60 protein-coding genes and 1 pseudogene (1 of these 61 running past the window's edge) are annotated in these 52,718 nt (G+C 74.6%); 31 read left to right on the top strand and 30 right to left on the bottom strand.

Annotated features, from left to right (window positions below; genetic code table 11):
* Positions 1 to 400 carry the 3' portion of a pyridoxamine 5'-phosphate oxidase family protein gene (locus ACGFX4_RS30665; RefSeq protein ID WP_393081142.1) on the top strand. It extends 2 nt beyond the left edge of the window, so only the last 400 of its 402 coding nucleotides appear in the window; its start codon straddles the left edge of the window (only 1 of its three bases is visible, at position 1); its stop codon occupies positions 398 to 400.
* Positions 401 to 498: 98 nt separating this feature from the next.
* Here ACGFX4_RS30665 and ACGFX4_RS30660 read toward each other — a convergent pair whose 3' ends face one another.
* A complete protein-coding gene (locus ACGFX4_RS30660) occupies positions 499 to 2,139 on the bottom strand; it encodes a M4 family metallopeptidase (protein WP_393081140.1) in 1,641 nt (546 codons plus the stop codon).
* 171 nt (positions 2,140 to 2,310) lie between these two features.
* Here ACGFX4_RS30660 and ACGFX4_RS30655 point away from each other — a divergent pair, with 171 nt between their 5' ends.
* Complete coding sequence (locus tag ACGFX4_RS30655; RefSeq protein ID WP_393081137.1) at positions 2,311 to 2,628, top strand: hypothetical protein; 318 nt, start codon at positions 2,311 to 2,313, stop codon at positions 2,626 to 2,628.
* Here ACGFX4_RS30655 and ACGFX4_RS30650 read toward each other — a convergent pair.
* A complete protein-coding gene (locus ACGFX4_RS30650; protein ID WP_393081134.1) occupies positions 2,612 to 3,694 on the bottom strand; it encodes a helix-turn-helix transcriptional regulator in 1,083 nt (360 codons plus the stop codon). The two genes, ACGFX4_RS30655 and ACGFX4_RS30650, sit on opposite strands and share 17 nt — an antisense overlap.
* A 49-nt stretch (positions 3,695 to 3,743) precedes the next feature.
* On the opposite strand from ACGFX4_RS30650, the gene ACGFX4_RS30645 reads away from it, so the two are divergent.
* From ACGFX4_RS30645 to ACGFX4_RS30630, 4 genes are all read left to right on the top strand, one after another.
* Entirely contained in the window at positions 3,744 to 4,469 is a 726-nt protein-coding gene (locus ACGFX4_RS30645) for an SDR family NAD(P)-dependent oxidoreductase (protein WP_393081131.1), read from the top strand.
* 111 nt (positions 4,470 to 4,580) lie between these two features.
* The gene (locus tag ACGFX4_RS30640) at positions 4,581 to 5,999 is read left to right on the top strand and encodes an aldehyde dehydrogenase family protein (protein ID WP_393081239.1); all 1,419 of its coding nucleotides are present in this window, start codon (positions 4,581 to 4,583) and stop codon (positions 5,997 to 5,999) included.
* 130 nt (positions 6,000 to 6,129) lie between these two features.
* A complete protein-coding gene (locus ACGFX4_RS30635) occupies positions 6,130 to 6,981 on the top strand; it encodes a maleylpyruvate isomerase family mycothiol-dependent enzyme (protein WP_393081128.1) in 852 nt (283 codons plus the stop codon).
* A gap of 126 nt (positions 6,982 to 7,107) precedes the next feature.
* Positions 7,108 to 7,782: a lysophospholipid acyltransferase family protein gene (locus tag ACGFX4_RS30630; protein WP_393081125.1), complete on the top strand. Its 675-nt coding sequence runs from the start codon at positions 7,108 to 7,110 to the stop codon at positions 7,780 to 7,782.
* Between the two features lie 42 nt (positions 7,783 to 7,824).
* Here ACGFX4_RS30630 and ACGFX4_RS30625 read toward each other — a convergent pair whose 3' ends face one another.
* Together ACGFX4_RS30625 and ACGFX4_RS30620 are read right to left on the bottom strand one after the other, a co-directional pair.
* A complete protein-coding gene (locus ACGFX4_RS30625; protein WP_393081122.1) occupies positions 7,825 to 8,298 on the bottom strand; it encodes a hypothetical protein in 474 nt (157 codons plus the stop codon).
* Between the two features lie 43 nt (positions 8,299 to 8,341).
* Positions 8,342 to 8,905 (bottom strand): 2'-5' RNA ligase family protein, encoded by a 564-nt coding sequence (locus ACGFX4_RS30620; protein WP_393081119.1) that lies wholly within the window; start codon positions 8,903 to 8,905, stop codon positions 8,342 to 8,344.
* Between the two features lie 73 nt (positions 8,906 to 8,978).
* Here ACGFX4_RS30620 and ACGFX4_RS30615 point away from each other — a divergent pair, with 73 nt between their 5' ends.
* On the top strand, positions 8,979 to 10,049 hold the full coding sequence (locus ACGFX4_RS30615; RefSeq protein WP_393081116.1) for a hypothetical protein: 1,071 nt from the start codon (positions 8,979 to 8,981) through the stop codon (positions 10,047 to 10,049).
* A 29-nt stretch (positions 10,050 to 10,078) separates the two neighbouring features.
* Positions 10,079 to 10,501 carry a DUF2809 domain-containing protein gene (locus ACGFX4_RS30610; RefSeq protein ID WP_393081114.1) on the top strand — a complete coding sequence of 141 codons (423 nt, stop codon included), beginning with the start codon at positions 10,079 to 10,081 and terminating at the stop codon, positions 10,499 to 10,501.
* Positions 10,502 to 10,583: 82 nt separating this feature from the next.
* Here ACGFX4_RS30610 and ACGFX4_RS30605 read toward each other — a convergent pair whose 3' ends face one another.
* The 4 genes from ACGFX4_RS30605 to ACGFX4_RS30590 form a co-directional block, all read right to left on the bottom strand.
* Positions 10,584 to 11,144, bottom strand: a complete 561-nt coding sequence (locus ACGFX4_RS30605) for a hypothetical protein (RefSeq protein ID WP_393081111.1) — start codon at positions 11,142 to 11,144, stop codon at positions 10,584 to 10,586.
* A 164-nt stretch (positions 11,145 to 11,308) separates the two neighbouring features.
* Complete coding sequence (locus ACGFX4_RS30600) at positions 11,309 to 11,776, bottom strand: hypothetical protein (RefSeq protein WP_393081108.1); 468 nt, start codon at positions 11,774 to 11,776, stop codon at positions 11,309 to 11,311.
* Positions 11,773 to 12,069 (bottom strand): DUF6959 family protein, encoded by a 297-nt coding sequence (locus ACGFX4_RS30595; protein WP_393081105.1) that lies wholly within the window; start codon positions 12,067 to 12,069, stop codon positions 11,773 to 11,775. The genes ACGFX4_RS30600 and ACGFX4_RS30595 overlap by 4 nt, the downstream gene beginning before the upstream one ends.
* A gap of 202 nt (positions 12,070 to 12,271) precedes the next feature.
* On the bottom strand, positions 12,272 to 12,865 hold the full coding sequence (locus tag ACGFX4_RS30590; protein ID WP_393081102.1) for a TetR family transcriptional regulator: 594 nt from the start codon (positions 12,863 to 12,865) through the stop codon (positions 12,272 to 12,274).
* Between the two features lie 66 nt (positions 12,866 to 12,931).
* Between ACGFX4_RS30590 and ACGFX4_RS30585 the strand changes: the two genes are divergently transcribed.
* From ACGFX4_RS30585 to ACGFX4_RS30575, 3 genes are all read left to right on the top strand, one after another.
* Positions 12,932 to 13,462: a GNAT family N-acetyltransferase gene (locus ACGFX4_RS30585; RefSeq protein WP_393081236.1), complete on the top strand. Its 531-nt coding sequence runs from the start codon at positions 12,932 to 12,934 to the stop codon at positions 13,460 to 13,462.
* Positions 13,463 to 13,630: 168 nt separating this feature from the next.
* A complete protein-coding gene (locus tag ACGFX4_RS30580) occupies positions 13,631 to 14,482 on the top strand; it encodes a DUF4253 domain-containing protein (RefSeq protein ID WP_393081099.1) in 852 nt (283 codons plus the stop codon).
* A 145-nt stretch (positions 14,483 to 14,627) separates the two neighbouring features.
* The gene (locus tag ACGFX4_RS30575; RefSeq protein WP_393081096.1) at positions 14,628 to 16,028 is read left to right on the top strand and encodes an oxygenase MpaB family protein; all 1,401 of its coding nucleotides are present in this window, start codon (positions 14,628 to 14,630) and stop codon (positions 16,026 to 16,028) included.
* Positions 16,029 to 16,038: 10 nt separating this feature from the next.
* On the opposite strand, the gene ACGFX4_RS30570 is transcribed toward ACGFX4_RS30575, so the two are convergent.
* Entirely contained in the window at positions 16,039 to 16,557 is a 519-nt protein-coding gene (locus ACGFX4_RS30570) for a hypothetical protein (protein ID WP_393081093.1), read from the bottom strand.
* On the bottom strand, positions 16,554 to 17,039 hold the full coding sequence (locus ACGFX4_RS30565) for a hypothetical protein (RefSeq protein ID WP_393081090.1): 486 nt from the start codon (positions 17,037 to 17,039) through the stop codon (positions 16,554 to 16,556). Before ACGFX4_RS30565 ends, ACGFX4_RS30570 begins: the two co-directional genes overlap by 4 nt.
* A gap of 179 nt (positions 17,040 to 17,218) precedes the next feature.
* Here ACGFX4_RS30565 and ACGFX4_RS30560 point away from each other — a divergent pair, with 179 nt between their 5' ends.
* A complete protein-coding gene (locus tag ACGFX4_RS30560) occupies positions 17,219 to 17,467 on the top strand; it encodes a hypothetical protein (RefSeq protein ID WP_393081088.1) in 249 nt (82 codons plus the stop codon).
* Between the two features lie 22 nt (positions 17,468 to 17,489).
* On the opposite strand, the gene ACGFX4_RS30555 is transcribed toward ACGFX4_RS30560, so the two are convergent.
* Entirely contained in the window at positions 17,490 to 18,422 is a 933-nt protein-coding gene (locus tag ACGFX4_RS30555) for an aminoglycoside phosphotransferase family protein (RefSeq protein ID WP_393081085.1), read from the bottom strand.
* A 244-nt stretch (positions 18,423 to 18,666) separates the two neighbouring features.
* Between ACGFX4_RS30555 and pgm the strand changes: the two genes are divergently transcribed.
* Entirely contained in the window at positions 18,667 to 20,313 is a 1,647-nt protein-coding gene (gene pgm / locus ACGFX4_RS30550; RefSeq protein WP_393081082.1) for a phosphoglucomutase (alpha-D-glucose-1,6-bisphosphate-dependent), read from the top strand.
* Positions 20,314 to 20,388: 75 nt separating this feature from the next.
* On the opposite strand, the gene ACGFX4_RS30545 is transcribed toward pgm, so the two are convergent.
* Both ACGFX4_RS30545 and ACGFX4_RS30540 read right to left on the bottom strand, forming a co-directional pair.
* Positions 20,389 to 21,264, bottom strand: coding sequence for a hypothetical protein (locus ACGFX4_RS30545; RefSeq protein ID WP_393081079.1), 876 nt, complete (start codon positions 21,262 to 21,264; stop codon positions 20,389 to 20,391).
* A gap of 135 nt (positions 21,265 to 21,399) precedes the next feature.
* Entirely contained in the window at positions 21,400 to 21,855 is a 456-nt protein-coding gene (locus ACGFX4_RS30540) for a nuclear transport factor 2 family protein (protein ID WP_393081076.1), read from the bottom strand.
* Between the two features lie 114 nt (positions 21,856 to 21,969).
* On the opposite strand from ACGFX4_RS30540, the gene ACGFX4_RS30535 reads away from it, so the two are divergent.
* Positions 21,970 to 22,557, top strand: a complete 588-nt coding sequence (locus ACGFX4_RS30535) for a TetR/AcrR family transcriptional regulator (RefSeq protein ID WP_393081073.1) — start codon at positions 21,970 to 21,972, stop codon at positions 22,555 to 22,557.
* A gap of 12 nt (positions 22,558 to 22,569) precedes the next feature.
* On the opposite strand, the gene ACGFX4_RS30530 is transcribed toward ACGFX4_RS30535, so the two are convergent.
* A complete protein-coding gene (locus ACGFX4_RS30530) occupies positions 22,570 to 23,493 on the bottom strand; it encodes a phosphatidylinositol-specific phospholipase C (protein WP_393081070.1) in 924 nt (307 codons plus the stop codon).
* 189 nt (positions 23,494 to 23,682) lie between these two features.
* Here ACGFX4_RS30530 and ACGFX4_RS30525 point away from each other — a divergent pair, with 189 nt between their 5' ends.
* The 3 genes from ACGFX4_RS30525 to ACGFX4_RS30515 are packed head-to-tail and all read left to right on the top strand — an operon-like array spanning position 23,683 to position 24,645.
* On the top strand, positions 23,683 to 23,931 hold the full coding sequence (locus tag ACGFX4_RS30525; RefSeq protein WP_393081067.1) for a hypothetical protein: 249 nt from the start codon (positions 23,683 to 23,685) through the stop codon (positions 23,929 to 23,931).
* A complete protein-coding gene (locus ACGFX4_RS30520) occupies positions 23,931 to 24,194 on the top strand; it encodes a hypothetical protein (RefSeq protein ID WP_393081064.1) in 264 nt (87 codons plus the stop codon). The genes ACGFX4_RS30525 and ACGFX4_RS30520 overlap by 1 nt, the downstream gene beginning before the upstream one ends.
* Positions 24,195 to 24,252: 58 nt before the next feature.
* Entirely contained in the window at positions 24,253 to 24,645 is a 393-nt protein-coding gene (locus ACGFX4_RS30515) for a hypothetical protein (protein WP_393081061.1), read from the top strand.
* A 271-nt stretch (positions 24,646 to 24,916) separates the two neighbouring features.
* On the opposite strand, the gene ACGFX4_RS30510 is transcribed toward ACGFX4_RS30515, so the two are convergent.
* On the bottom strand, positions 24,917 to 25,879 hold the full coding sequence (locus ACGFX4_RS30510; RefSeq protein WP_393081058.1) for an SMP-30/gluconolactonase/LRE family protein: 963 nt from the start codon (positions 25,877 to 25,879) through the stop codon (positions 24,917 to 24,919).
* Between the two features lie 229 nt (positions 25,880 to 26,108).
* Here ACGFX4_RS30510 and ACGFX4_RS30505 point away from each other — a divergent pair, with 229 nt between their 5' ends.
* Positions 26,109 to 26,852 (top strand): class I SAM-dependent methyltransferase, encoded by a 744-nt coding sequence (locus ACGFX4_RS30505; protein ID WP_393081055.1) that lies wholly within the window; start codon positions 26,109 to 26,111, stop codon positions 26,850 to 26,852.
* Between the two features lie 21 nt (positions 26,853 to 26,873).
* Here ACGFX4_RS30505 and hemC read toward each other — a convergent pair whose 3' ends face one another.
* From hemC to ACGFX4_RS30490, 3 genes are read right to left on the bottom strand one after another with little or no spacing between them, the layout of a single operon-like run.
* A complete protein-coding gene (gene hemC / locus ACGFX4_RS30500) occupies positions 26,874 to 27,809 on the bottom strand; it encodes a hydroxymethylbilane synthase (RefSeq protein WP_393081052.1) in 936 nt (311 codons plus the stop codon).
* A gap of 57 nt (positions 27,810 to 27,866) precedes the next feature.
* Positions 27,867 to 28,304, bottom strand: a complete 438-nt coding sequence (locus ACGFX4_RS30495; RefSeq protein WP_393081049.1) for a nucleoside deaminase — start codon at positions 28,302 to 28,304, stop codon at positions 27,867 to 27,869.
* A complete protein-coding gene (locus ACGFX4_RS30490; RefSeq protein WP_393081046.1) occupies positions 28,301 to 29,128 on the bottom strand; it encodes an LLM class flavin-dependent oxidoreductase in 828 nt (275 codons plus the stop codon). Before ACGFX4_RS30490 ends, ACGFX4_RS30495 begins: the two co-directional genes overlap by 4 nt.
* A 93-nt stretch (positions 29,129 to 29,221) precedes the next feature.
* Here ACGFX4_RS30490 and ACGFX4_RS30485 point away from each other — a divergent pair, with 93 nt between their 5' ends.
* The 3 genes from ACGFX4_RS30485 to ACGFX4_RS30475 all read left to right on the top strand — a co-directional run bounded on the left by ACGFX4_RS30485 (position 29,222) and on the right by ACGFX4_RS30475 (position 31,366).
* Positions 29,222 to 29,674: an Lrp/AsnC family transcriptional regulator gene (locus tag ACGFX4_RS30485; RefSeq protein ID WP_393081043.1), complete on the top strand. Its 453-nt coding sequence runs from the start codon at positions 29,222 to 29,224 to the stop codon at positions 29,672 to 29,674.
* Between the two features lie 127 nt (positions 29,675 to 29,801).
* Positions 29,802 to 30,203 (top strand): hypothetical protein, encoded by a 402-nt coding sequence (locus ACGFX4_RS30480; protein ID WP_393081040.1) that lies wholly within the window; start codon positions 29,802 to 29,804, stop codon positions 30,201 to 30,203.
* A 119-nt stretch (positions 30,204 to 30,322) separates the two neighbouring features.
* Complete coding sequence (locus tag ACGFX4_RS30475; RefSeq protein WP_393081037.1) at positions 30,323 to 31,366, top strand: phosphotransferase family protein; 1,044 nt, start codon at positions 30,323 to 30,325, stop codon at positions 31,364 to 31,366.
* 11 nt (positions 31,367 to 31,377) lie between these two features.
* Here the strand turns inward: ACGFX4_RS30475 and ACGFX4_RS30470 are convergent, their stop codons facing one another.
* Positions 31,378 to 31,533 (bottom strand): hypothetical protein, encoded by a 156-nt coding sequence (locus tag ACGFX4_RS30470; RefSeq protein ID WP_393081034.1) that lies wholly within the window; start codon positions 31,531 to 31,533, stop codon positions 31,378 to 31,380.
* 119 nt (positions 31,534 to 31,652) lie between these two features.
* Between ACGFX4_RS30470 and ACGFX4_RS30465 the strand changes: the two genes are divergently transcribed.
* The gene (locus ACGFX4_RS30465) at positions 31,653 to 32,006 is read left to right on the top strand and encodes a hypothetical protein (RefSeq protein ID WP_393081031.1); all 354 of its coding nucleotides are present in this window, start codon (positions 31,653 to 31,655) and stop codon (positions 32,004 to 32,006) included.
* 102 nt (positions 32,007 to 32,108) lie between these two features.
* On the opposite strand, the gene ACGFX4_RS30460 is transcribed toward ACGFX4_RS30465, so the two are convergent.
* Positions 32,109 to 33,008, bottom strand: coding sequence for a class I SAM-dependent methyltransferase (locus ACGFX4_RS30460; RefSeq protein ID WP_393081028.1), 900 nt, complete (start codon positions 33,006 to 33,008; stop codon positions 32,109 to 32,111).
* 48 nt (positions 33,009 to 33,056) lie between these two features.
* Here ACGFX4_RS30460 and ACGFX4_RS30455 point away from each other — a divergent pair, with 48 nt between their 5' ends.
* Together ACGFX4_RS30455 and ACGFX4_RS30450 are read left to right on the top strand one after the other, a co-directional pair.
* Positions 33,057 to 33,638 carry a helix-turn-helix domain-containing protein gene (locus tag ACGFX4_RS30455; protein WP_393081025.1) on the top strand — a complete coding sequence of 194 codons (582 nt, stop codon included), beginning with the start codon at positions 33,057 to 33,059 and terminating at the stop codon, positions 33,636 to 33,638.
* Positions 33,639 to 33,836: 198 nt separating this feature from the next.
* Complete coding sequence (locus ACGFX4_RS30450) at positions 33,837 to 34,736, top strand: lytic polysaccharide monooxygenase (RefSeq protein WP_393081022.1); 900 nt, start codon at positions 33,837 to 33,839, stop codon at positions 34,734 to 34,736.
* A gap of 119 nt (positions 34,737 to 34,855) precedes the next feature.
* On the opposite strand, the gene ACGFX4_RS30445 is transcribed toward ACGFX4_RS30450, so the two are convergent.
* A complete protein-coding gene (locus ACGFX4_RS30445; protein WP_393081019.1) occupies positions 34,856 to 35,935 on the bottom strand; it encodes an AI-2E family transporter in 1,080 nt (359 codons plus the stop codon).
* 240 nt (positions 35,936 to 36,175) lie between these two features.
* Between ACGFX4_RS30445 and ACGFX4_RS30440 the strand changes: the two genes are divergently transcribed.
* Positions 36,176 to 38,449: an MFS transporter gene (locus tag ACGFX4_RS30440; RefSeq protein ID WP_393081016.1), complete on the top strand. Its 2,274-nt coding sequence runs from the start codon at positions 36,176 to 36,178 to the stop codon at positions 38,447 to 38,449.
* Positions 38,450 to 38,652: 203 nt separating this feature from the next.
* On the opposite strand, the gene ACGFX4_RS30435 is transcribed toward ACGFX4_RS30440, so the two are convergent.
* On the bottom strand, positions 38,653 to 39,657 hold the full coding sequence (locus tag ACGFX4_RS30435; RefSeq protein WP_393081013.1) for an ROK family protein: 1,005 nt from the start codon (positions 39,655 to 39,657) through the stop codon (positions 38,653 to 38,655).
* 152 nt (positions 39,658 to 39,809) lie between these two features.
* On the opposite strand from ACGFX4_RS30435, the gene ACGFX4_RS30430 reads away from it, so the two are divergent.
* Together ACGFX4_RS30430 and ACGFX4_RS30425 are read left to right on the top strand one after the other, a co-directional pair.
* On the top strand, positions 39,810 to 40,445 hold the full coding sequence (locus ACGFX4_RS30430; RefSeq protein ID WP_393081010.1) for an SGNH/GDSL hydrolase family protein: 636 nt from the start codon (positions 39,810 to 39,812) through the stop codon (positions 40,443 to 40,445).
* 159 nt (positions 40,446 to 40,604) lie between these two features.
* The gene (locus tag ACGFX4_RS30425) at positions 40,605 to 41,930 is read left to right on the top strand and encodes an ABC transporter substrate-binding protein (protein ID WP_393081007.1); all 1,326 of its coding nucleotides are present in this window, start codon (positions 40,605 to 40,607) and stop codon (positions 41,928 to 41,930) included.
* A gap of 234 nt (positions 41,931 to 42,164) precedes the next feature.
* On the opposite strand, the gene ACGFX4_RS30420 is transcribed toward ACGFX4_RS30425, so the two are convergent.
* On the bottom strand, positions 42,165 to 42,833 hold the full coding sequence (locus ACGFX4_RS30420; protein ID WP_393081004.1) for a TetR/AcrR family transcriptional regulator: 669 nt from the start codon (positions 42,831 to 42,833) through the stop codon (positions 42,165 to 42,167).
* A 97-nt stretch (positions 42,834 to 42,930) separates the two neighbouring features.
* Between ACGFX4_RS30420 and ACGFX4_RS30415 the strand changes: the two genes are divergently transcribed.
* A complete protein-coding gene (locus ACGFX4_RS30415) occupies positions 42,931 to 44,409 on the top strand; it encodes an alpha/beta fold hydrolase (protein WP_393081001.1) in 1,479 nt (492 codons plus the stop codon).
* Positions 44,410 to 44,574: 165 nt separating this feature from the next.
* Here ACGFX4_RS30415 and ACGFX4_RS30410 read toward each other — a convergent pair whose 3' ends face one another.
* The 4 genes from ACGFX4_RS30410 to ACGFX4_RS30395 form a co-directional block, all read right to left on the bottom strand.
* Positions 44,575 to 45,855 carry a YhgE/Pip domain-containing protein gene (locus tag ACGFX4_RS30410; RefSeq protein WP_393080998.1) on the bottom strand — a complete coding sequence of 427 codons (1,281 nt, stop codon included), beginning with the start codon at positions 45,853 to 45,855 and terminating at the stop codon, positions 44,575 to 44,577.
* A gap of 217 nt (positions 45,856 to 46,072) precedes the next feature.
* Positions 46,073 to 46,717, bottom strand: coding sequence for a 1,4-alpha-glucan branching protein (locus ACGFX4_RS30405; protein WP_393080995.1), 645 nt, complete (start codon positions 46,715 to 46,717; stop codon positions 46,073 to 46,075).
* A gap of 138 nt (positions 46,718 to 46,855) precedes the next feature.
* Complete coding sequence (locus ACGFX4_RS30400; protein WP_393080992.1) at positions 46,856 to 49,309, bottom strand: glycoside hydrolase family 9 protein; 2,454 nt, start codon at positions 49,307 to 49,309, stop codon at positions 46,856 to 46,858.
* Between the two features lie 160 nt (positions 49,310 to 49,469).
* Complete coding sequence (locus ACGFX4_RS30395) at positions 49,470 to 49,640, bottom strand: hypothetical protein (protein WP_393080989.1); 171 nt, start codon at positions 49,638 to 49,640, stop codon at positions 49,470 to 49,472.
* Positions 49,641 to 49,900: 260 nt separating this feature from the next.
* Here ACGFX4_RS30395 and ACGFX4_RS30390 point away from each other — a divergent pair, with 260 nt between their 5' ends.
* Positions 49,901 to 50,479, top strand: a complete 579-nt coding sequence (locus ACGFX4_RS30390; protein ID WP_393080986.1) for a DUF4262 domain-containing protein — start codon at positions 49,901 to 49,903, stop codon at positions 50,477 to 50,479.
* 24 nt (positions 50,480 to 50,503) lie between these two features.
* Here ACGFX4_RS30390 and ACGFX4_RS30385 read toward each other — a convergent pair whose 3' ends face one another.
* The gene (locus ACGFX4_RS30385; RefSeq protein WP_393080983.1) at positions 50,504 to 50,791 is read right to left on the bottom strand and encodes a hypothetical protein; all 288 of its coding nucleotides are present in this window, start codon (positions 50,789 to 50,791) and stop codon (positions 50,504 to 50,506) included.
* Between the two features lie 14 nt (positions 50,792 to 50,805).
* Complete coding sequence (locus ACGFX4_RS30380; RefSeq protein WP_393080981.1) at positions 50,806 to 51,654, bottom strand: NAD-dependent epimerase/dehydratase family protein; 849 nt, start codon at positions 51,652 to 51,654, stop codon at positions 50,806 to 50,808.
* A 154-nt stretch (positions 51,655 to 51,808) separates the two neighbouring features.
* On the opposite strand from ACGFX4_RS30380, the gene ACGFX4_RS30375 reads away from it, so the two are divergent.
* Entirely contained in the window at positions 51,809 to 52,171 is a 363-nt protein-coding gene (locus ACGFX4_RS30375; protein WP_393080978.1) for a 5-carboxymethyl-2-hydroxymuconate Delta-isomerase, read from the top strand.
* The gene (locus ACGFX4_RS30370; protein WP_393080977.1) at positions 52,168 to 52,584 is read left to right on the top strand and encodes a hypothetical protein; all 417 of its coding nucleotides are present in this window, start codon (positions 52,168 to 52,170) and stop codon (positions 52,582 to 52,584) included. The genes ACGFX4_RS30375 and ACGFX4_RS30370 overlap by 4 nt, the downstream gene beginning before the upstream one ends.
* Before the next feature lie 17 nt (positions 52,585 to 52,601).
* On the opposite strand, the pseudogene ACGFX4_RS30365 reads toward ACGFX4_RS30370, so the two are convergent.
* Positions 52,602 to 52,718, bottom strand: a pseudogene (locus ACGFX4_RS30365) (siderophore-interacting protein); the annotation flags it as partial.

Genomic DNA, 52,718 nt, shown 5'->3' with positions numbered 1-52,718 from the left:
GGCCCATGACCTGCACGCTCTCGACGACGACTACCTGGCCTTCTGGCGCGAGTACCAGCTCTGCACACTGACCACCCTGCGCCCGAACGGCACCCCGCACGTCGTCCCGGTCGGCGCGACCTTCGACCCGCAGACGCTGACCGCCCGGGTGATCAGCAGCCGGGCCAGCCGCAAGGTGCAGAACGTCCTCGCGGCCGGCGAGCAGGGCCTGCGGGTCGCGCTCTGCCAGGTCGACCGGGCCCGCTGGTCGACCCTGGAGGGCCTCGCGGTGGTCCGCGACGACCCGGCGGCGGTCGCCGACGCGGTCCGGCGCTACGCCGAGCGCTACCGCCAGCCGCGGGAGAACCCGGAGCGCGTGGTGATCGAGATCACCGTCGACCGCGCCCTCGGCCGGGCCTGAGAGCTTTCGTCGGCAGGCCTCGGGCAGGCCCGGGACACGCCGCGGGGCGGGGGTGTCGACCCCCCCCCCGCGGCGCCTGCCGGTGGACCGGCTCCGGATCAGCCGACCGACACCGCCGACCAGGCCGCCGCCACCGCCGCGTACTCCGCGCTCGACGCGCCGTACAGGTCGGTCGCCGCCTTCAGCGTCGCGGTCCGCGCACCCGCGTAGTTGGTGGTCGACGTCATGTAGACGCTCAGCGCCCGGTACCAGATCGCCCCCAGCTTGTCCCGCCCGATGCCGGTCACCGACGAGCCGTTGCAGGTCGGGCTGTTGTACGACACCCCGTTGACCACCTTGGCGCCGCTGCCCTCGGCCAGCAGGTACGCGAAGTGGTTGGCCACGCCCGAGGAGTAGTGCACGTCGAGGTTGCCGACGCTCGAACTCCAGCAGTCCGCCGACTTGGTGTCCTTCGACGGCTGGTCCATGAACCGCAGCGCCGCCTTGCCGAAGCCGGACTTCACGATCTCCTCGCCGATCAGGTAGTCGCCCGGGTCGTTGGCGTTGCCCGCGTACCACTCGACCAGGGTGCCCATGATGTCCGAGGTCGCCTCGTTCAACCCGCCGGACTCCCCGGAGTAGTTGAGCTTCGCGGTGCGCGAGGTCACGCCGTGCGACATCTCGTGCCCGGCCACGTCCAGCGACACCAGCGGACCGAAGGTCGTCCCGTCCCCGTCGCCGTACGTCATGCAGAAGCAACTGTCCTGCCAGAAGGCATTGTTGTAGTTGCTGCCGTAGTGCACCCGGTTGTACGAGCCCTTGCCGTCACCGGCGATGCCGCTGCGGCCGTGCACGTTCTTGTAGTAGTCCCAGGTGGTGTTGGTGCCGTACTGCGCGTCGACCGCGGCGGTGGCCCGGTCGGCGCCGGCGCCGGTGCCCCAGTGGTTGTCCGCGTCGGTGAACAGGGTGGCGGGCGCCCGGCTGAAGCAGATCGAACCGAAGCACAGGTCCGTCTTGTTGGCCGCGTCACCGGTGTAGGTGTTGCCCCGGCTCGGGTCCTTCAGCTGGTAACTGCTGCCCGACTGGGTGGTCTCCAGCGCCACCGTCCCGCTGTACAGCGACTGGCCGTCGCCGGCGGCGGTCTCCAGGCCGTCCCAGTCGGCGATCCGCTCGCCGCTGCGGGCGTCGGTCAGCACCGTCCGCGCCACCGGGTTGCCCAGGTAGTCGGTGCCCGCGACGGTGGTCTGCCAGGCCAGCCGCGGCGCGCCGTGCGCGGCGTCCACCACCAGCTGCGGGGCGGAGCCGCCGGAGGTCTCGCGGGCGCCCGGCACCGCCTGCCGCAGCGCACCGCCCGCCTGCGCGGCGGCCGCGTCCGCACCCACCGCCGGGGTGGTGCTCGGCACCGCCAGATCGCCGCCGGCCGCCCGGTCGGCGTCCCGGAACGCGCCGCCCGGGGCCAGGTGCACCACCAGGTCGCCGCCGATCACCGGCAGCCCCCGGTAGCTGCGGTCGAACCGCACGTGCTGGGTGCCGTCCGCGTCGACCACCACGTCGCGGACGGTCCGGCCCTGCGCGGCGGTGACGGCCAGCTGCGCGCTGTGCGCGTCCACCGCCGCCTGGGCCCGGGCCACCGCCGTCGCCGGACTCGGGCGGCCCGCCGCCCGGTCGCCGGACGCGGAGGGTGCGGCCGCCGCCACCAGGGTGCCGGTGGCGAGGGCGACGGCGGTGGCGATCGCGGTGGTGCGGATGCTGGTGCGCATCGGACTCCTCTGGAAGTGGGGGAGCCCGGGAACAGGCGCGGGGTGCCGCCCGTCCCCGGAGGGAGGGAGCGTGGCGCCGAACCTGAGAAGCACAATGGGACAGTTGTTTTACATGTCCAGGACACCTGGCGTCCAGAGTCGGTGCAGAAATCGGCGTGCGAAACTGACACCGTGTCGAACAACCGCACGCCGCCGTACGGCGTGATCGAACTCCTGGACCCGGACGACAACCGCTGGCACTTCGTCCGCGGCCCGCTCGACCTGCGCGCCGCCAAGCGGCTCGTCCTCACCGCGCACACCGTGCTGGAGGGCTACCTCCACTGCCCCGACCCCGAGCACCTCACGGTGGTCGCGGACACCGACCGGCGCACGTTCTGGCAGACGATCAAACGCGGGCTGGAGGACCGGCAGGGCGAGGTGTACCACGTCGCGTACGAGTTCGGCTCCGCCGAGGGCCGGCGGATGGTCTTCCTCAACCGCCACTGCTGACCGGCGCCGAGCCCGACCCGCCGCGCTTCCTCCCGCCGGGGGCCTCCGCGCCTCCCCGGCTGCCTGCGGTCCGGAGCGCCGTGGCCCGCCGACTCGTGCGGCCGCTGGCGACGGTGCCGGGTCCGTCCGCCGGCGATGCTGTAGGCGCCCGCCGGCTGTCGGCGTCGCTACGTCCCCCCGCCCGCTGTTGGCGGAACTCCGAGGGCGGGACGCCGTAGCGGGCGGTGAAGCGCCGGGTCAGGTGGGCGTGGTCGGTGAAGCCGGTCGCAGCGGCGATGTCCGCCAGGGGGAGGGCGGTGCGGGTGGCGAGCTGGGCGGCCACTTCCAGGCGGACCGCGAGCAGTTCCGCGCGGAAGGACGTGCCCGCCGCGGTGAGGCCGCGCTGGAGGGTGCGCGGGGCCAGGCCGAGGAGGGCCGCCGTCCCGTCGAGGCGCCAGGCGCGGTCCGGCTCACGGGCGAAGCGGCCGCGCAGCGCGTCGAGCGGCTGCGGTCCGCCCGGCGCCACCTCGTCCGCCCAGTCGATCCGCCACCCGCTGACCCGGCGGGCCCCGCCGCGCAGGACGTCCTCCGGCCGCCCGGCGGCGCCGTCCGCCAGTACGGTCACCCGCCCGGCCCGTCCCGTCACCTCCGCCGTGGCGACGGCGTCCAGCGCGCAGACGAACAGCGACTCCGGCGCGCTCGGAACCCCGCCCAGCCCGGGAAGGTGGCGCACCGTCAACTCCCGTTCGCCCAGCGACCGGTGGGTACGGTGCCCGACGTGGAACCAGCCCTCCGCGAGGGCGGCCCGGCCCAGCAGCGCGGGCAGATCGCGACACTCGGCGAGCTCGGCCATGGGCGGTGCCGAGGCCACCAGCCGTTCGGCCGCGGCCAGCAGCGCGGGCCAGCCACCCGCGGCCAGCCGGGACAGCACGCGTGCGTTCAGCCGCTCCGGCACCGGCTCGCCGTCGCCGAGCATCGCACGGGCCCGCTCCCCGGCATCGCCCGCCCCCGCGCCCAGCGTCCGGACCGCCGCGCCGACCAGCGCGGGATGGACGGAACGCGCCATGTCGGCGCCGGTGCGGGGCATGGCGCGATCGTACAAGCGCACCGCGGGCGCTCCCGGCAGCATGCCGCGGGTGAACCTCTCCACGCAGCGCATCCTCGTCACCGGCGGTACCAGCGGCGTCGGCCGCGCCCTGGCCGAACACCTCACCGCCCGCGGCGCGCAGGTCGTCACCTGCGGCCGCACCGCCGAGCCCGACGCCCGTACCGTCCGGGCCGACCTCGCGGTGCCCGGTGAGGCGGCCCGGGTAGTCGCCCTCGCCGCGGCCGAACTCGGCGGCCTCGACCTGGTGGTCGCCAACGCGGGTGTCCAGTACCCGACCCCGCTGACCGCCGGACCCGACCCGCGGGTCCTCGCCCTGGCCCGTCAGGAGATCGAGGTCAATCTCGCCTCCGTGGTCGAACTCGCCGCCGCCGCATGGCCCCACCTCGTCGCTGCCCCGGACGCCGCCTTCGTCGCGGTCACCTCCGGGCTGGCGTACGCGCCCAAGCAGAGCGCCCCGGTGTACTGCGCGACGAAGGGCGCCGTCCACGTGCTGCTGGAGGCGCTGCGGCACCAGGCGCGCCGCGAGACGCCCGGGGTGCGGGTGCAGGAGATCGTGCTCCCGCTGGTGGACACCGCGATGACCGCCGGCCGCGAGGGCCCGGCCCGCAAGCTGAGCGCCGGGCAGGCGGCGGAGGCGGTCCTGCGCGGCATCGAGCGCGAGCGGGACGTGGTGGCCGTCGGTGCCTCGCGGGCGCTGCTCGCGCTGCTGCGGGTCGCCCCGCCGGTGGGCCGGCGGATCCTGCGCGACGGCTGAGGCGCAGCGGGGCGCACCGGGGCCGTGGGGGCCCTTGCTTCCGGGGCGGGGACGGCATTAACTAGCATTGCTAATTAAACGGTGTCCGTCCGGAGGAGAGGAACGGCTGTGGTGCAGCAGCACGCGGATCAGTACATCGGCGGTGCCTGGCGGCCCTCGCTCGACGGCGGCGCCATCGAGGTCGTCGACCCCGCCACCGAGACGGTCATCGCCACCGTCCCCGCCGGCGCGGCCGCCGACATCGACGCCGCCGTCGCCGCGGCCCGCGCCGCCGCCCGCGGCTGGGCCGCCACCGGCCGCGAGGAGCGCCTCGCCGCGCTCACCCGCCTGCGCGACGGACTCGCCGCCGCCCAGGCCGAGATCGCCGCCACCGTCACCGCCGAACTCGGCAGCCCGATCGGCTTCGCCACCGCCGTCCAGGCCGGCCTGCCGCTCGCCGTCGCCTCCTCCTACCTGGAGATCCTCGCCGGGTACGCCTTCGAGGAGCGGGTCGGCAACTCCGTCGTCCACGCCGAACCGGTCGGCGTGGTCGCCGCGATCACCCCGTGGAACTACCCGCTCCACCAGATCGTCGCCAAGGTCGTCCCCGCCCTCGCCGCCGGCTGCACCGTCGTCCTGAAGCCCGCCGAGGACACCCCGCTGGTCGCCCGCCTGTTCGCCCGGATCGTCGACGAGGCCGGCTTCCCGGCCGGCGTGTTCAACCTGGTCACCGGCGCCGGCACGGTCGCCGGCGCGGCCCTCGCCGCCCACCCGGACGTCGACCTGGTCTCCTTCACCGGCTCCACCGCCGTCGGCCGGACCGTCGCCGAGACCGCCGGACGCGGCATCAAGCGGGTCGCCCTGGAACTCGGCGGAAAGTCCGCCAACGTCGTTCTCCCCGGCGCCGACCTGGCCCGTGCCGTGAACGTCAACGTCGCCAACGTCTTTGCCAACTCCGGCCAGACCTGCAGCGCCTGGACCCGCCTGCTGGTCCACCAGGACCAGTACGAGGAGGCCGTCGAACTCGCCGCCAAGGCCGCCGCCAAGTACACCCCCGGCGACCCCACCGACCCCGCCACCCGCCTCGGCCCGCTGGTCAACGCCCGCCAGCTGGAGCGCGTCCGCGGCTACATCCGGGGCGCCCTCGACCAGGGCGCCCGCCTGGTCACCGGCGGCCCCGACCGCCCCGACGGCCTGGAGCGCGGCCACTACGTCCGCCCCACCGTGCTCGCCGACGTCACCGCCGACATGACCGTCGCCCAGGAGGAGATCTTCGGCCCGGTCCTGTCGATCCTCGCCTACCGCGACGAGGAGCACGCCCTGGAACTCGCCAACGGCACCCAGTACGGGCTCGCCGGCGGCGTCTGGGCCGCCGACCAGGACACCGCCGTCGCCTTCGCCCTCCGCATGGACACCGGCCAGGTCGACATCAACGGCGGCCGCTTCAACCCGCGCGCCCCCTTCGGCGGCCACAAGTCCTCCGGCATCGGCCGCGAACTCGGCACCCACGGCCTCGCCGAGTACCTGCACACCAAGTCCCTGCAGTTCTGACCCTCCGACCCACCCTGACCGCCGTGCCGCGCCCGACGCCCGGCCCCGGGTCGGGCCCGTCCGGCTCCGTCCGGCTCCGTTCGGCCCCGGGTCTGGACAGCGGCGCGGCGGTCGGCCACTCTTCACCCCCATGACCCTCCCGAACAGCCGGAATTCCCCCGCCGCCGCCCCCACCGCCGCCCCTGCCCTCGCCGCCGCCGAACGCTCCGCGCTCTTCGAGGCGATCACCGCCGTCGGCGACGCGGCCGTCCCCCTGCTCGGCGACGGCCGGGGCGCCACCCCGATACCCGGCGCCACCTGGACGGTGGCCGAAGCGGCGGCCCACCTCGCCATGGCCAACGAGCTGATGGCCAGCCTCGCCGCCGGCGAGGACCGGCCGTACGGCGACGGCACCCCCGCCTCGCTCGCCGCCGCCAACGAGGCCTCGCTCACCGAGCGGCCGGAGCGCGACCCCGCCGTCCTCGCCGCGGACATCGCCCGCCACGCCCGGGAGTTCACCGCGGCCGCGGGCCGGCGCCCTGGCACCGAACCCGTCGTGACCCCGCTCGGCCCGATGGACCTCGACACGCTCGGCGCCTACCTGCTGACCCACATGCTCGGCCACCTGTACGACATCGCCGTCGCGCTCGGGCGGCCGCACCCCATCGACCGGCGCCGGGTCGAACTGACCATGCCGTTCCTGCGCACCGCCATGCCGCTGGTTGTGGACGCGCGCGCCGCCGCCGGGCACAACGCCTGCTACCGGCTTCGGGTCCGGGGCCTCGGCGGCTTCGCCGTGACCTTCACCGACGGCGCCGCCGAGGTCGGCCAGGAGCCGCCGCGCCGCCCGGACTGCACCATCCTCACCGAGCCGGTCGCGTTCCTGCTCATCGCCCTCGGCCGGTACACCGCCACCGACGCGCTCACCCGCGGCAAGGTCCTCGCCTGGGGCCGCCGCCCCTGGCTGGCCGCCCGCTTCCCGAGCCTCTTCACGGCCCCCTGACCGGGAGCGGATGAGTACCGCTACTCAGGCGCCCGGCACGGCCCCTCCGGCACGATGGCGGCACCGCCCCGCACCCGGCGGCCGGGGCGACCGCACCGGCCGCGCGCCACGAAGGAGCCGTGCCCCATGCTCGCCCGGATCGCTGCCGTCCTGGTCCCCGTACTCGGCCGGCTGTCCGTCAGCTCCGAGGTACCCGGACCCGTCGCCCCGGGCAGCATCGTCGTCGCCAACCACAGCTCGCTCGCCGACCCCGGCGTGGTGCTCGCCGCACTGCGCAAGGTCGGCACCGAGCCGGTCGTCATGGCGACCGCCGGCCTGTGGCGGGTACCGGTGCTCGGCCGGGTGCTGCGGGCCGGCGGCCACATCCCCGTCCACCGCGGCACGGCCCACGCCTCCGCCGCCCTCGACGCTGCCGCAGCGGCCCTCGCGGACGGCCGCGTCGTCCTGATCTACGGCGAGGGCGGCCTGCCCAAGCGGCGCGACCCCCTGGACGCCGCACCGACCGCCTTCCGCACCGGCCTCGCCCGCCTCGCCGCCATGACCGGCGCCCCGGTCGTCCCGCTCGGCCAGTGCGGAGCCCGCCGCCTCAGCTCGGGCAGCACCGCCAAGCAGATCGCCGGCTTCGCCACCGCCCCCCTGCGCCGCCCCGCCCTCCACGTCCACCTCGGCACGCCCCTCCACCTCCCCGCCGACATCACCGAGGCCACCACCACCGCCCACCACGCCGTCACCACCGCCTGGCGCACCGCGGAACAGCACCTCCCGGCCCGCGCCGGCACCGGGCTGAACGAAGCCGCGTAGCCCCGCGCAGGCGCGGGTCGGCCCTGCTGTGCGCGCGTCGGGCTAATCCGTGACGAAGGGTGCGTATCCGACCGGGACCTCGGTCACCTGGAGGTCCGAGAAGACCAAGGTGATGTCGTGAGCGTTGGTCTCGATGCGGACCTCGTGGAAGTCGATCCCGAGCGCCTCCGACCAGCGGCGGGTCGCCTCCGACTCGGGAAGAACCGTGGCTCCCGGGTGCAGGCAGTGCCACTTCACACCCCAGACGTATCCCTCGAGGTCGACGCCCGTTTCGTAGTCGATGAGGCGGTCGTCCAGAGAGACCCGCCAGGTCTCCGCCGGCAGTGACGTCCCACATCGTGCCTCGACGCAGTACCGGAAGAGATACCGCAGGTAGGACGGCTCGATGCCGCTACGGGGATCAGCCGTTGCGTGGACGATGACCTCGTAGTCACGCATGTAGTTGGTGTATCCGTGGTTCACCACGGCGTGATCGAAGCTCTCGTCTAGCATCTGCTCGAGTACGGCGATATCCATGCCGTCCTTCTACCTCACTCGGCGAGACCTCCGACAACGGGATTCACGGGTGCTGGGCGCCGCTGACCTCAGGGACCGTCCGGACCGGCGCCAGCCAGGTGGTCTGCTGGCGGTCCGAGTCGAAGGTGCGGGCGGCGTCGAGGGTGCCGGTGACGTCGGGGTGGCGGCCCAGGATGTCGTGGGCCCGGGCGAGGTCGGCTGGCTCCAGGCGGCGGGTCAGGCACAGGTGGGGCATCCAGCGGCCGGGGAGGTAGTGCTCGTTGGGGTCGGGGGCCGTGGCCAGCTCCTGCCACACCGCGCGGTGCAGGTCGACCAGTTCGGGGCTCGGCACCACGCCCCAGGCCAGTACGCGCCGTCGGCTGCGGGCGCTGAAGGAGAGCAGCCCGCTGAACCGCACCGCCACCGGCACCGCCCCGGCCAGCACCTCGCGGACCCGCTCCAGCGTGTCCGGCGCGATCGTCCCGCACGCCGCGAGCGTCAGGTGCGGCCGGTGCCCCGGGTGCGGGTTGTCGGCGAGGCTGTCGACGCCGCCGTCCGCCAGCTGTCGCCACACCGCTCGCACGGCCCGGTCCAGCGCCGGTTCGCAGGTCAATTCGATCGTCTGCACCCGGCTACGGTAGATCTTGTTCGAGGACCGTCCCGCACCGGGTCGGCGGTGTGATTGGTTGGAGGGCGTGATGATGACCGAGGGCTCCGTGCCGCACCGCCGCGCTGCTCGCCGCGTCCGCCGCACCGCCGCGCTGCTCGCGGCGTCCGCGCTGGCCCTGCTGCCGGCCGTGGCGCCGGCCGCGGCCGAGGGTTCCCGCACCGAGTTCACCATCAGCGACCCCAGGATCACCGAGTCCAGCGGCCTCGCCGCGAGCCGCGCGCACCCCGGCGTGTACTGGACGCACAACGACAGCGACGACGGCCCGTACGTCTACGCGGTCGACTCCACCGGCAAGACCGTCGCCACCGTGACCCTGCGCGGCGTCAAGCCCCGTGACGTCGAGGCGATCTCGCTGGGGCCGGACGGCGCGCTCTACCTCGGCGACATCGGCGACAACCTGGACGGCAGCTGGAGCGAGGTGTGGATCTACCGCTTCGCCGAGCCCGCCGAGCTCCGCGACCAGACCGTGGACGCCACCCGCTACCGGGTGCGGTACGAGGACGGCCCGCGCAACGCGGAGGCGCTGATGATCCACCCGGGCACCGGCCGGGCGTACATCGCGAGCAAGAACGAGCGCACCGGCGGCCTCTACCAGGGCCCGGAGAAGCTCTCCGCGACCGGGGTGAACACCTTCCACCGGATCGCCGACGTCCCGTGGGTCACCGACGGCGCGTTCTCCCCGGACGGCACCCGGCTCCTGCTGCGCGGCTACTTCTTCGCCGAGGAGTACCGGTGGAAGGACGGCGCCGCCCCGCAGCGCCTGGGCAGCGTGGAGCTGCCCTTCCAGCGCCAGGGCGAGTCGGTCACCTTCGCGCCCGACGGCCGCTCGGTGCTGTACGGGACCGAGGGCAAGAACAGCACCGTCACCCGTGTCCCGCTCAGCGGCGACAAGCTCCCCGACAGCGCCGCCACGGCCGCGCCCACCACCCCCGCGCCGGCCGCGTCGGGGCCCGCCTCCCCGGGCGCCGCGCCGACCGGCGGCACCGCCGCCCCGGGTCAGGGAACCGGAAGCCGCTCCACCGGCATCCTCATCGCCGTGGGCGCGGTCGCCCTGCTCGCCGCCGTGTTCCGCCGGCGCTCGCGCTCCCGCGGGGACAGCTGAACCGACCCCGCCCCGAGGTGCCCACCCCCGTGACCCGCCAGGCCGCCACCGTCCGCCCCGCCACCGTCCGCCTCGCCGCCGTGGCGGCCGCCCTGCTCACCGTCGCCGCCGGACTCGCCGTCACGTACGCGGGCAGCGGCCCGGTCGCCAAGCCCGTCGGCGACTGCCTGTACACCGTGCTGCTGCACACCCTGATCGTCGCCGCGGTCCCGCGCGTCCGCCCGTTGCCGGCCGCCGGCCTCGCCTTCGCACTGAGCGCCGGTGTCGAACTGGCCCAGCTCACCGGCCTGCCCGCCGCCCTGGCCGGCCGCTCGACGCTCGCCCGCCTGGTCCTCGGCACCACCTTCAACGCCCCCGACCTGCTCTGGTACGCCGTCGGCGCCGCGTTCGCCGCCGCCGCGCACACCGCCCTGCACACCGCCGTGCCCGCCGCCCTCGACCGCCGCCGATGACGCGGACCGACGTCGGGGGGCTCTGACCCCGGCCCCGTGTGTTTGTCCCCGGCGGTTCCGACCCCGCCGGGGACGCCGGCCCTCAGTACCGCTGGGCCTTGGTGACCACCGCCACCAGCTTCATGTCCGCAGGCTTGCGGCTGAACGCCACCGGCTGCGCCTTCTGCCCGGCCGCCAGGTTCTCCGCCCACACCACGCTGGTGTCCGCGACCTGTCCGGCCTCGTCCTTGAACGCCACCTGCACCGCGTACGACGCCGTCGCGTTCGTCGAGTTGGTGATCGTCACGATCGCCGCGTGCAGACCGCCGGTGGTCGTCCTCGGCACGCCGGTGATCACGACGTCGCCCATGGCGTTGCCCTCGCCCTGGGTGGCCTGCAGCACCTCGGACGCCTTGGTCCGGCTCGCGTTCACCTGCTCCGAACCCGACGCCGCGAACGAGGACGCCGCCGCCTCCGCGGACGACTGCGCGGCCTCCGCCGAAGCGAGCGCCGACGACGCGGCCGAGGCCAGCGCCGACGGCGGTGAGCCGGAGAAGTTCGACGGGTTCGGAGCCGCCGTCAGCGACGAACCGGGCGTCGACGCCGGACTCGACGACCCGTCGCTCCCGCATGCCGCCACCGCCGGCACCAGCAGCGCCAGCACCCCCGCCCCCACCGCGACCCGCCGGCCACCTGCCGACCCACGCCCCGCGGCACCCCGCGCGCTCCGCACCCGCATCCCAGCCACCTCCACCTCCGCGACCCGCCCGCCCGGCACTGGGCAGACCCCTCCATGCTCACCAGCGCCGGGCCCCGGGGCACCCGCGGCTAACCCGTCCGGGAGCATCGGGGCACCACAAGGTCCGGATCCACCCCGAGCTCCGCCACCCCCGTGCGGACCGCCTCGACGAACTCGACGAGACCTGCGCGCAGCGCAGCCCACTCCATCGGGGTCGTCCAGGAACCGGGCGCGTGGACCGATCCGACCCGCCACCCGTCGGCCTCCGGCGCGATCCGGACCGCACCAGGTGCGTCGTACGCCATCGAGTCGAAGGCGAAGTCCGCCCGTTCCCGGTCCGGGAGGCTCAGCCAGGACGACAGGGTCCGGGCGAGCTCGGCCACGGGGAAGGCGCGCTCGCTCCAGACCGTACGGTCGCCGTCCCTGAGCTCCAGGTCCGCCTCGACGTCCAGGAGCAGCACAGCCAGTGGAGCCGAGCCCGCGGAGAGCCCCCGGCGGGGCAGGTCGGGCGCCCCGAGGCTTCCGCAGGCGAACACCACGGCGCGCGGCGCACTCATGCGTCGGCGGGGGGCCGCTGCCGGGCGGGGTACGGCAGGGGGATGCCGTGGCGGGTCAGCTCGGCCTCGTAGGCCGTCAGCATGTCGTCCAGGTCGGCCAGCAGGAACCCGGCGCAGTCCGTCGCCTCGTCGAGGTCGCCCCGCGCGCACGCGGCGCGGATCTCCGCCACCTCCTCGCGGAGGACGAACAGGGAGTCGCCCTGCACCACCACCCCGGGGAACCGGCGGCCCGGCATCCGCACCACGGCCCCGTTGCCCCCACCACCGAACTGCTCGACCTCGATCTTCTCCATCGCGCCATCCAACCCGGCGGGCCGGCCGGGGAGCAATCGACTTCCCGAGGCCGAGTTGTCGGCGGCGGTCGCTAAGGACTGTCCCGTAACTCCGCAGACCGTTTACCGGTGTCCGTTTCAATCCGCTTGGCCGTCATCCCCTTGAGGCCGCGACCGTGCCGGAGCTGGAGGAGGACGAGCCCGGCATCAAGGGGGTCAGGCGTCAGCCGCCTGTGGTGCTGGCGTGCAGCAGGGCGAGCTGGTGCTCGACGGCCGCGGTGAGTCGCGCATCGTCGTCGGTGGCGAGGAGGTCGAGCAGGGCACCCCGTAGGACGGCCAGGGCCAGGGTCCGGCGGGTGGCACCGTCCTCGCTGTCGCGCTCGGGCAGCGGCTGGCAGTCGGCCAGGACTCCGAGCCAGTCCTCCACCGTCGCCCGGGCAAACCCCGCCCAGGCCCCGTCGGGCTGGACGAGGGAGCGGGTGTACGCCTCGGCCCATAGCCGCAGCAGCGGTCGATGCTCCTTGGCGGCGAGCCACGTCCAGAGCCGCTCGACGGCGGGCACGAGTCCGGCGGGGCTTTCGGGCTGCCGGGCCCGGTCCAGGAGGACAAGCTCGTCGGCGCGGGCACGCGCCAGCAGCGCCCGCAGCAAGCCGTCCTTGTTTTCAAAGAGGAAGAGCAGGACCCGTGGGCTGGAGCCGATGGCCTCGGCCAGTGGGCGCAGTGACAGGTCGGCCAGGCCGTGGGCGAGGGCGTACTGGTAGGCCGCCTCCAGCAGCTCGGCCTGCCGGGCGGAGGGGGTTGGCGCTTCCTGAGACATGCAGCTAGCCTAACTGAAACAACCGTTTCAGTGGTGTGGTTCGATCGCGAGCCGGGAGAGCAGCGCATGCATCAGCAAGATCAGAAGCAAGTCGTCATACGCCGTGCTGACCGTCCCGGCGACCTGGGATGGGTGGTGATGGCCCACGGCGAGGCATACGACCAGCAGTTCGGCTGGAACACCGACTTCGAGGTTCTGGTCGCCAATATCGTTGCCGACTACGGAACCAAGCGCGATCCGGCACGAGAGGCGGGCTGGATTGCCGAGGTCAACGGCCGACGCGTCGGCTGCATCTTCCTCGTCGCGGGCGACCGGCCGGAAGTGGCCAAGCTGCGGATTCTGCTCGTCACCCCGGAGGGCAGAGGTCTTCGCCTTGGGACGCGCCTGGTGGAGAAGTGCCTCGCCTTCGCCCGCGAAGCGGCTTATGAGCAGGTGACGCTGTGGACCAACGACGTGCTCACGGCGGCGCGCAAGATCTACCGGAGCTTTGGCTTCACCCTCGCCGACGAGGAGCACCACCACAGCTACGGCCAGGATCTTGTCGGCCAGAACTGGACCCTCGACCTGCGCACCGGCGCGACGGACAGCGACAGCTGACCGACACAGCGAAGTCCGAGGCGGCCCCACCGGTGCCGGGGTTCCTCGGGCGGCGGCCACCGTCACGGACGCCGACTTCCCCGGCCCTCGAAGATTCCGGCCGAGGAGGTCGAAACGGACACCGGCAAACAGTCTCCGGAGTTACGGGACAGCCCTTAGCTTGTGCGCATGACCGACGCCCTGCACGACCTGCGCCGCCTGCTGCCCGCCGGGGAGCCGGCCGTGGTGGCCGGAATCCTGCCGCCCGGACGGCCGGTGAAGCCCGACGGCCACGACGAGGACGCGGCGCCGGTCCTCTGGCTGAGCGACGGTCCCGCGCCCCGCGGGCTGTGGGAGCAGCTCCACCGCCTGCACCCGCAGACCGGGCTGTGGCCGCTGCTGCTCGCCCCGCTCAGCCGGACGGACCGCGAGTTCCGCCCGTGGGAGACCGGGGAGTTCGACCGTCGCTCGGCCGGCGAGCCGGACTGGTACGACCCGGCCTCAGTGCTGCGCCGGGGCTGGGAGCAGGCCACCGGCACCGACGCCGAGGGCGACCCGTACGACGCCGAGGACCTGGCCGAGATCGCCGAGGTGGTGGCCCCGTTCGCCGGCGGCTGGCCCGGCCCCGCGCCTGCCCCGGACCGTCGCACCGACCCCGACGCGGCGGCCCGCGCCCTTGCCACCGAGCTGCTCGCCACCCACCCGGACCTGCGGATCGGCCTGGTCGCCGCGGCGACCGGCGCCGAGGCGCTGACCGCCTGCGGCTGGACCGGCCCGGAGAACCACGAGGACGACATCGCCAGGGTCTCCGCCGTCCTGCTGGACTGGGAGCGCCGTTTCGGCACCCGCCTCGTCCAGGTGGGCTTCGCGGACCTCGTGCTGAGCGTCGCCGCCCCGCCCGCCGACACCGCGGCCGCGCTGCGCACCGCCGCCGAGCACCTGGCCATCTGCCCCGACAACATCCTGCAGGGCCCCGGCAGCCTGGCGAAGTACGCCGGCGGGCTGGTCGGCGCCGACCAGTGGTCCTTCTGGTGGGACTGAGCCCCCGTCATGATCACCCGGGGGAGTGGTTTTCCCTGGTGAGGGGCGGTTTCCGGGCCGGTGGACACCTAGAGTGACCGGCACGGGGGCGGCCCACGACCGTATGTCCCCGCGAGCAGCCTGACGACCCATCGGGGGGCCGGACATGACGGACACCGCACTGCCGGGAGCCGACTCCCTGCTCCGCCGCACCCTCGGCGAGCAGCGGATCGCCCTGGTCGCCTGGCGCCTGCTCGTCCTGCAGAACGCCCACCCCGCCGTCGGCGCCGGCGTGGGGCAGCTCTCGACCTACCGCAACCACCCCTGGCGGCGGATCGAACACACCATGGACAGCGGCCGGCGCCTGTTCTTCTCCGACCGCGAAGCCCTGCGACGCGAGATCGAACGACTGGAACGCAGCCACCGCCGGATCGAGGGGGTCGATGCGCACGGCCGCCCCTACACCGCGCTCGACCCGGCCGTCCGCGTCTGGGTCCTGGTCACCCTGTACGAGGCGATGACCGCGCTGCCCGCACTCTCCGGCCGCCCGCTGCGCCCGGCCGAACTCGACCGGCTGTACCGGGAGTTCCGGCAGGTGTGCGAGGCCTTCGCGCTCCCCGACGAGCTCTACCCGCCCACCGCCGCCGACGTCCCGGACTACATCCGCCGCACCATCCGCGACACCCTCGAACTCACCCCCACCGCGCGGGACATGCTGTACACCGTCCTCACCCGGGCACCCGCCCCGCGCCGTCTCGGCCGGCTCCGCCCCGCCTGGCCCCTGCTGCGCCGGGTCGTCGCCCGCTTCCTCACCGCGCTCACCCTCGCCGACCTGCCGCCCGAGTTCCGGGCCAAGGCCGGCCTGTCGCACAGCCGCGCCGATGCCGCGCTGTCCTGGACGGTCCACCGCGCCGCCCGCCTGATCGCCGAGCGGCTGCCCGACCGGCTCCGGTACCGCACCCAGCCCAGCGGCGAACGCTCACGGTCGGCCGCCAAGGCGCCCCGGCCGGTGCGCGCCCCGCGCCGCGACAGCCGGCCGGCCCGGCTCACCGCCTTCTTCCACCAGGTCATGGACCAGACCGGCGACGGCCGCCTGACCGCCGCCGACTTCGCCGCGATGGCCCACACCACCTGCTGGCCGCTGGAACTCGACCAGAAGGGCGAATCCGCCGTGTACGCCGCCTTCGACTCCTGGTGGCGCCACCTGCTCGCCTCCACGGACGCCGACGGCGACGGCGGGATCTCCTGCGAGGAGTTCGTGATTGCCATGCTGGCCGGCGCCGACCGCGACCCCGACTACCTGCGCGACGGCCTGCACATCGCCGTCCGCGCCATGTTCCACGCCGCCGACCTCGACGGCAGCGGTCTGCTCTGTGTCGACGAGTACCGCACCCTGTTCGGAGGCTCCCGCGTGCACCCCGCCGAACTCACCCACGGCTTCCACCAACTCGACGCCGACGGCGACGGCCGGATCACCGAGGAGGAGTTCGTCCGCGGCTTCACCGAGTTCTTCACCGCCCACGACACCGACAGCGTCGCCGGCACCCAACTCCTCGGCCGCCCCTGACATCCACCGGTCAGCCCGGATCGACGTTCCAGCCAGGCGGCAGCTTCGCGTCGCAGAACACGCAGACGAAGTGGCCGTCCCGGACGACGCTGCACTCCCCGCAGGCGGTGCACCGGCGGAACACCACCGCGTGCGTGAAGCCCTCCGGGCGGTCGATCCCCACCCGGTCCAGCGCCCGCGCGACGGCGGGCCAGGAGACCACGTCCGGGCAGTACCCGGTCGACTGGTTGCTGACCTGCTCCACCACCCACCGCCCGCCCACGCGGCCGAAGCCGATCTCACCGGCGGCCAGTACCCGTTGCCCGGCCGCGCAGGCGACGTGCTCGCTGCGCCGCGGCGCGAGCCGGAGCACCCCGGCCGGATCGACGACGTAGGTGAACGGCTCCGCGAGCTCCCCGGCCGGCAGCCTCACGAGCCAGTTCGCGAGGTCCTCCGCCGTGCGGAGCTGGGTGCCGGCGGGCGCGCCGACCGTGGCGGCCCGGACGTCCGCGGGGCCGACGTACCGGTAGGTCCGGTGCGGGGCGGTCACGCCGGTGGGCTCACGGCGGGCCCGAGGGGGTGGTCGGTTGCCACCAGGGCGAGGGCGGCGGAGTGGAGGGTCCGCTCCCACGCGGCGAAGGGCCCGGGGAGCAGGTCGTCGAGGTAGTCCTCCTCGGTCGCGGCCCGCATGAACGCCACCTCGGCACGGGTCTCCGCGGCCATGCCGAACCAGAGCGAGTGGGTGGCCTCGTACGCGGTGACGCGGCCCGCCACCACCTCGGCCGCCAGGTGGTGCAGCAGGCAGCGACCGGCGGTGTCGTCGTCCGGCACGGTGACGCCCAGTTCGTCCATCGCCTGCGCAAGCAGAGCCGTGAGCTCGGAGGTGTCGTCGCCCCGGCCCCGTCCCGCCAGGTCCCGCAGCGCGGGGCTGTCGAGATCCGCGGCCAGCAGTTCGGCGGCGGCCATCGGCAGGTCCTCGGGCATGACCGTCCCGGCGGCATGCCGCCAGGCCAGGGTGAGTGCAGCGTCCATGCGGGTATCCTGCCGCGCCCGGACCCCGTCCGACCAGCGGTTATTGCGCGTCGGATCCGACTTCGGATGCTCGGCCGCAACGGTGGGCCGGTCCTGGCGGTCGACCGCGCGGAGTTCGCGGCGTGCGGCCGGTGCGGTCGGCCGACGTACCGAGGTGGGCCGATGCTGCGCTAGCCTCGATGCACCGTCACCTCGACGTGCTGGAGGCCGTGATGCGGATGGTGTTCGACCCCACGGAGGCCGAAGGGCTGCGCGCCGCCGCCAGGGACGCCGCGCTGGAGGACCCGACCCTCGCGTACGTGCTGCTGGACCTGGCCGATCGCGGGGTCGACCTGGGTGCGGCCCGCACCTGGGAGGAGATCAAGGCCGAGCGCGGCCTCGACGGGCCCGCCCCGGCGGCCGGGGACGGTCAGCAGCAGGTCGCCTGACGGCCGGGCGGGCGGGAGCGGTTCACGGGATCTCGTCCGTGAGGAAGGCCGCCAGACGGTCGGCGAAGGCGGTCAGCCAGTCGAGACCGGGGCCGCTGCGGGCGATCCGGAAGCCGTGGCGGCGGCCGTGATAGGCGGCCTGGACGCCGTGGAACTGGGCCCAGCGCACGGTGCGGTGCGGGTCGAGCTCGGCGGCGTCGGTGAAGACGGCGAGGGTGCGGCGGACGGCGCCCGGCAGGTCGTCGGCCCCGAGCAGCGCCACCGCACGGGACTTGAGCAGCGTGCCCGCGTCGTACGCGGGGTCGCCGGCCAGGCCCTTCGGGTCGACGGCGAGCCAGGGTTCGCGTTCGGCTCGCAGGATGTTGCGGGCGTGCAGGTCGCCGTGGACCAGCGTCGCGGGCTGCTCGCGGCCGAGCTCGCGGACGGTCGCCACCGCGGCGTCCACCACCCGCGCGGGCAGCGCCTGCGGGAACTCGGCGGCGTCCTTGCGCAGTTGCTCCTCCCACCCGTCGGCCTGCGCGCTGAGCCGGGGCAGTCCGGGCGGCGCGGGGACGGCGAGGCGGCGGCTGAGCCGGCCGGCGGTCTCCGGCACCTCGTCGCCGTCGGCGACCGCCGCCAGGGTGGTGGGGTGGGCGCGCTCCAGCAGCATCGCGTACCGCGCGTCGTCGCGCGCGTACAGCCGGACCGCCCCGTCCCCGCCCCACGCCTGCAACGCGTCGGGCTCGTGGACGTTCCCGGGGTGCGGGAAGGAGACCTTGATCGCGGCCGGCCCGTGGGCGCTGCGCACCGGGACGACCAGCCCGACCCCGCCGTGCAGCACCTCCCCGTCCGGTGCGCAGTCCCACCGCAGCAGCAGGCGGTCGACGAGGGCGGGCAGTTCGGCGAGCCAGGCCGCGCCCGCCGGGCCCTCGCGGCCGACGGTGGTACGGGTGAACTCCTCGGGTACCGGAACCATCCGTGCACCGTACGGCCTGCGGCGGCCACAGGCCAAGCTGCCACAACCCGCGTCCGGACCTGCCGGAGTGCCACCCGACCGGTGCGCCCTCCCGTCCGGCCGATGCGCCCCGCCAGCGCCGGGAACCCGGGCCGGAACGGCCATCGCGCCGTCACGGCCCCGTCGCCCGGCGTTGTTACCCTGACGCCGTGCCGGTCAGCGCCGCCCGGCGGACCGAACGCGAAGATTCGTTGGAGGAGACCTGATGGTGCATCCGCGGGCCGGCCTGCCCACCGCCCCCGAGGACCTGATCGACGTCGCGCGCCTGGTGACGGCGTACTACACGCTGCACCCGGACCCGGCCGAGCCGGGACAGCGGGTGGCGTTCGGGACCTCCGGCCACCGGGGCTCCTCGCTCGACACGGCGTTCAACGAGGACCACATCGCCGCCACCACCCAGGCGATCTGCGAGTACCGCGCCGCGCAGGGCGTCACCGGCCCGCTGTTCCTCGGCGCCGACACCCACGCCCTCTCCGAGCCGGCCAGTGCGACGGCGCTTGAGGTGCTGGCCGCCAACGGCGTCACCGTCCTGCTGGACAGCGCCGACGGGTACACCCCGACCCCGGCGGTGTCGTTGGCGATCCTCACCCACAACCGGGCCCACCCGAACGGCCCGCAGGCCGACGGCATCGTGGTCACCCCCTCGCACAACCCGCCGCGCGACGGCGGCTTCAAGTACAACCCGCCGCACGGCGGCCCGGCCGACTCCGCCGCGACCGGCTGGATCCAGGACCGCGCCAACGAGCTGATCGCCGCCGGCCTGAACGGCGTCCGCCGCACGCCGTACGCCCGCGCGCTGGCCGCCGACACCACCGGCCGCTACGACTACCTCGGCCGGTACGTCGACGACCTGCCCTCGGTGCTCGACCTCGACGCGGTCCGCGCCTCGGGCCTGCGGATCGGCGCCGACCCGCTCGGCGGCGCCTCCGTCGCCTACTGGGGCCGGATCGCCGAGGCACACCGCCTCGACCTGACCGTGGTCAACCCGCTGACCGACCCCACCTGGCGCTTCATGACGCTGGACTGGGACGCCAAGATCCGGATGGACTGCTCCTCGCCGTACGCGATGGCCTCGCTGATCGGCCGCCGCAACGAGTACGCCATCGCCACCGGCAACGACGCGGACGCCGACCGGCACGGCATCGTCACCCCCGACGGCGGGCTGATGAACCCCAACCACTACCTCGCCGTCGCCATCGACTACCTCTACCGCCACCGCGCCGACTGGCCGGGCGCGGCGGGCATCGGCAAGACCCTGGTCTCCTCCTCGATGATCGACCGGGTCGCCGCCGAGCTGAAGCGCGAACTGGTCGAGGTGCCGGTCGGGTTCAAGTGGTTCGTCGACGGGCTGATCGGCGGGACGGTCGCGTTCGGCGGCGAGGAGTCGGCCGGCGCCTCCTTCCTGCGCCGCGACGGCTCGGTGTGGACCACCGACAAGGACGGCATCCTGCTGGCCCTGCTCGCCTCCGAGATCACCGCCGTGACCGGACGCACCCCGTCCGAGCACTACCGCGAGCTGACCTCCCGCTTCGGCGACCCCGCGTACGTGCGCGTCGACGCCCCCGCCGACCGGGCGCAGAAGGCGCTGCTGGGCAAGCTCTCCGCCGAGCAGGTGAAGGCCGACCGGCTGGCCGGCGAGCCGATCACCGCGATCCTCACCGAGGCGCCCGGCAACGGCGCCGCGATCGGCGGCCTCAAGGTGTGCACCGAGAACGCCTGGTTCGCGGCCCGCCCGTCCGGCACCGAGGACGTGTACAAGATCTACGCCGAGAGCTTCAACGGCTCCGAGCACCTCACCCAGGTCCAGGACGAGGCCCGGGCCCTGGTCTCCGAGGTCCTCGGCCAGGGCTGAGGCCTCAGCGAAGGCCTCAGCGAAGGCCTCAGCGAAGGTCTCAGCAGATGCCGCAGCGGAGGGCGGTCGCGGCGGTCAGGACGGCGCCGCGGCCGCCCAGTACCCGGCCGGGGCCTCGGCCCCGGTCCGGGCCCGCAGGTCGGACCGGACCCGCTTCGCCAGCCTGGCGGTGTCCTGCCGGTTCAGCATCGCGCCGATCCCCGCGCCGACCAGCATCGGCGTCAGCGAGGGCAGCTTGCGCAACGTCGAGCGGGTCAGCCGGCGGCGGACCTTCTGCCGCACCTCCGCCCCGACCGCCAGCCCCGCCACCGCCGCCACGCCCGAGGGGTTCGCCAGCGCCTTGCGGTCGATGCCCCGGCTGTTCGCCCACGCACCCACGTACGCCGTCGCCCGCTGGGTGACCGTGCCGGTCGCCGGCAGGCCGTACACCTGGTGCAGCTCGGCGATCAGCTTCACCTCCAGCGACGCCACCACCAGCGTCTCCGAGGCCAGCTCCACCAGCATCGCCGGCGGCACCGGCAGCATCGCCACCCCGCCCACCCCGGCGCCCACCGCCGCCGAGGCCCGGGTCGCCCCCGTCACCAGGACGTCCGCCAGCGCCTCCGGATCCTTCGCGCCGGGATGCTGCGCCCGCAGCGTGGCCAGATCACGGACCGGGATGCGCGGCGCCGTCTGCAGCAGCCGGTCCGCCATCGCCTTGCCGCCGATCCCCAGGCCGCGCGCCGTGGCCAGCCCGCTCCGGCCGAGCACCCGGCCGACCGACGCCACCAGCGCGGCCGCCCGCCGGGCACCGCGCTTGCGGGCCGCCTCGGAGCCCTCCATCTCCCCGGCCAGCGCCGCCAGCTCCTCCGCGGCGGTGCCGCCGGTCCCGTCGCCCGGCAGGTCGATGGGGCCCGGCGCGGTGGACGGCTCCGCCTGGTTCTTCGGCTTCGGCTTCCGGAAGAGTCCCATGTCCGGAGTCTCCCAGGGTTCGGCCCCCGCGACACCTCCCCGCGACACTCCTGGCGAGCGGCGAGCGGCGAGCGGCGAGCGGCGGGCGGGCGGCGGGCAGCGGGCGTGCCCGGGTGGGGCGGCCGTTCGCGCCGGTCAGCCGCCGAGGGCGGTGAGCAGGTCGGCGGCGCGGCCAGCGGCGGTGGCGAAGGCGAGGTGGTCGTGGTAGTCGCGGGACTCCACGATCAGGCCGTCGCGCACGCGCAGCACCTGCACGTTGGCGGTGCGGAAGGTGCGGCCGGTGGCCGGCAGGTGGACCTCGTAGTCGAACTCGGCGACCACCAGCTCGGGGTCGTCGGTGTCGCGGATCCGGATGTTCTCGGCCCGCAGCCGGGGTGCGTCCGGGTGCCGGAGGGCGGCGAAGCGCTCGCGCAGCGCCTCCCGGCCGCGCAGTCGGTGCGGCGGCACCGGCGCGAACGGGAACTCCACCTCGACGTCGGGCGCGTAGAGCTCGGCGAGGTCGTCCCAGCGCCCGGCGGAGATCCGTTCGAGCAGGCGCCCGGAGACGGTGCGGGGCGTGGGGGAGGAGTGGTGCGGGTCGGACGAGGGCATGGCTGACCTCCGGTGCGGCCGTCATCGTAGAATCGGATTGGCAACTCCGTTTCCGACGATACGGATAGGCCACTCCGGTTGTCCAGGCGTCGATCGCACGGGGGAGCAGAACTGGTGACGGCAGGTCAGGAGCAGAGCGGCACCACCGCCAAGCCGCTACGGGCCGACGCGCGGCGCAACCGCGCCCGGCTGCTGGAGGTTGCGGAGGAGGTCTTCGCCGAGCGCGGCCCCGGGGCCTCCACCGAGGAGGTCGCCCGGGCCGCGGGCGTCGGCATCGCGACCGTCTTCCGGCACTTCCCGACCAAGGAGGCGCTGCTCGAAGCGGTCCTGGTGCGGCGCCTGGAGCGGCTCGCCGAGGAGGCGCAGCAGCTCGCCGCGAGCTGTCCGCCTGCCGAGGCGTTCTTCGACTTCTTCAACCTGGTCGTGGACCGCTCGCCGGTGAAGAACGCGTACGCCGCCGCCCTCGCCGACGCGGGCGTGGACGTGCACGCCGCCGTCTCGGACGCCGGACGTGCCGTCAGCGCCGCGCTCGGCGGCCTGCTGGCGGCGGCGCAGGGCGCGGGCGCGGTCCGGACCGACCTGGAGGTGCCGGAGCTGACGGCGATCCTGGTCGGCACCTGTCGGATGCTCCAGCACCTCGACGGCCGGCCCGACGCCGCCCGGCGGGCCCGCCAGGTCGTCCTCGACGGACTGCGCGGCTGAGCCGCCGGGCTGTCAGACGCCGAAGTTGAGCGCGTACAGGGTGCGGACCGAGTCGGGCGTGACGAAGTCCATCGGCACCGTGCCCAGGACCGGCCGGCCCGCGTGGTTCAGGCCCGCGACGTACCCGGCGAGCTTCGGCCCGATCGCGTCGGCCGCCTGGCGCGGCCACAGGCCCCAGCCGGAGCTGGAGGTGAAGGTCAGGAACAGCCGCTGCGGGTCCGTGGCGGCCCTGGCGGCGTCCAGGTGCGCCGACACCTCGGGCCACTTGCGGGAGTTGAGCTCGAAGATGGTGCCGATCTGGTAGTCGTCCTCGATGTCGGTCAGCGGACCGCCCCAGCGGATCCCGGCCACCCCGCCGTTGTCGGCGATCACCACCACCCGGCCGCGCACGTCGCCGAGCCGGGGGATCCGGTCCCCGCCGAGCAGCAGCCCCGGCCAGCGGGACAGGTAGTCGGCGTAGATCGCGCCGAACTCGGCGTCGGAGACGCCCGAGTACTCCTGCTTCACCCGCATCAGGATCGTCTCGCCCGGGTGCGCGGCGAGGAACTCCCGGCAGCGGTTCAGTACGTCGCCGAAGAAGATCTTCTGGAAGATCGAGCCGTGGTGGATCGCGAACACGCCGTCGATCGCCCGGCAGCGGACGTCCAGGAACCGGACGCCGGCGGTCAGTTGATCGGCGATCTGGAGCGTCTGGGTCTGCGCCAGGGCGCCGCCGTACAGGGCGCCCGAGTCGTGCGTGCCCGGCACCGTCAGCCGGGCGAGCGACAACTGCGGGTCGAGAGCGCCCATCCAGTCCGCCCCGCCCGGCAGGGCCAGCGGCCGCGGCGCTGCCGAGGCGCGTCCGCCCGCCAGGCCCGTGCCGGCGACGGCGAGCCCGGCGGCCACCGCCGCCCGTCCGAAACCGCGCCTGCTGATCGGAGTCTCGTTCAGGAACACGCCCCCGCACCTCCCCTGATGCACCGTCCGCCACCGACTGGCATGCCCATTATCAGGATGCCCGGCGGCCCCCGATAGCCCTCGGACCGGACTTTGCTACCGGTCGGTACGCGAAGCCGTTCGCGGGACGCCCGCGGGCCGGCGGAACTACCGTGGAGGCTGACACACCGCACCAGGGGGAGCAACGCCATGAGCGACGCCGAGACCACGGGCCGCCGGACGCTGTCGGCGGAGTCCGCCGCGGCCGTCCGGGCCTATGCCGCCACCCACCGCGAACGCGCCGACCGGCTCGCCGCCGCACTCGAGGACCTCGCCCGCAACGGCCTCCCGCACGCCGAGGACTGCACCCCGTGGGAGACCGTCCGCGACCGGCGCCTCGCCGAACTCGCCACCGCTGCCACCGGTGCCGACGGCTCCGCCCCGGGCAGACACCGCTGATGCGCCGCCCGCGCCGCCGCGCCGAGATCACCCTCACCGCCGTCGCCGAACGCCAGGTCGCCCGGCTCACCGACCCCACTGAGATCCACGCCCTCGACCGGGCCCTGGCCGCACTCTCCGCCGACCCCACCCTAGGCATCCCGATCCCCGGCACCAGCCCCGAACTGCGCGACTACACCGACCCCGTCGACGTCGTCCGGCTGATCTACTACGTCACCGCCCGCCGCACCGTCCTCGTCCTCACCTACCTCGAGGTCGGCTGACACCCCCTGACGCTAGGCTCTCCGTTCGCAGCGGCGGGACGGACCGAGGGGCAGGACGATGGTCGAGCGGAAGATCCGCATCGGTGACACCACCTCCTGGGTGGAGCTGGCGCGCGCCGACGAGGGGGAGTGGCGCGTCACGGCCGACTGGTGCTCGACGTTCACGGCCGACTTCGCCGTGTGCCTCACCGACGGCGAGGTCGCGGACTTCGCGACGCGGACGCTCACCGCGCTGTCGAAGGGCGGCTACGTCTCGACGGTCGTCACCGAGGGTCGCAACAACCCGCTGAAGTTGGGCATTCAACCGGTCGAGGACTTCTACGCCGTCTTCGCCCGACTGACGCGCAACGGTGACGACGAGGTGTGCCAGCTGCAGCTGGAGATGGGTCCGGTCGACGCGCACGGGCTCCGGGACGCCCTCGAGCTGCTGCACCTGCTGCTCACGCCCTGAGCGCGGGTACGCGCATGCGCGGGCACGGCAACGAGGCCGCGGCCGTCGGGCCGGGGCCTCGTCGCGAAGGCCGTGCGTGCGCGGTGGTGCCTATTCGTGCCCGAGCACGATCAGCGTCACCAGTCCGGCCAGTGCCACCAGCCACGCCCACCAGGTCACCCTCAGGTCCACGTCGACCTCTCCCTCCATCGATTGGCAAGATCCGAGCACTACGACGGGCCCACGTCAAGATCTCCGCACCCCGAATACTCCGTCCAGGGGATGTCGGGGCTCAGCGGCCGGTGCAGGTGGGGTCGGGGAGGGCGGTGACGGTGTACGGCGGGGTGCCCGGGCGGGTGTCGAGTTGGCTGTTGACGACGTAGAGGCGGCCGCCGTGCCGGGCGAGGGTGGTCGGCGAGACGAGCGGGGCGTCGGTGATGCGGTGGACGACCCGGCCGGTGCGCAGGGCGCCGTCGAGGCGGGCGACGTACACGCCGGTCGGGGCGCCGTAGTTGAGCACCGCGTACAGGGTGCGGCCGGACAGCACCATGCCGTCCGGGCCGAAGGAGGGTTCGCCGAGGTCGACGGCGTCGATCCGGCGGGTGGCGGTGTCGACCCGCCAGAGGGTCTCGGTGCCGTTGGAGGCGACCAGCAGGGTGCGGCCGGCGGGGTCGGCGACGATGCCGTTGAGCAGCCAGTACTGCGCGGGGAAGCCGGGCAGGGCGGGCCGGAAGTCCAGCCAGGGCTCCAGCGGGCCGAGCAGGCCGGCCCGCAGTTCGGCGCGCAGCACGGACGGGTTGGCCCAGTCGGTGACGTACACGGCCCCGGGGGTGACCGTCAGGTCGTTGAGCCGGGGCGGGCCGAGCGGGCCGTCGGGCGCGGTGGCGCGGGAGATGAGCGCACCGTCGCGCCCGTGCACGGAGAGGACCGCGCCGCCGACGGAGACCACCCGCCCGGCCGGGTCGAGCCGGACGCCGAGGGTGCTGGTCCGCTCGGGGATCCCGGCGGCCGGGAAGGGCTGGAGGCGGGGTCGGTCGACGTGGCCGCTGAACAGCCGGCCGGTGCCGTCGGAGCCGACCACCATGGTTCCGTCCGGGCCGATCGCGATGCCCTCGGGCAGGATTCCGGGCTCGTCGGAGACCACGTAGGTCTCCGGAAGGCGCGGTCGGGCGGAGGCGCGGTCGGCCGCCGCGACGGGCAGCAGGCCGGCAGCGGCGGACAGCGCGGACAGCAGGGTGCGACGGGACAGCGGCACGGGAACCTCCCGATGGGTGGTCAGGACGCGGACCCGCCGAGCGTGTCACCGGCCCGCCCCGGTGTCGCCGCTTTTCGGTCCTGCCCGAAAAGCCGAGGCAGACGGCGTGGAACGGCCAACTTCTTTGTGTCATCCGCCAGTACGGCCGGGAGCCGGGGCGGGGCAGGATTTCGGCCACGACCGCGAGCCGGCAACGGTGCCGGGTGCGGCAGCAGATGGGGGATGCGCGATGGGCGTGGATCAGTACGACGCGATCGGCGAGGCGTTCGAGGGATTCAAGTCCCTGCCGCTGACGCGATTCGGGGAGGTGCCGAGCTTCCTCGGCCTGGTGGGGGACGTGAAGGGCCGGTCGGTGCTCGACCTGGCGTGCGGAACCGGCTTCTACAGCCGGGAGTTCAAGCGCCGCGGCGCGACGGACGTGCTCGGCGTGGACATCTCGGTGGAGATGATCGCCGCCGCGAAGGAGATCGAGCGGCGCGCGCCGCTCGGGGTCGACTACGAGGTCGGAGACGTCATCGAACTCCGCTCCCTGAACCAGCGGTTCGACATCGCGACCGGCGTGCAGTGCCTCAACTACGCCCAGGACCTCGCGGAGATGGAGCGGATGTGCCGCAACATCCACCGCAGCCTGGTGCCCGGCGGGGAGTTCTTCCTGCTCGCGCAGAAGCCGGACTACGCGTTCGACTGCGCGTCGTTGGAGACGTACGGCTTCCGCTGCGAGCCGACCGGCGAGGAGCTGGAGACCGGGCCGAAGGTGCGGGTCACCGCGATGCTCGACCCGCAGCCGATCACCATCGTCTCCAGCGCGCCGCGCCGCGAGTCCTACGAGAAGTGCCTGCGGGCGGCGGGCTTCGGTGAGCTGGAGTGGGTGCCGCTGCGGATCTCCGAGGCGGGCCTGCGCGAGCGCGGCGAGGAGTTCTGGGCGGACCTGCTGGCCCACCCGCCGCTGGAGATGCTGCGCGCCCGCGCCTGAGGGGGCGCCAAAGGCCGGTGCTCAGTGCGCGATCGAGCCGATCAGGTCGGCGGCGCCCTGGCGCTTGAGTTCGAGCGCGGTGGCGGTGCCGAGGTCCTCGGGGCCGAGCGAGCCGGCCCACACGTGGGCGTCCAGGACGGTCTTCCCGTCCGGTGAGAACACCCGGCCGCGCAGCGACAGTCGCCCGTCCGCCTCGGCCCGGGCGTAGCCGGCGATCGGCGAGTTGCAGTGCCCCTGCAGCACGTGCAGGAACATCCGCTCCGCCGCCGCCTCCCGCCAGGTGCCGGGGTGGCCGAGCCCGGCGACCGCGTCGATGGTGACGGTGTCGTCCTGGCGGCACTGCAGGGCGAGGATGCCCGCGCCGATCGGCGGGCACATCGCGTCCACGCCCAGCACCTCGGTGATGCGCTGCTGTTCGCCGATCCGCTCCAGGCCGGAGACGGCGAGCAGCAGCGCGTCGGCGTCGCCGGCCGCGAGCTTGGCCAGGCGCGAGTTGGCGTTGCCCCGGATCGGCACGCACTCCAGGTGCGGGTGCGAGGCGGCGAGCTGGGCGATCCGGCGCACCGAGGAGGTGCCGATCCGCGTCCCGGCCGGGAGCCGGTCGAGGGTGAGACCACCCGGGTGGACGAGCGCGTCGCGGATGTCGTCGCGCTCCAGGTACGCGGCGAACACCGTGCCGGCGGGCAGCGGCCGGTCGGCGGGCACGTCCTTGAGGCAGTGCACCGCCAGGTCCGCCTCGCCCGCGAGCAGCGCCGCGTCGACCTCCTTGGTGAACGCGCCCTTGCCGCCGAGCGCCGCCAGGTCGCCCATCCACCGGTCGCCGGAGGTGGTGACCGGCACCACCTCGGTCCGGATCCCCGGGTGCAGCGCGGCGAGCTCGGCCCGGACGCGCTCCACCTGGGCGAGCGCCATCGGGGAGGACCGGGAGACGATGCGGATCAACTCAGCGGAAGCCATGTCGAGATGATAGGCCGTCAGGGACGGTGATCATTTCACCGTGGGCCCGGTCCGGGGTCAGCTCTGCCCGTAGTACGCGTCGACCGGGCCGCGGGCCTCGTCGAAGAGCGCCGGGCCGTCCTGCGGCACCGTCGGCCAGTCGCCCGCCTGCGGGTGCAGCTCGACGAGCTGGTCGGTCGCCAGCGCGAACACCACCCGGCCGAGCCCCGAGCGGACGATCGCGCCCGCGCACATCCCGCACGGCTGGCAGCTGGTGTACATCGTGGTGCGGGCGGCCGTCTGCGGGTCCAGCTCGCGGGCCGCCCAGCGGGCCAGCTTCAGCTCCGGGTGGGCGGTGATGTCGTTGTCCCGGCGGACCGTGTTGTGGTCCTCGGCCAGGACCGTCCCGTCCGGGTCGGCGAGCAGCGAACCGAACGGCGCGTCGCCCTGCGCGACGGCCTCGGCGGCGATGGCGACGGCGCGCCGGAGCAGGGCCTCGTCGGCGGTGGTGATCATGCTGCGCTCCTCCAGTGCGTGGCAACGGCGGTGAGCGCCCGCCAGGCCTCCTGCGGCCGGCGGGTCTCCTGCGGATCCCCGTCGTAGGGATCCAGGACGACGGCCTGCGCGCCGAGTCGGCGCAGCCGGTCGAGGTCCCCGACGACCTGCTCGATCGTACCCACACCGGCCGGCCTCCCGGCCTCCTCGACCGGCCCGTCGGTGAGGCGCAGGGCGATCCTCGGGGCGAACCCGGGCAGCGGATGCCCGGCCAGCTCCTGCTCGGCGAGCACGGCGCCCATCCGGTCGGGCGGCAGGCGCAGCGGATGCCACGCGTTGCCGAACCTGACGGCGCGGCGGATCGCCGCCCGGCTGTGGCCGCCGACCCAGATCGGCACCCCGGGCGTCCCGCCGTTCGCGGCCAGGGCCTCCCGGAGCGCCGCCAGGCACTCGTCCGTCAGCCTGCCGCGGTCGGCGAACGGGACGCCGAGCGCCTCGAACTCCTGGCGCGCCCAGCCCACCCCCACGCCGAGGACCAAGCGGCCGCCGCTGAGCCGGTGCAGGCCGTCCGCCATCCGGGCCACCAGCAGCGGGTGACGGTACGGCAGGACCAGCACGGTGGTGCCGAGCCGGATCCGGGTGGTGATCCCGGCGAGCCAGGAGAGCGTGGTGAACGGCTCGAAGAAGGGCTCCGGGTAGCGCTCCGCCACGTCCGGGGTCACCGCCACGTGGTCCGACAGCATCAGCAGGTCCAGGCCGAGCCCCTCCGCGGTCTCGGCCCACGCGCGGAGCACGCCGGGATCGGTCCCCGGCCCGAAGTTCGGTACGTTGACGCCAAGTTGCATGCCCCGAGGCTATCCCCGCGATCCGCAGCAACGGAACGGACTTCTCCCGGCATCAGTCCCTCGGTGCCATGGAATTCCCGGTAGATTCGGCACATGGCCGCGAATCTCGATTCCACCGACTGGGCGATCCTCGAACAGCTCCAGCAGGAGGCCCGGATCTCCCTCAGCGAGCTCGGCCGACGGGTCGGACTCAGCCCCTCGGCCGCCACCGAGCGGGTGCGCAGCCTGGAGTCCCAGGGCGTCATCACCGGGTACGCGGCCACGGTCGACCTTGCCAAGGTCGGCTATCCGGTCCTCGCCGTCGTCCGGCTGAAGTACCCGGGCAACCGGCACCAGCCGCTGCGGCGCCTGCTCGCCGATCGGCAGGAGATCCTCGAATGCCTGCGCACCACCGGCGACGACTGCTACACCCTGAAGCTCGCGGCGACCTCCATGGAGCACCTGGAGACCCTCGTCGACGAACTGGCCGGGCTCGGCAGCACCACCACCAGCGTGGTCTACAGCCGCACCCTGCCGCTGCGGGGGCCGGCGAGGCCCGTCCGGTAGCTGCGTCGTCGGGCAAGCCGGCGGGGCGGCGGGTCGGGCGGGGCGGGGCGTCCGACGGGTTCGGTCACGGTCCGTCAGGGGGCGTGTGCGGAGCGGTTGTCGGTGGCGGCGGGTACGGTCGGCGGCCATGAGCATCGACCTTCGCTTCGCCGGCGCCGGGGACCCGCCCGTCGACCCCGAATTCCTGGTGGCCGTCGGCGTCTGGCTGCCGTACCCCGACTCCGGCCCGCACCCCGCACTCGACGGCGAGCCCGTCGCGTATCTCGCCGCCGGGCTGTGGCCGGAGCTGCGCGCCGTGTCCGGCGCGCTCGACCCGGTGGCGGCGCGGGCGGATCCGGCGGGTGCGGCGTGCGACCTGCTGCGCCTGCTCGCCCTGTCCGCGGTGCCCGACCCCGGGGCGGTGTGGGGCCGCCGCACCGCCCCGGTGGCCGATCTCGGCCGTCGACCGGTGCTGTTTCGCAAGGTGGGCGGGGGTCGCGGGCCGGTGATCGCTCAAACAGGGTGGCCGGAGGCGGGTGCCGGGGAGTAAATTCAAGCCTCGACAGAAGTGGTGCGGCGCCGCCACCGCTGCGCCGCGCGGTCGCGGTCGGCCTGTCCGCCCTGCCCGCACACCGCTGCCGCACGCCGCTCGTCGCCCAGGAGTACGCCATGTCCGCACCCGCCCGGCCCGCCGCCGACCGGCAACAGGAGACCGCCGCCGTCGCGCGGCTGCTGCGCGACGCGCTCGGCCCGGTCGAGGTGGTCGCGGTCACCGCCCTGACCGGCGGCCTCTACAACACCGCCCGCCGGGTCGAACTCGCCGACGGACGGCGCCTGGTGCTCAAGTGCGCCCCGGCCGCGAGCCTCCCCGCACTCACCCACGAGACCGGCCTGCTCGGCACCGAACGCCGGTTCCACCGGCTCGCCGCGGCCACCGGCGTCCGCGTCCCCGAGGTGATCCACCATCAGCCCGCCGACCCGCCTGGCTCGGCCGACCGGCCCGAGGCACCCGGCGAATGGCTGCTCCTGGAGTACCTCGACGGCACCACCTGGGACCACGAGAAGGAGCACCTCGGCGCCGATCAGCGTGCCGGGCTGCGCCGCCGACTCGGCGAGACCGCCGCCCGGATCGCCACCGTCACCGGCCCCGAGTTCGGCTACCCCCAGGCCACCGACCCGGCGCTGCGCGGCGCCGACTGGCCCACCGCCTTCGCCCGGATGTTCGCCGCGGTGCTCGCCGACGCGGACCGCTTCGACGTGCCGCTGCCCGCCGACCCGGCGGTGCTCGGCGCCCTGCCCGCCCGGTTCGCCCGGGAGCTCGCCGAGGTGCGCCGCCCCGCACTGGTGCACTTCGATGCGTGGGAGGGCAATGTCATCCTCACGCCGAGCGCCGACGGGTGGGAGTTCGCCGGACTGATCGACGGCGAACGCGCGTTCTTCGGCGACCCGCTCGCCGAACTCGTGGGTCTCGACGCCCTCGGCACCCCCGAGGACGAGGACCCCGACCTGCTCGCCGGCTACCGCTCCGTCATGCCGGGGCTGGTCCTCGACCGGGCCGCCCGCGTCCGGCTCGCGCTGTACCGGATCTACCTCGCCCTGATCATGCGGGTCGAGGCCGCGCCGCGCGGCTACGCGCCCGACCACACGGCGTGGCTGGTCGAGTGGTCGGCGCAGCGGATCGCCGAGCAGCTCGTCGTGCTCGACGCCGACTGACGCCGGTGCGGTCAGCCGGCGGGGCGCTGCTCCTCGCCGGCGGTCGCCTCGCACGCGCGGCAGCGCTCGACGACCGGCCGGTCGTCGAGCCGCCCGCACTCCGGGCACACCCGGTCCAGCCAGCAGGCGGACTCGCCGCCCTCGACCCACTCCGTCGTGTCGCTCATCCGTTCATCATTCCAGCTGAGTCCGGTTTCCACTCCAAAGAGTTAGTGTACGTCCCATGGGGGTGGGGGAGGTCACCCGATGAACCGTCAGGCAGACCTCCAGACTCCCAGGAGCCGCGATGAAGCTCGCCCGCACCCTGCTCGCCCTCGCCGCCGCAGCCGCCCTCACCACCACGGCCGCCGCCCTGCCCGCAACCGGCACCGCTGCCGCGGCGACCACCGCCCCGCCACGGATCGCCGCGGGCCTCGACTGCACCACCTGGATCCACAACAACGACCCCTTGTACGGCGGCGTCGACTGCGCCAACAGCACGGGCGGTCCGGTGACCGTCCACGCCGACATCGTCTGCGGTCTGGCACCGGACGTCACCGGCAACTCCGTCACCATCCAGCCGGGGCAGGTGGGCGAGTCGTCCGGCCACTGCGCGTTCTACAGCACCGGAATCGGCCACATCGGCTGGACGGTGGAGTAGCCTCCCGGGCCCGCCGTCACCGCCCGCCGTCACCGCCCGCCCCGTCTCGGCGGGCGGTGACCGGCCCGGAAGGGTCGGCGGCAGTACCGCGAGGCGCCCCCGCTACGGCTGGGGCGGGCGGCGGGTGAGGTAGGCGGTGCGGGTGGTGCGGAGGGTGAGGCGGTCGGGGGCGTTCTCGCGGAGGGTGTCGAGGGCGGCCAGGTCGGCCGGGGCGATCCGGTCGGCGACGGCGTCGCGCAGGCGGTGGAGAAGCGCGGTGGCGTAGCGTGCGGCGGTCGCCGGCAGGGGCGGCTGCAGGTCGGCGGTGATGTCCTCGACCGCCTCGACGGTGAAGCCGGCGTCGGTGAGCGGTGCGCTCCAGTCGGCGCCGAGGTGCGGCAGCTGTGCCGTGTGCCGTTCGGCGATCAGCCTCCGGCAGCGGTCCTCCAGGCCGTCGGGGGTGCTGCCGTCCTGGGGCAGGACGTTCGGCACGCCGTCCGTCTCGATCACCGCGAGGATGCCGCCGGGCCGCAGGGCCTCGCGCATCCGGGCGAGTGCGGCCGCCGGGTCGGTGAGGTGGTGCAGGGCGGCGGCGGTCCACACCAGGTCGAAGGGGCCGCCGAGGTCGGGCCACGGCGCGTCCAGGTCGGCCTCGACGGTGCGGACGCGGTCGGCGGCCCCGCGCTCGGTGAGCCGTCCGCGCAGGCGGTGGAGCATCTGCGGGGAGAGATCGACGGCGACGATCTCGGCGTCGGGGAAGCGGTCCAGCAGTGCGAGTGTGCCGGTGCCCGGGCCGCTGCCGAGGTCGAGGATCCGTCGCACCGGCTGCCCGTCCGCGAGCGCGGCGAGGCGGTCGGTGAGTGCGGTGAAGTGCCCGCGCATGACCTCGGCGTCGAGTTCGAGCATCCCGGCGAGCGCCTCGTCGCCGGTGTCGTTCGCCTGAGGGTGGTGGTGGGCGGCCGGGTGGTGGCCGTGCCGGTGGGAGCCGTCTGCGGGGTGGTGGTGTGTGGTGCCGTGTGCCATGCCGCCGAGCCTAGGCACCTCTTGCGGCGATCGCATAACCTCTTGCGCATGACGCAAGAAAGCAGTGATCTCGATGCCGTCGTGCGCAAGCGGATCAGGGGCCTGCGGGCCGCGACGGGCTGGTCGCTGGACGACCTCGCGGGCCGCTGCCACCTGAGCGCGTCGACGCTCAGCCGGATCGAGACCGGCGGCCGCCGGATCGCGCTGGACCAGCTGACGGCGATCGCCAGGGCGCTCGGCACCACCCTGGACCAGCTGGTCGAGCAGCCGGACGACGACCAGGACGTGATCGTCCGCCCGCGGCGGGACGCGGCGCACGGGGTGAGCAGCTGGACGCTGGAGCGCCTGCCGGGGATCACGGTCGCCCGGGTGCGGATCGAGCGGCCGCTGCCGGCGGGGGCGTCGGGCGCGGCGCAGCTGAAGGCGCACCCGGGCCGGGAGTGGTTCACGGTGCTGTCCGGCACGGTGGCGCTGCAGCTCGGTGAGCGGCGCGTGCTGGTGGCGGACGGGGAGGCGGCCGAGTTCTCGACGATGGTGCCGCACGCGATCGGCGCCCACGGCGGACCTGCGGAGATCCTCGGGATCTTCGATCCGGAGGGCCGCCGGACCCATCTGCACCACGGTGGCTGAGCGTGCAAGCGTGCGGACGGATCGTCAAGTTCTGGCAAGTCCGCCATCCTTGTCAATTGGTATAGGCCAATCGTAGGCTCCTCGGCGGCTGACGGCGCGTCGGGTCCGTGTCGTGCATGCCCCGGGGTCGCGCCCCGGACCGGGTACACCCATGCCCGGATTCCCCCACAACCGGCCCGAGACCGCATGAGGAGAACCATGTCCTGGACGCGCAGGCTCCTTGCCGCCGGTGCCGTGACGGCGAGCGCCGCCGCCGCACTGGCCACCACCGCAGGCACCGCGAGTGCCCACGGCGCGATGTTCGGCCCCGCCAGCCGGGTCGCCGCGTGCTACGCCGAAGGTCCCGAGACCCCCAAGTCGCAGGTCTGCAAGGACCTGGTCGCGACCAGCGGCACCCAGCCGCTGTACGACTGGAACGAGGTCAACCTCGCCAACGCGAACGGCCAGAGCCAGCAGATCATTCCGGACGGGAAGCTCTGCTCGGCCGGCCGCGACAAGTACAAGGCGCTCGACTGGGCCCGCACCGACTGGCCGGCCACGACCGTCAGCGCCGGTTCGAACGCCTTCAACTTCCGGGTCACCGCGCCGCACCAGGGCGTCATGACGCTCTACATCACCAAGGCCGGCTACAACCCGACCGCGCCGCTCAAGTGGTCCGACCTGGACCTGGCCAACCCGGTCACCACGTACGCCACCGCGCGCACCTCCAACAACGGCTACTACAACATCACCGGCAACCTGCCGAGCCGCACCGGCCGCCACCTGATCTACATGGTGTGGCAGCGCACCGACAGCCCGGAGGCGTTCTACGGCTGCTCGGACGTGGTCTTCGGCGGCGCCGGTGCCGCCGCGGCCGCCGTCCCGTTCTCCCAGCCGGGCGCCCCGAGCGAGCAGCAGCTCGCCGCGGACGCCGCGAAGTCCACCATCACGGTGCACAACCACGGCACCGGGACGGCCAACAGCGCCTCGCTGCCCACCGAGGGCACCGGCACCTCGGCCGCGCTGCTCGGCGTGGTCGGCCTCTCCCTGGCCGGCGCCACCGCCTCCGGCGTGCTCCTCTACCGCCGGGTCCGCAACAACGCGGTCGCCACCGCCTGATCCGCTCCACCGCACCGGCAACCCCGCCGCGGAAGCGACGAGCGCCGGACGGGGTGACCGCGCCGCCCGCCCCACCGGGCGCGCCGGCACCCCGCCCGGCACTCCGCGCAGCGACCCGGCTACGCCTCCGGCGTGGCCACCGCTGCGCGGAGCTGCCGCGCGATCCCGACGGCCGCGGCCGTGATCGGGACGGCGAGCAGCGTGCCGAACAGCCCGCCCAGCGAGGCGCCGGCCGCGATCGCCAGCAGCACCACCGCCGGGTGCAGCGAGACCGTGCGGCTCTGGACCGCCGGCTGCAGCACCGCGCCCTCGATCGCCTGGACGGCGAGCACGATCCCGAGCGCCCACAGGGCCTGCGACAGCCCGCCGTCGGCGAAGGCGACCACCACCGCCACCAGCCCGGACAGGAACGCGCCCGCGTACGGGATGTACGCACCGACGAAGACCAGCGCGCCCAGCCCGGCGGCGTGCGGCACGCCGAGCAGCGCCAGGCCGAGCGTGATGAACGCGGCGTCGATCGCCGCGATGATCGTGGTGCCGCGCATGAACCCGGCCATCGCCCCGTACCCGGTACGGGCGACCGCGACCACCCGGTCGCCCTGCCCCCGCGGGGCCAGCCGGTGCAGGCCGGCCGCCGCCTTCGCCTTGTCGCGCAGCAGGAAGAACGCCAGCGCGAGGGTCAGCACGCCGGAGATCAGCACCTGCGCCGCCAGCCCCAGCCCGCTGAGCACGCCCCCGGCAATCCCCTTGGCCAGGCTGGTGCCGAGCTGGGCGAGGCCGTCCGAGGCGCCGCGGACCGCCTGCGAGAACGGATCGCTGCCGTCGGCGTCCGCCCGGGCCTCCTGCAGCGAGGCGGAGATCCCGTCGGCGGCGTCCGCGATCAGCCGGACCACCACCCACAGCGCGCCGCCGACCACCACCACCAGCACCAGGCAGCCGAGCACCGCCGACGCGCCGGGGGAGAGGCCGCGCCTGCGCAGCCGCCGGGAGAGCGGGTCCAGCAGCGCGGTGATCAGCAGCGCGATGGAGAGCGGGACGACGGCCGCGCGCAGCAGCACGCACAGGGCGATCAGTACGGCGCCCACCGCGGCGGCGCCCAGCACCGCCGCACCCCACAGCGCCGCCGTGCGCAACCCGGGCTCCTGGGCGCCGGGCCCCTCGGCGGGGCGATCGGGACCTTCCTGCCGTTCGGTGTCCATCGCGATGCCCGCCCTTCCCCGCACGACCCGCACGGAACCCGTACCACCCGTACGATCCCCGGATCCTTCCCCACCCGGGGCCGCACGAGCATCCCGCGCGACGAACCACCCGCCCGGCCCATCCCGCGGCGCCGAACGACCCGGAGCGAGGTTATAAAAGGGACTTTATGCACTTTATTAACTGTTAACCGTCGCTAACGTTGAAAGAGGACACCCGACGACCACGGAACGGACCGCACCATGGCAGCGCTCGCAACACCGGCCACCCGACCCGACCGCCCCGCGCGGCCGGTCATCGTGGGCCTGGTGCTGGTCGCCACCGCGTACGTGATGGCCCCCGTGCTCCAGGCCGCGGCCCTGCCGGTGGTGCGCACCGCATTCGGGCTCACCCCGTCCGAGGTGGCCGGGACGAAGATCGTCGGCGTGCTGGCCACCGTGGTCACGCTGTTCGCCGCCGGCCGGGCCGGCGACGTGTGGGGCCGGCGGACCGTCGTCCTGTGGGCGCTCGGCGCCCTCGCCGCCGGCTGCGCCGTCCTCACCTTCACCGGCGACCCGTGGACCTACCGGATCGCCCACACCGTGGTGAACACCGCCATCGCCGCCGTCTTCGTCAGCTGCCTCGCCGCCCTCCCCGCACTCAACGCGCCCGGACGGATGACCCGGGTGCTCGGCGGCTGGCTCGCCCTGCAGTCACTGGCCTACCTGGTCGCCACCAACCTGGCGCCCCGCTCGCCGTCCATGCTCACCCTGCGACTCATCACCGCGGTCGGCGGGCTGGTGGTGATCGCCGTCCTGGTGCTGGTCCGTCGGACGACCCCGCCCGGCACCCGCGGCGGCGCCGACGCCCGCCTCGACCGCCCCTTCGTCGCCTGCCTGGTCGGCGCCGTCGTCCTGCTCGCCGCCGGACTGCTGCTCGCCCCCGTCTGGAGCTGGACCGACCCCCGCGTCCTCGCCCTGCTCACCGGCTCCGCCGCCACCGCCCTCGCCGCCCGGCTCCGGGCCGGGAACCGCGCCGCCCGACGGCAGGAAGCCGTCGCCCTGCCGCGCAAGGTCGCCGCCATGGCCCTCGCCGCCGGACTCGCCGTCGGCTTCACCCAGGTCGTCCTGCAGGTCGCCGTCCCCCTGCTCACCACCGCCGCAGGCGCCGGCCCCGCCCGGAGTGCGCTCACCGTCTCCGCGTTCGGCGCCGGCGGCGCACTCGGCTGCCTGCTCGCCCGCCGGCTGCGGATCACCGCCCTCACCGGCTGCTCCCTCGGCCTCCCGCTCGCCGCCGTCGGCCTCGCCCTGCTGCACTTCCTGCCCGGCTCCGCCACCGCCGCCACCGTCACCGGCAGCGTGCTGGTCGCCCTCGTCGGACTCGGCGTCATGATCGCCCAAGTACCGCAGATGGCCTGGTTCCTCGCCGCCCTGCCGCGCGCCCGCCTCGGCTTCTCCGCCGCCCTCCACCCCGTCTCCATCCTGCTCGGCACCGTCGCCGCCCAAGCCCTCCCGTACACCTCGGTGCTCAGCGGAAGCGCCGACACCGCCGACGCCCACGAACTGCTCTGGATCGGCACCGGCGTGGTCGCCGTCGCCGCCCTCCTGGTCGGCCGCCCCACCGTCGCCCTCGCCGTGGCCGCCGCCGCCGGACTCGAATACCTGCTGGTCCGAGGCCTCGCCAGCGAGCACCACGCCGAGAAGCCGATCACCGTCGTGATCGCCCTGCTGATCGGCGCCGGCGCCGGACTCCTCGCCTGGCAGCGCGGCCGCACCTCCGACCGCCTCGCCCGCGCCCGCGCCACCGTCGGCGCGCTCCAGGACGCGGTGCTCCACCCCATCCCCGCGCGCCTCGGCCGCCTCCACCTCGCCGGCCTCTACCAGCCCGCCACCGCCGACACCGGAATCGGCGGCGACTTCCTCGAAGCCGTCCACACCCCGTACGGCACCCGGATCCTGATCGGCGACGTCCGCGGCAAAGGCCTCGAAGCCGTCCGCACCGTCACCGACCTGCTCGGCTGCTTCCGCAGCCAGGCCCACGAAACACCCGACCTCGGCGAACTCGTCGCCCGGATGGACCGGCAACTCGTCCGCGCCGCCGCCGCGCGAGGCGACGAAGAACTCTTCGCCACCGCCCTGCTCATCGAGGACCGAGCGGGAGAGGACCTGCGCGTCGTCAACTGCGGCCACCTCGCCCCGCTCACCGTCGGCCCCGACGGCCACCGCGAACACGACGTGCCCGCGCTGCTCCCGCTCGGCCTCGGCCTGCTCGGCGACGACACACCCGAACCCGCCACCGTGCCGCTCGCCGACCACGACGTGCTCGTCCTGCACACCGACGGGCTGAGCGAGGCCCGCAACTCCTCCGGCGAGTTCTACCCGCTCGCCGAAGGCCTCGCCGCCGCCCGCGCCGGCGGCCGGACCACCACGCCCACCGCACTCGTCCGCCACCTCGAACAGCAGGTCCACGACTGGACCCACCACCTCACCGACGACATCGCGATCATCGCCCTCACCCGCCGCCACCCCACGGACTGAGCCCCGCTCGATCGCCGGCCGGGAGACGCACGACTCCCACCGCCTCATCGGCACCGCCGCGCACCAGGGGTGGGGACGGCTGCGCCGAGGCAACCGGCCTCCGGCCGAGGGGCACTGGCTCGGCAGGGTCGCGCCGAGCGGTGCTCGGGGTGAGGGTCGGATCCGGTTGCGGGGCCGCCCGGGGCTTCGGCCGGTGGTGGGGGTCAGGGGGTGGGTGCTGCCCCGCCCGTGAGGGCTTCGCGGACGAGCGCCGCGGCGCCGACCAGGCCGGCGTCCGTCCCCAGCCGCGCGGGGAGGATCACGGTGCGGGCGGCGAACGGCAGGGTCGCGTACGTCGCGAAGTGCCGGCGCAGCGGCTCGAACAGGACCTCGCCGGCGCCGGCGACGCCACCGCCGACCACCGCCGCGTCGATCTCCACCAGCGTTGCCGTCGCGGCGATCCCCGCCGCGAGCGCCCGCGCCGCCCGGTCGAAGGCGTCCAGCGCCACCGGGTCGCCGGCGGCGGCCGCGGCGGCGACCGCCCCGGCGGAGGTGTCGCCGTCGGGGGAGCGCCACCCCGCCTCGGCCGCGGTCCGGGCGATCGCCGTACCGCTCGCCAGCCCTTCGAGGCAGCCGCGCGACCCGCACGGGCAGGCCCGCCCGGCGAAGTCGACGCTGATGTGCCCGAGGTGCCCGGCGTTGCCGGTACGACCGGTGCGCAGACGGCCGTCGATGATCAGTCCGGCGCCGACGCCGGTGGAGACCACCAGGCACAGCGCGTTGCGGTAGGGCCGGGCGGCGCCCTGCCAGTGCTCGGCGGCGGCCATGGCGACGGCGTCGCCGCCGAGGACCACGGGCAGTCCGGCGACGGCGGGGTGGTCGGCGACCTGGGCGCGCAGCGGGTACCCGCGCCAGGCGGGGATGTTCACCGGACTGACGGTGCCGGCCTCGATGTCCACCGGCCCGGCACTGCCGACGCCGACCGCGCGCACGTCCGACCAGCGCGGGTGACGGGCGAGCAGGTCCAGGACGCCGTCCACCGCGGCGGCCAGCTCCTTCTCGGTGCCGGTGGCCGGGGTGGGCACCCGCACCTGGTGCAGCAGGTCGCCGCCGGCGGTCACCAGGCCGCCGGCGATCTTCGTTCCGCCGAGGTCGACCGCCGCGAGCAGGTCGCCCTGCTGCCCGGTCCCGCGGACCGGGTCGAGGTGGTCGGCCGTGTCGTAACTCATGGTGACGTCTCCGCGGGTCTCAAGGTCGTTCCGGGTGATTGTCGCGATCTTAGACAACGTTGTCCAGTGCTGGTGGACCGGTCCGGACCGGGCCCCTGTGCCAGATGTACGCTCGGCGCGCCGCTCACCCGCCGTCAGAAAGGGCGCCCGCCGTGCCGTTCGACCTGTCACCCGCCCCGACCGTGCTGTTCCAGGGCGACAGCATCACCGACGCCGGCCGCGACCGCGCGGTGCCCGACTCCCTCGGCCGGGGCTATGCCGCGCTGGCCGCCGCCGCCGTCCGGACCGCCCACCCCGGCGCGACCGTGCTCAATCGCGGCGTCTCCGGGAACCGGATCTCCGACCTCGCCGCCCGCTGGGAGCGCGACACCCTCGCGCACCGCCCCGACCTGCTGTCGCTGATGATCGGCGTGAACGACACCTGGCGGCGTTACGACAGCGGTCTCGCCTCGCCCGTCGAGCGCTGGGAGGCCGACTACCGCGGCCTGCTCGACGTGCTGCGCGAGCGGGTCCCCGGCGTGCGCCTGCTGCTGATCGAGCCCTTCCTGGTCCCGGTCGCCCCCGCCCAGCGGGCCTGGCGCGAGGACCTCGACCCGCGCATCCACGCCGTGCGGCGGATCGCCCGCGACCACGGGGCGCTCCTGCTCGCCGCCGACGGCCTGCTCGCCCAGGCCGCCCTCACCGGGGGCGACCCCGCCGCCATCGCCGCCGACGGCGTCCACCCCACGCCGACCGGACACCGACTCCTCGCCGAGGCCTGGGCGGGCCTCGCTCTCGGCGGCGCCTGACGCCGCCGCTCCGGCGGCGCGGAGGCCGCGCCGCCGGACCCTGTGCCGGTGTGGGCCGTGGGCGAAAACGGTTAACCAGCTGTTGACAACATTGATATGGGGATCCTACGGTTTCGGAAATTAACCGGTTAATTGACTCGGTGACCCCGGGAGAACCCCATGCACAGAGGAATCGCCCTCGTCCTGGCCGTCGCGACCGTGCTGACGGCAGCGGCGTGCGGCGACGAGGACCGCGGCAGGCCCGGCACCGGCGGCATCGCCTCCGCACCCGCCGACCGGATCGCCGGCAACGTCACCGTGCTGACCAACCGGACCGACCAGATCACCGACGGAACCCTCAAGCGGTACGCGGACGCCTTCCACCGCGCCTACCCCAAGGTCACCGTCACGTTCGAGGGAATCACCGACTACGAGGGCGAGGTGTCCGAGCGGCTGCGGACCGGGAGCTACGGCGACGTCCTGCCGATCCCCAACAACCTGCCCCTGGGCGACTATCCGACCTACTTCGCGCCCCTGGGCGACACCGACCTCCTCGGCCAGACCTTCGACTTCACCGAGTACGGGACGGTCGGCCGACAGGTCTACGGCCTGCCGAACATCGGCATCGCCACCGGGTTCGTCTACAACAAGGCAGTGTTCCGGCAGGCCGGCGTCGAGGACTGGCCCACCACTCCCAAGGAGTTCCTGGACGACCTGCGGGCCGTCAAGGCCAAGACCCGCGCCGTTCCCTACTACACCAACTACGCCGACGGCTGGCCGCTGCGCCAGTGGAGCGACGCGATCGGCGTCGTCGGCTGCGACAACACCGCCCGCGACGCCCTCGCCACCACCGCTGCGCCGTGGGGCCCCGGCGCCGAACTCTCCACCATCGACGGACTGCTGTACGCGGTCGTGCACCAGCAACTGAGCGAGGACGACCCGGCCGGCACCGACTGGGAGCAGTCCAAATCGCTGCTCGGGGGCGGGCGGATCGGTGCGATGTACCTCGGCTCCTGGGCCGTGCCCCAACTCCAGGCCGCCGCCAGGGCGGTCGGACAGAACCCGGACGACATCGGCTTCATGCCCTTCCCCGCGCAGCGCGAAGGGCACTTCTGCACCGTGGTCCAGCCGGACTACCGGTACGGGGTGAGCCTGCACGCCAAGAACCGGGACGCCGCGCTGGCCTGGCTGGACTGGTACCTCACCCAGTCCGGCAGCGCCCGGAGCGAGCAGGCGATCTCGGCCGTCCGCGGCGCCCCGCTGCCGCCCGCGCTCAAGCTGCTCGACCAGCGAGGAGTGCGCATGATCCCGCAGACCCGGCGCAACAGCCTCGCCGTCGGCAGGATCGACAAGGCCGCCGGTATCGGGCTGGACGCCCCCGACTACCGTCGGCGCCTGGTCGACGCGGCCCGTCGCTCGGCGACAGGAGATCCGGGCCCGTACTTCGCCGAGCTCAACCGGGCGTGGGCGCCCGCCCAGCGAGCCAACGCCCCGGCGAACCGGTAGCGCGAAAGCCGGAACCGGCGTGCTCCGCCCCGGCGCGCGTCCGGCCGCGAGAGCGCCGTCCGTCCGGCCGGCGGTGCGTCCGGCCACGGGAGGGTCGCCGCCCCGCGGGTCACCGGAGCCTGCCGGGTCTCCGCGGGGCACCCGTCGGTGATCGTCGGGAGGCCGCCGGCGGCCGTCGCACGCCGACGCGCCCGACACCCGCGGGAATCCACCCTCCCCGCCGCGTGGCCCGGTTCAGTCCGCGCGCGGCGGAGCGGCGGCATCGTCCGCCGCTCCGGCGAGCACGTACAGCCCCGCCCGGGCGGCCAGCGCCGCGGCCGCCGCGGCCCGGTCCGCCTCCGCCGGGCCGACCGGCTCGCTGGTGATGTACATCCGCAGGTACAGCGGCGCCACCGTGGCCCGGATCACCTCGTGGCCGTCCGTCCCGGGCGGTACCTCGCCGCGCGCCACCGCCGCGTGCACCGCCGTCGCCGTGACGTCCCGCCGGCGGGCGAGCACCGAGGCCAGCGCCTCCCGGGCCTTCGGCGAACCGGGCGCCGCCGCCACCATCGCCTCCAGCCACGCCCGGTGCGCCGGATCGCCGTTCAGCCGGACCACCGCGCGGGCCACCGTGCGCAGGTCGTCCTCCAGCGAGCCGGTGTCGCCGAGCGTGATGCTCACCGCCAGCTCGTCCGCCAGGTCCACCACGATGTTCTCCAGGCTGCCCCAGCGCCGGTACACCGTGGTCGCCGCCACCCCGGCCCGGGCGGCGATCCGCTCGATCCGGGTGGCGCCGTAGCCGGACTCGACCAGTTCGGCCAGCGCGGCCTCCAGGACCGAGGTGCGGGTGCGCGCCGTCCGGCCACCGGGCCGCTGTGTGCCGGGCGCGGGGGTGCGGGTGCCCGGGGTCTCGTTCTGCTCCAAATGAAATTCCTCTTGCGTTAAGCAGTGTGGTCTGCCAAGATCCACACTAATGCAGGAATGCCTGCATTACGTCCCTGGGGGGAGTACTTCAGTGCACATGTCCATTCCGCGGGTGGAGCACCGCTACGTCGAGGTCGGCGACGTCCGCGTCTTCTACCGCGAGGCCGGGCCGAGGGACGCGCCGACGCTGCTGCTCCTGCACGGCTTCCCGTCCGCCTCGCACCAGTTCCGCCGCCTGATCGACGCGCTCGGCAGCCGGTACCACCTGGTCGCCCCCGACTACCCGGGCTTCGGCCACACCGAGGCGCCGGAGACCTTCCCGTACAGCTTCGAGGCGCTGACCGACGTCGTCGAGGGCTTCGTCCGCGCGCTCGGGCTCAGCCGCTTCGCCCTCTACACCTTCGACTTCGGCGGCCCCGTCGGGCTCCGCCTGGCCACCCGCCACCCCGAGTGGATCACCGGCCTGGTCGTGCAGAACGCCAACGCCTACCAGGAGGGCCTCTCCGAGCTCGCCCTCGGCGCCGTCGCCAACCGCGCCGGCGTCCCCGGCGCCGCCGAGGCCGTCCAGGGCCTGTTCACCCTGCCGATGACCCGCGGCCAGTACGAGGGCGGCGCCGGCGACCCCGCCCACGTCGCCCCCGACGGGTGGACGCTCGACCAGCACTTCCTCGACCTCCCCGGCCGCAAGGCGGCGCAGACCGCCCTCGCCCTCGACTACCACTCCAACGTCGAGCTCTACCCGGCCTGGCAGCAGTGGCTGCGCGACCACCGCCCGCCCACCCTGGTGCTCTGGGGCAGCAACGACGCCTTCTTCCTCCCCGCCGGCGCCCACGCCTACCGGCGCGACCTCCCCGACGCCGAGGTGCACCTCCTCGACACCGGCCACTTCGCGCTGGAGGAGTGCCTGCCCGAGATCGCCCCGCTGATCGCCGGCTTCCTCGACCGCCTCCCCGTACCGGCCCACACCCCCGCCGCCCGGCCGCTGAAGATCGCCGTCCTCGGCGCCGCCGGCAACCTCGGCAGCGCCGTCGCCGCCGAGGCCGCCCGCCGCGGCCACCAGGTCACCCCGCTCGGCCGCGCCGACGCCGACGCCACCGACGCCGAGGCCCTCGCCACCGTCCTCGCCGGCCACGACGCCGCCGTCGCCGCCCTCAAGGGCCCCGACCACCTGGTGCCGCGCGCTGCCCGGGCCCTCCTCGACGCACTCCCCGAGGCCGGCGTCGACCGCCTCCTGTTCATCGGCGGCGGCGGCAGCCTCGAGTACGCGCCCGGCCAGCGCTTCGTCGACTCGCCCCAGTTCCCGCCCCAGTACCTGGAGACCGCCCGCGACCAGGCCGCCGCCCTCGACCTGCTGCGCGCTGCCGACACCACCGTCGCCTGGACGTACGTCAGCCCCCCGCCCGTCCACCTCGTCCCCGGCGACCGCACCGGCAGCTACCGCGCCGAGGCCCGCGACACCCCGCTCACCGCCGCCGACGGCACCAGCCGCATCACCGTCGGCGACTACGCCTCCGCCGTCCTCGACACCATCGAGCAGCGCACCTTCGTCCAGCAGCGGATCACCGCCGCGTACTGACCCCCACCCGGGGGCGGCCGTCCGGCCCCCACCCACCGGCCGGCCGCCCCCGACGCACCACCGCAACACTCCCTCCTGCCCGCCCCCCGCCGGGCAGGAGGGGCCCACTCGGGCCGGTGACGGTCTGACGGGCAGCCACGCGCCCGGGCGGTAGTCGGCCGCGCGTCAGGACGGCTGGGGGACCATCCGGGTCAGGCCCTTGCGGTCGTAGTAGCGGGTCATGGCGAAGCCGAAGACCAGGGCGCCGACCAGGCCCAGGGCGATCATCACCCAGGCGCGGGCCAGGCCGGCGTCCGCCCGGGCGTCGAAGTAGAGGATGGAGCGGACGCCGCCGACCAGTTGGCGCATCGGCTCGAACGAGCCCAGGAAGCGGTAGAAGCCCGGCGTCGCCTCCAGCGGCACCGTCGCGCCCGAGGACGGCAGGGCCAGGGCGATGAAGACGAACATCGCCACCAGCTGGCCGATCCCGCCGAACGCCGCGTTGATCGCCTGCACCCCGAGGCCCACCGACAGGCAGGCGCAGAACGAGAACACCCATAGCAGCGGCAGGTGCGGCGCGTCCATGCCGAGCAGGCCGATCGTCGCCAGCATGATCATCGAGGTGGTGACCAGCGACAGCCCCGCCGTCATGCCCATCTTCACCAGCAGCGTCTGCGTCCGGTCGATCGGCAGCGTCGGCCGCCGCGAGTGCCACGGCCCGATCTCGCTGTCCGCGTACCCGAGCGAGGTGTCCACCGCGTTGTGCACCAGGTTGGCGCTCAGGAACCCGGCCAGCACCAGCAGCAGCGTGTAGTAGAACGCGCTCAGCCCGAGCCCCGTGTGACGCCCGATCGGATGCCCGGGCCGGACCTGGACGTCCACCGGGTCCGCCAGCAGCAGCTGGTCCGTCGCGGACGCCTGCGGGGCCGCCGCCAGCAACTGCTTGCCGATCTCCAGCGAGGACCGGTGGGCCGCCTGCTGGGTGATCTGGCTCGCCAGCGACGAGCCCAGGCTGCCCACCCCCGGGTTGGTCAGCGCCGCCAGCACCGGTCGGGCGAAGGCCCGGTCGGTGGTCAGTGCGGCGACGCTGCGGGTGAAGTCCTCCGGCACCTCCAGCGCGCCGTACACCTTGCCGGACGCCAGCTCGTCCTGCGCCTGCGCGCGGGAGAGGACCCGCCACTGGACCTGCCCGGGCGGGCTGTTCGCGACGATCGAGGCGGCCACCTCCGCGCCCAGCGGCGTGGCGTGGCCGGGCAGCGCCGGCCCCGTGTCCGAGTCGACCAGGGCGATCGGCATCCGGTGCAGGTGGTCCGACGGCGTCAGGATGCCGCCCATGTACAGCAGCGACAGCAGCAGCGCGACCAGGGCGCTGAGCACCCCGGGCACCACCCAGATCTTCGCGTGGCGCAGCACCGTCCCGGCACGCGCCCCCGGCGCGGGCTGCTGCGGGGGATTCCCGGACGCCATGGCACTCCAGCGGCTCGTCACGCCGGCCCGGGACACCACGCCCCGCGAGCCGGGCCCCCGGGGGCGGGGCGCACCACGACCATAGGCGCCGCACCCGGAGCGCCCCGGCCGACACCGGCACCACTCACCCGAACGCCCGAACGCCCGAACGCCCGAAGCCCGAATGCCCGAACCGCGTCCGACCGGCCGGGTTCGCAGGCCCGGTCCGCAGGCCCGGCTACGCGCCGTCAGCCGGACGCAGCTCCACGAACAGGCCCTCGGCCCGCGAACCGTCCCCGAGCCGCCACGCCCCCTCGACGTAGGCGGTCGCCTCGTCCGAGACCACGGAACCCGCCACCAACTCCCGCACCACCAGCAGCGACCTGCCGTCGGCCCAGGTCAGCACCGTCCCCGCCGCCGAGTCCGCCACGGTCGGGAGACCCGGGAGCGCGGAGCGCGTCGAACCGACCGTCAGCTCGCGGTCCGGGGTGTCGCTCTCGTTCTGGTCCTGCGCCCGCACCAGGCCCTCGATCAGCGCGACCAGCTGCGCCACCGCCACCGGGTCCTGGCACGCGTCGTACGCCCACCGCCGGCCGAGCACCCCGTGCTCCATGGTCCCCACCAGCGCGGCGTCCGCACCCTCCAGCGGCGCCCCGCGGTAGCTGAGCGGCACCAGGTACGACACCGGCTCCCCGCCCGCCGTGTCGGTGACCACCAGGAACTCGATGCCCACCTCACCCGCCGGGTCGTCCAGCCGGAACCCGCCCGCCTTCGCCGGCTCCGGCGCCCCCACCCCGCCCCGGTACCAGGGACGCGACGGCAGCCACTCCGTCAGCAGCTCCAGCTTCGACGGCTTCAGCTCGGTGTGGTGAATGACAGCCATGTTCTCTGCGCCAACCCCTCGAACGGATCTCACGATGCACCGTCAGCATACGGAGCCCGCCCGGTCGGCCTCCCGGAGCGCCCCTGCCCGCCGCACCGGGAGCCGGCACGGCGGGCAGGGACACCCGCGGAGGGAGCGTCAGGCGCAGACCGCCCCGTTCACCGTGAACGAGGCCGGCACCGCGTTCGCACCGGAGTACGTCGCCTGGAACCCGAAGCTCCCGCTCGCCCCCGGCGCCAGCGCGCCGTTCCAGCCCGCGTCCCGGGCCGTCACCGCGCTGCCCGACTGGGTCACCGTCGCGTTCCACGCGTTGCTGACCCGCTGGTCACCGGCGAAGGACCAGCCCAGCGTCCAGCCGGACATCGCGGACGTCCCCGTGTTCTTCACCGTGACCGTCGCGGTGAAGCCGTTGCCCCACGCGTTGTCCACCTTGTAGACCACCGCGCAGGAGGCCGCGGGCGGCGCCGAGTCGTCGTCCACCTCCGTCGCCGTGAACGTCGTCCCCTGCACCCCCGACCCGCCGACCGAGAACACCGCACTGCCCGCCACCGCGTCCGCGTCCTGCGCCGCCGCCACCGCGACCTGCTGCGCCGTCGACCAGTTGGCCGCGGTGAACACCAGCGCCGTCCCGGGCACCGACAGGTCGCTGTCGCCCGAGGCCCGCGCCACCGTCACCGTGACGCCCTGCGCGGGCGCCGCCGACAGCCGCACGCCCACCGCCGCCGAACCGCCCTCCGCGACCGACACCGCCGACGGCGTCACCTGCACCGACGGCGTCACCGGAGCCGCCCTGCGCTCCGCCGCGAACGCCGCCAGCCACGCCAGCGGGGCGTTCCAGTTGATCGCCACCTCGTTGGTCGAGTACGAGCCGATGTCGTCCACGTAGCACGCCGCCGGCGCGCACCCCGCCAACTGCGCCTGCGCCACCGGATCCTGCAGCCCCGCGTTCGGCCCGCCCGCGAAGGAACCGGCCGGCGGGTGCGGCAGCGAGGCGTCGTTCTGGTGCGCCCAGAACCGGTGGTGCTCGTTCTCCGAGGCCCGCTCGCCGTAGCCCGTCACGTACGAGCGGTCCAGCGCGTTGCGCCCCAGCAGGTAGTCCAGCGACTCCAGCGCGCCCGCCCGGTAGCGCTGCGCCCCGGTCAGCTCGAAGGCCACCGCCAGCACCACCGCGTTGTTCGCGACCTGGCTGTTGGAGCCCCACACGTAGCCGTCGGCCGGGATCGGCACCGCGTAGCCCTGGCCCGCCATCGTCGACAGGTACCCGTCCGCCGCCGTGGTCAGCAGGCCGCGCACCCGCGCCAGGTCGTCCGCGGCCAGCGGCACCCCGGGCACCGTCGCCAGGGTGATCCGGCCCAGCGTCGCGGTGCCGCCCCACCAGAAGGCATCGGCCGGCTTGGCATGCAGCGGCGAGGAGGTCACCGCGTCGCGGAACTGCGACTCGCCGGTGGTGGCGAGCAGTTCGGCCGCCGCCCAGTAGAACTCGTCCGAGACGTCGGCGTCGTCGTACGCGCCGCCGCCGGTCGAGTCCGTCCCCGGCGCCAGCACGTTCGGGTTGGCCCTGGCCGCCGCCCAGGCCCGCCGCGCCGCGTCCAGGCAGCGCGAGGCGAAGGCCGCGTCGTACGGCGCGTACACCCGCGCGCACTGCGCCGCGGTGGCCGCCAGGTTGAGCGTCGCGGCGGTCGACGGCTTGTGCAACTCACGCTGCTGGTCGTCGAGTTCCGGACGGGTCGGCAGGCCGGTCCACTGCGCGTCGTGCACCTTGTGGAAGGCCATGCCCTCCATCGGCCTGCCCGCCGGGACCTGCATCCGGAGCAGGAAGTCCAGCTCCCAGCGCGCCTCGTCCAGCACGTCCGGCACCCCGTTGCCGCGCTCGGGCACCCGCAGCGTTGAGTCGCCCAGCGCCGCCTCGCCGCCGGCGCGGCGGGCCCGCTCGAAGGAGTTGACCACCTGCCAGACCGCGATGCCGCCGTTCACCACGTACTTGCCCTGGTCGCCCGCGTCGTACCAGCCGCCGCGCACGTCCTGCCGGTAGTCGCAGACCCCGGCCTGGCAGGGCACGCCGGTGTCGCCCTTGTTCGGCGCCACGCCCAGGTGCCCGGCGGGGCGCCCGTACCCGCTGCCCGCCAGCGCCGCGTCGATCGCGATGCCGCTGCGCTGCTGGTAGAAGAACGACATGCTGTCGGCCCGCAGCCCGTCGTACAGCGCGGCCGAGATGTCGAACGGGTGGCTCGCCTGGCCGCCGACCACCAGGGTGAAGCCGGTGCCGGTGCCGGTGTACGCGCCGAAGTCCACCAGGTGCGTGGACTGGCCGGACGCCCGGTCCGCGCCGCGCACCGTGCTGGTGCCGGAGGCGACCACCGTGCCTCCGGCATCCCGCAGTTGCCAGGCGAGCGGTGCGGTCGCCGAGCTGACCACGGTGGCCCGCTTGGGGCCGTCGGGCAGGTAGCCGAGCTGGTTGACCCGGACCGGGACGTCGGCCGCCGCGGCGACCGAGCCGACCGCGCCGGCGGGGGCCGCCGTCAGCGCGGTGGCGGTCAGGCCGCCGGCGGCCAGCGCCAGGCCGGTGAAGAGAGCGGCCGCGCGACGCGACACGCGGCGTACGGAAGGGACAGGAGGCACGGGTGGGAGTCTTCCTCGGGCGGGGGAGTGGTGCGCGGGCGGGGAGCACGGGCGAGGGTGGGAGCGCTCCCATGGCGTCCAATGAAGCCAGTCCGGACGGTGCCACGTCAAGACACCGACACAGAAAGGCCGTTCACCTGGGACGCGGCACCCCGGCCGTCTCCCGGCGGCCGGCCTCGGCGGGCGGCCGACGGCACCCCGCCGAGCGCGGCGCGGTGAGCAACTCCCAGGCCGGGTCCGGCCGGCCCGGCACGGTGCGGCCGGCGGCCCGCCACTGCCGGACGAGTTCGTGGTAGATCGGCACGTCCCGCCCATGCAGAACCGTTTCTTCATCCGCAGACGACTCCATGCCACAGTCAACGACCGACCGGGCCCGTTGGGCACGCCGCAGTCAACCCGTCGACCGCCGGGAGCCGGGCCGGACCCGCACCCGGCGCACGTCCCGCGCTCCTGCGCGTCGAGCCGGTCACCCGTCCGAGTGGCCCTCCCGTGCGGCCGGTCCCGGGACTGCGCGTCCGCCCCCTGGGGGTGGGAAGACCCGCCCTGATCTGCTTGGATACCCGGATGACCGACCGCCCCGCGACCCCTCCGTGCCCCTGCGTGATCTGCGACCCCGCCGCCTCCGCCACCTTCCGCGCCCGGCGGCACCGGGCGAAGCACTGGTCCTCGGTGATGGCACACGTCCGCGACCACGGCTGGCACGTGGTCGGCGTGGGCGGGGGAGGCGAAGTCCCGAACTGGGCCTTCACCGTCGGCCTGTGGCACTCCTACCGGATCCCGGAGGTGGCCATGTTCAGCCTGGAGGTGGAAGGGCTGATGCACTGGGCCAACGCCGCCGCCGCTCAGCTGCGCGACGGCGCGTCGACGGAGCCCGGCACGCTGCTCCCCGACGTCATCGACGGGTACCGGGTCGAGCTCCGACCGGTCGACGACAGTTGGTACCGCCCGCTGTTCGGCACGGCCGTCGGCTTCTACCGGCGCAGCCCGGTCCCGTTCGTCCAGGTGCTCTGGCCCGACCGCGAGCACCGGCCGCCCTCGGACGAGCGGGCCAGCGCGGGGTGCCGCTCGCAGCCAGGCCTGTGGCTCCCGGTCGACGAGCACCCGCAGGGCGTGTGGACCGAGGAGGCCGCCGAGGTCGGCTGACCTCCGGCCGGGGCGGATTCGGTCTCAGGCCTCGTCGACCTGTGTGCCCAGGTGGTCCGACTCCGCGACGAACTCCGCGAGGAGCCGGGCGGCATCGTCGACCATGGCCGCCAGTACGTAGGTGTCGGGCGCGTAGATCCAGTCCCGCCAGAGCAGCACGACCTCCCCGCCGTCCAGGCGGAAGACGTGGCCCTCCTCGTTGTCCTCCGCGAAGTCCGGCGGCCCCAGGGCCTCGGGATTCCCCACCGTGAGGAAGCGGTCGGCGAAGTAGTAGGGGCCGGGTCCCCACAGCGACGTCGTGATGCGTTGCACTTCGACTCCCGTGATCAGGTGATGGTCGATCGGTCGGGCTCCGTGTACGAGGTCCGGCCGGCGGCGCCCAGGTACGGCAGGGTGAACTCCGGCAGCGCGTAGGCGCCCGCCTGGGGCGCCGACGGGTCCACCGCCGCGTCCGCACCGGGGACGTCCGCCGCGAACGCCTCCGCGTCGTCCGCCGGGACGTACGGCAGCACCGCCGGGTCCGGCAGCTCCCAGAACCGCCGGGTGTTGGCGGACACCGCGTACACCGCCGCGAAGCGGACCGTCTCCGGCGCCGTGAGCGCCGCCCGGACGAACCCGACCGCGTCCCGCGGGCTCAGCCAGGTCGCCAGCTGCCTGACGTCCACCGGGGCCGGCTCGAAGCTCCCGATCCGCAGGCACACCACCGGCAGCCCGAACTTGTCCGCGTACAACTGCCCGAGCGCTTCCACCGCCACTTTGCTGACGCCGTACAGGCCGTCGGGCCGGTACGGCTCCAGCGGCCCGGTGCGGTGCCCCGCCGGGTAGAACCCGGTCACCCGGTTGCTGCTCGCCAGCACCACCCGCCGGACCCGAGCCCGCCGGGCCGCCTCCAGGACGTGCTGGGTGCCCAGCACGTTCGCCTCCAGCAGCTCCGCCAGCGGCGCCTCGTCCGGCATCCCCGCCAGGTGGACCACCCGGTCCGCCCCCGACAGGGCCGCCTCCACCGCCGCCGGATCCCGCAGGTCCGCGGTGAACACCACCTCGTTCGGGGCCTCCGCCCGCAGCGGCACCCGGTCGACGAGCACCAGACGCTCCGCCTCCCCGCGCAGGGCCTGCCGCACCACGGCGCCGATCCGCCCGGCCGCGCCCGTCACCACCACCGTCCCCAGCCCCACCGCGGCCTCCCACCCTCCGACGTCTCCCCGGTCATCCTCCCCCCTGCCCGGTCGCCCACCCCCGCGTCCGGACCGGAATCGGCGTGCCCGGGCGCGGCCGTCTGCGCTACCGTCCGGACCGTTCACTGGTTCGAGTCACACCGGGGGAGTACCCGTGCCGCAGATCCTGATCGACCATTCGACCGACGTGGTCCTCGACCGCCCGGCCTTCGCCGCCGCGCTGCACGAGCAGCTCGCGCAGGTCATCGACACGACGGTCGCCGAGTGCAAGACCGTCTTCCGCCCGGCCGCCCACCACCTGGTCGGTGACGGCGGTGAGGGCCGGGCGGTGGTGCTGGTCGAGATCAAGATCCTCGCCGGCCGCAGCGCGGAACTCCGCGCCGAGCTGACCGCCCGCACCCTCGCGCTGCTGGAGGCCCACGTCCGCGTCCCGGCGGCCTTCGGCATCGAGGTCACCGAACTCGACCGCGCCACCTACCGCTTCAGCCACCACGCCGGTGGCCCGGGCTCCTCGTGAGCGGGCAGGCCGGGCCGTACGCGGACCTGCCGCGCGAGGTGAAGGCCCTCGACTCGGACGCCCTGCTCCGACTGGAGGAGCGGGCGAGCGAGCTCCGCCTGAGTCAGCGGCTGGACCCGGCGTGGGTACGGGCGAACGCGGCACCCGACGGAACGCACTACCTGTGGCCGGCCCTGTGGAACGGACTCTCCCACCGCCCGGAAGTGCCGCGCACGCTGAGATGCGAGTTGCTGCTGGCGCTGCGCACGGGGGAGCGGGTGATGAGCCTGCTGGACATGCTGCCCGACGACTTCACCCCGCTGACGAGGGTGACCTCGCGGGACCGGGGCATGCGGATCGCCCGGCTCCTCGACCGGTCCCTCACGGTCCGGGAGTGGCTCCTGAAGAAGGGCGAGGACCCGGACCGGCCGTGACGGGCCCGCCGGGTCGGTCAGGAGGCCTCGGGGGTCTCCTGTTCGGCTTCGACCTGGGCGTTCCAGTCGCGCTTGGAGGCCTGCCAGCCGTCCTCGTTGTGGCCGAGGCGCCAGTAGCCGGAGATGGAGAGGTC

The organism is Kitasatospora sp. NPDC048365 (assembly GCF_043200835.1).
Taxonomy (GTDB): Bacteria; Actinomycetota; Actinomycetes; order Streptomycetales; family Streptomycetaceae; genus Kitasatospora; species Kitasatospora terrestris.
This window is presented reverse-complemented; position numbering and strand designations above follow the sequence as displayed.

Bases quoted from the DNA above. Each gene is read 5' to 3' on its own strand.
- ACGFX4_RS30660 (WP_393081140.1), bottom strand. From the start codon at position 2,139: ATGCGCACCAGCATCCGCACCACCGCGATCGCCACCGCCGTCGCCCTC.
- ACGFX4_RS30650 (WP_393081134.1), bottom strand. From the start codon at position 3,694: ATGCCCCGCACCGGCGCCGACATGGCGCGTTCCGTCCATCCCGCGCTG.
- ACGFX4_RS30635 (WP_393081128.1), top strand. From the start codon at position 6,130: ATGACCCTCCCGAACAGCCGGAATTCCCCCGCCGCCGCCCCCACCGCC.
- ACGFX4_RS30630 (WP_393081125.1), top strand. From the start codon at position 7,108: ATGCTCGCCCGGATCGCTGCCGTCCTGGTCCCCGTACTCGGCCGGCTG.
- ACGFX4_RS30625 (WP_393081122.1), bottom strand. From the start codon at position 8,298: ATGGATATCGCCGTACTCGAGCAGATGCTAGACGAGAGCTTCGATCAC.
- ACGFX4_RS30615 (WP_393081116.1), top strand. From the start codon at position 8,979: ATGACCGAGGGCTCCGTGCCGCACCGCCGCGCTGCTCGCCGCGTCCGC.
- ACGFX4_RS30600 (WP_393081108.1), bottom strand. From the start codon at position 11,776: ATGAGTGCGCCGCGCGCCGTGGTGTTCGCCTGCGGAAGCCTCGGGGCG.
- ACGFX4_RS30595 (WP_393081105.1), bottom strand. From the start codon at position 12,069: ATGGAGAAGATCGAGGTCGAGCAGTTCGGTGGTGGGGGCAACGGGGCC.
- ACGFX4_RS30590 (WP_393081102.1), bottom strand. From the start codon at position 12,865: ATGTCTCAGGAAGCGCCAACCCCCTCCGCCCGGCAGGCCGAGCTGCTG.
- ACGFX4_RS30585 (WP_393081236.1), top strand. From the start codon at position 12,932: ATGCATCAGCAAGATCAGAAGCAAGTCGTCATACGCCGTGCTGACCGT.
- ACGFX4_RS30580 (WP_393081099.1), top strand. From the start codon at position 13,631: ATGACCGACGCCCTGCACGACCTGCGCCGCCTGCTGCCCGCCGGGGAG.
- ACGFX4_RS30575 (WP_393081096.1), top strand. From the start codon at position 14,628: ATGACGGACACCGCACTGCCGGGAGCCGACTCCCTGCTCCGCCGCACC.
- ACGFX4_RS30565 (WP_393081090.1), bottom strand. From the start codon at position 17,039: ATGGACGCTGCACTCACCCTGGCCTGGCGGCATGCCGCCGGGACGGTC.
- ACGFX4_RS30560 (WP_393081088.1), top strand. From the start codon at position 17,219: ATGCACCGTCACCTCGACGTGCTGGAGGCCGTGATGCGGATGGTGTTC.
- ACGFX4_RS30555 (WP_393081085.1), bottom strand. From the start codon at position 18,422: ATGGTTCCGGTACCCGAGGAGTTCACCCGTACCACCGTCGGCCGCGAG.
- pgm (WP_393081082.1), top strand. From the start codon at position 18,667: ATGGTGCATCCGCGGGCCGGCCTGCCCACCGCCCCCGAGGACCTGATC.
- ACGFX4_RS30545 (WP_393081079.1), bottom strand. From the start codon at position 21,264: ATGGGACTCTTCCGGAAGCCGAAGCCGAAGAACCAGGCGGAGCCGTCC.
- ACGFX4_RS30540 (WP_393081076.1), bottom strand. From the start codon at position 21,855: ATGCCCTCGTCCGACCCGCACCACTCCTCCCCCACGCCCCGCACCGTC.
- ACGFX4_RS30525 (WP_393081067.1), top strand. From the start codon at position 23,683: ATGAGCGACGCCGAGACCACGGGCCGCCGGACGCTGTCGGCGGAGTCC.
- ACGFX4_RS30520 (WP_393081064.1), top strand. From the start codon at position 23,931: ATGCGCCGCCCGCGCCGCCGCGCCGAGATCACCCTCACCGCCGTCGCC.
- ACGFX4_RS30515 (WP_393081061.1), top strand. From the start codon at position 24,253: ATGGTCGAGCGGAAGATCCGCATCGGTGACACCACCTCCTGGGTGGAG.
- ACGFX4_RS30505 (WP_393081055.1), top strand. From the start codon at position 26,109: ATGGGCGTGGATCAGTACGACGCGATCGGCGAGGCGTTCGAGGGATTC.
- hemC (WP_393081052.1), bottom strand. From the start codon at position 27,809: ATGGCTTCCGCTGAGTTGATCCGCATCGTCTCCCGGTCCTCCCCGATG.
- ACGFX4_RS30495 (WP_393081049.1), bottom strand. From the start codon at position 28,304: ATGATCACCACCGCCGACGAGGCCCTGCTCCGGCGCGCCGTCGCCATC.
- ACGFX4_RS30490 (WP_393081046.1), bottom strand. From the start codon at position 29,128: ATGCAACTTGGCGTCAACGTACCGAACTTCGGGCCGGGGACCGATCCC.
- ACGFX4_RS30485 (WP_393081043.1), top strand. From the start codon at position 29,222: ATGGCCGCGAATCTCGATTCCACCGACTGGGCGATCCTCGAACAGCTC.
- ACGFX4_RS30480 (WP_393081040.1), top strand. From the start codon at position 29,802: ATGAGCATCGACCTTCGCTTCGCCGGCGCCGGGGACCCGCCCGTCGAC.
- ACGFX4_RS30475 (WP_393081037.1), top strand. From the start codon at position 30,323: ATGTCCGCACCCGCCCGGCCCGCCGCCGACCGGCAACAGGAGACCGCC.
- ACGFX4_RS30470 (WP_393081034.1), bottom strand. From the start codon at position 31,533: ATGAGCGACACGACGGAGTGGGTCGAGGGCGGCGAGTCCGCCTGCTGG.
- ACGFX4_RS30465 (WP_393081031.1), top strand. From the start codon at position 31,653: ATGAAGCTCGCCCGCACCCTGCTCGCCCTCGCCGCCGCAGCCGCCCTC.
- ACGFX4_RS30460 (WP_393081028.1), bottom strand. From the start codon at position 33,008: ATGGCACACGGCACCACACACCACCACCCCGCAGACGGCTCCCACCGG.
- ACGFX4_RS30455 (WP_393081025.1), top strand. From the start codon at position 33,057: ATGACGCAAGAAAGCAGTGATCTCGATGCCGTCGTGCGCAAGCGGATC.
- ACGFX4_RS30450 (WP_393081022.1), top strand. From the start codon at position 33,837: ATGTCCTGGACGCGCAGGCTCCTTGCCGCCGGTGCCGTGACGGCGAGC.
- ACGFX4_RS30445 (WP_393081019.1), bottom strand. From the start codon at position 35,935: ATGGACACCGAACGGCAGGAAGGTCCCGATCGCCCCGCCGAGGGGCCC.
- ACGFX4_RS30440 (WP_393081016.1), top strand. From the start codon at position 36,176: ATGGCAGCGCTCGCAACACCGGCCACCCGACCCGACCGCCCCGCGCGG.
- ACGFX4_RS30435 (WP_393081013.1), bottom strand. From the start codon at position 39,657: ATGAGTTACGACACGGCCGACCACCTCGACCCGGTCCGCGGGACCGGG.
- ACGFX4_RS30425 (WP_393081007.1), top strand. From the start codon at position 40,605: ATGCACAGAGGAATCGCCCTCGTCCTGGCCGTCGCGACCGTGCTGACG.
- ACGFX4_RS30415 (WP_393081001.1), top strand. From the start codon at position 42,931: ATGTCCATTCCGCGGGTGGAGCACCGCTACGTCGAGGTCGGCGACGTC.
- ACGFX4_RS30410 (WP_393080998.1), bottom strand. From the start codon at position 45,855: ATGGCGTCCGGGAATCCCCCGCAGCAGCCCGCGCCGGGGGCGCGTGCC.
- ACGFX4_RS30405 (WP_393080995.1), bottom strand. From the start codon at position 46,717: ATGGCTGTCATTCACCACACCGAGCTGAAGCCGTCGAAGCTGGAGCTG.
- ACGFX4_RS30390 (WP_393080986.1), top strand. From the start codon at position 49,901: ATGACCGACCGCCCCGCGACCCCTCCGTGCCCCTGCGTGATCTGCGAC.